50 protein-coding genes, 1 tRNA gene and 1 pseudogene (2 of these 52 running past the window's edge) are annotated in these 57271 nt (G+C 59.5%); 32 read left to right on the top strand and 20 right to left on the bottom strand.

Translation table 11 applies throughout. From position 1 onward, the window contains the following. Positions 1-127, bottom strand: the start of a protein-coding gene (locus ACZ5D1_RS01000; RefSeq protein ID WP_011366335.1) for a hypothetical protein. The gene continues 233 nt to the left of window position 1, outside the view; the window shows 127 of its 360 coding nt (coding positions 1-127); the start codon lies at positions 125-127; its stop codon lies beyond the left edge, outside the window. Between the two features lie 265 nt (positions 128-392). Between ACZ5D1_RS01000 and ACZ5D1_RS00995 the strand changes: the two genes are divergently transcribed. From ACZ5D1_RS00995 to thrC, 4 genes are all read left to right on the top strand, one after another. Beyond that, positions 393-1667: a phosphoribosylaminoimidazolecarboxamide formyltransferase gene (locus tag ACZ5D1_RS00995; RefSeq protein ID WP_011366334.1), complete on the top strand. Its 1275-nt coding sequence runs from the start codon at positions 393-395 to the stop codon at positions 1665-1667. A gap of 77 nt (positions 1668-1744) precedes the next feature. Further along, on the top strand, positions 1745-3841 hold the full coding sequence (locus ACZ5D1_RS00990; RefSeq protein ID WP_011366333.1) for a ribonuclease catalytic domain-containing protein: 2097 nt from the start codon (positions 1745-1747) through the stop codon (positions 3839-3841). A gap of 37 nt (positions 3842-3878) precedes the next feature. Continuing rightward, a complete protein-coding gene (plsY, locus tag ACZ5D1_RS00985) occupies positions 3879-4481 on the top strand; it encodes a glycerol-3-phosphate 1-O-acyltransferase PlsY (RefSeq protein ID WP_011366332.1) in 603 nt (200 codons plus the stop codon). A gap of 1 nt (position 4482) precedes the next feature. After that, the gene (thrC, locus tag ACZ5D1_RS00980) at positions 4483-5937 is read left to right on the top strand and encodes a threonine synthase (protein ID WP_464556512.1); all 1455 of its coding nucleotides are present in this window, start codon (positions 4483-4485) and stop codon (positions 5935-5937) included. 1419 nt (positions 5938-7356) lie between these two features. On the opposite strand, the gene ACZ5D1_RS00975 is transcribed toward thrC, so the two are convergent. Further along, positions 7357-7638, bottom strand: a complete 282-nt coding sequence (locus tag ACZ5D1_RS00975) for a hypothetical protein (RefSeq protein WP_464555617.1) — start codon at positions 7636-7638, stop codon at positions 7357-7359. 148 nt (positions 7639-7786) lie between these two features. On the opposite strand from ACZ5D1_RS00975, the gene ACZ5D1_RS00970 reads away from it, so the two are divergent. From ACZ5D1_RS00970 to ACZ5D1_RS00960, 3 genes are all read left to right on the top strand, one after another. Beyond that, complete coding sequence (locus tag ACZ5D1_RS00970; protein WP_011366330.1) at positions 7787-8530, top strand: glutamine ABC transporter substrate-binding protein; 744 nt, start codon at positions 7787-7789, stop codon at positions 8528-8530. Positions 8531-8657: 127 nt separating this feature from the next. After that, a complete protein-coding gene (locus ACZ5D1_RS00965; RefSeq protein ID WP_011366329.1) occupies positions 8658-9329 on the top strand; it encodes an amino acid ABC transporter permease in 672 nt (223 codons plus the stop codon). A 17-nt stretch (positions 9330-9346) separates the two neighbouring features. Then, positions 9347-10081: an amino acid ABC transporter ATP-binding protein gene (locus ACZ5D1_RS00960; RefSeq protein ID WP_011366328.1), complete on the top strand. Its 735-nt coding sequence runs from the start codon at positions 9347-9349 to the stop codon at positions 10079-10081. 1082 nt (positions 10082-11163) lie between these two features. On the opposite strand, the gene ACZ5D1_RS00955 is transcribed toward ACZ5D1_RS00960, so the two are convergent. Then, positions 11164-11976 carry a DsbA family protein gene (locus tag ACZ5D1_RS00955; RefSeq protein WP_011366327.1) on the bottom strand — a complete coding sequence of 271 codons (813 nt, stop codon included), beginning with the start codon at positions 11974-11976 and terminating at the stop codon, positions 11164-11166. Positions 11977-12097: 121 nt separating this feature from the next. Between ACZ5D1_RS00955 and ACZ5D1_RS00950 the strand changes: the two genes are divergently transcribed. Beyond that, complete coding sequence (locus ACZ5D1_RS00950) at positions 12098-12910, top strand: LytR/AlgR family response regulator transcription factor (RefSeq protein WP_011366326.1); 813 nt, start codon at positions 12098-12100, stop codon at positions 12908-12910. Positions 12911-12950: 40 nt separating this feature from the next. Then, positions 12951-14654, top strand: coding sequence for a LytS/YhcK type 5TM receptor domain-containing protein (locus ACZ5D1_RS00945; RefSeq protein ID WP_464555615.1), 1704 nt, complete (start codon positions 12951-12953; stop codon positions 14652-14654). A 284-nt stretch (positions 14655-14938) separates the two neighbouring features. On the opposite strand, the gene ACZ5D1_RS00940 is transcribed toward ACZ5D1_RS00945, so the two are convergent. Then, positions 14939-15262, bottom strand: coding sequence for an AzlD domain-containing protein (locus ACZ5D1_RS00940; protein WP_027182549.1), 324 nt, complete (start codon positions 15260-15262; stop codon positions 14939-14941). 2 nt (positions 15263-15264) lie between these two features. Continuing rightward, positions 15265-16188, bottom strand: a complete 924-nt coding sequence (locus ACZ5D1_RS00935) for an AzlC family ABC transporter permease (protein WP_464555613.1) — start codon at positions 16186-16188, stop codon at positions 15265-15267. Positions 16189-16338: 150 nt separating this feature from the next. Here ACZ5D1_RS00935 and ACZ5D1_RS00930 point away from each other — a divergent pair, with 150 nt between their 5' ends. The 4 genes from ACZ5D1_RS00930 to ACZ5D1_RS00915 all read left to right on the top strand — a co-directional run bounded on the left by ACZ5D1_RS00930 (position 16339) and on the right by ACZ5D1_RS00915 (position 20220). Next, positions 16339-17772: an aminotransferase-like domain-containing protein gene (locus ACZ5D1_RS00930; RefSeq protein ID WP_011366322.1), complete on the top strand. Its 1434-nt coding sequence runs from the start codon at positions 16339-16341 to the stop codon at positions 17770-17772. Between the two features lie 252 nt (positions 17773-18024). Further along, complete coding sequence (gene modA, locus ACZ5D1_RS00925) at positions 18025-18804, top strand: molybdate ABC transporter substrate-binding protein (protein ID WP_464555611.1); 780 nt, start codon at positions 18025-18027, stop codon at positions 18802-18804. 3 nt (positions 18805-18807) lie between these two features. After that, a complete protein-coding gene (locus ACZ5D1_RS00920) occupies positions 18808-19476 on the top strand; it encodes a molybdate ABC transporter permease subunit (RefSeq protein ID WP_464555609.1) in 669 nt (222 codons plus the stop codon). Between the two features lie 9 nt (positions 19477-19485). After that, positions 19486-20220, top strand: a complete 735-nt coding sequence (locus ACZ5D1_RS00915; protein ID WP_011366319.1) for a Rossmann-like domain-containing protein — start codon at positions 19486-19488, stop codon at positions 20218-20220. Positions 20221-20349: 129 nt separating this feature from the next. Here the strand turns inward: ACZ5D1_RS00915 and ACZ5D1_RS00910 are convergent, their stop codons facing one another. Genes ACZ5D1_RS00910 through ACZ5D1_RS00895 form a run of 4 tightly spaced genes read right to left on the bottom strand, consistent with a single transcriptional unit; the run spans position 20350 to position 23638 of the window. Beyond that, positions 20350-21936 (bottom strand): DEAD/DEAH box helicase, encoded by a 1587-nt coding sequence (locus ACZ5D1_RS00910; RefSeq protein ID WP_027182553.1) that lies wholly within the window; start codon positions 21934-21936, stop codon positions 20350-20352. A gap of 41 nt (positions 21937-21977) precedes the next feature. After that, entirely contained in the window at positions 21978-22256 is a 279-nt protein-coding gene (locus tag ACZ5D1_RS00905) for a GIY-YIG nuclease family protein (protein WP_011366317.1), read from the bottom strand. A gap of 60 nt (positions 22257-22316) precedes the next feature. Next, positions 22317-23039: a metal-dependent hydrolase gene (locus ACZ5D1_RS00900; RefSeq protein WP_011366316.1), complete on the bottom strand. Its 723-nt coding sequence runs from the start codon at positions 23037-23039 to the stop codon at positions 22317-22319. A 29-nt stretch (positions 23040-23068) separates the two neighbouring features. Then, positions 23069-23638 (bottom strand): UbiX family flavin prenyltransferase, encoded by a 570-nt coding sequence (locus ACZ5D1_RS00895; RefSeq protein ID WP_011366315.1) that lies wholly within the window; start codon positions 23636-23638, stop codon positions 23069-23071. A 258-nt stretch (positions 23639-23896) separates the two neighbouring features. Here ACZ5D1_RS00895 and ACZ5D1_RS00890 point away from each other — a divergent pair. Further along, positions 23897-23973 (top strand) — tRNA-Arg (locus ACZ5D1_RS00890). A gap of 468 nt (positions 23974-24441) precedes the next feature. Here the strand turns inward: ACZ5D1_RS00890 and ACZ5D1_RS00885 are convergent. Both ACZ5D1_RS00885 and ACZ5D1_RS00880 read right to left on the bottom strand, forming a co-directional pair. Beyond that, positions 24442-25362 carry an ABC transporter substrate-binding protein gene (locus tag ACZ5D1_RS00885; protein ID WP_011366313.1) on the bottom strand — a complete coding sequence of 307 codons (921 nt, stop codon included), beginning with the start codon at positions 25360-25362 and terminating at the stop codon, positions 24442-24444. A 134-nt stretch (positions 25363-25496) separates the two neighbouring features. Then, positions 25497-26420, bottom strand: a complete 924-nt coding sequence (locus ACZ5D1_RS00880) for an ABC transporter substrate-binding protein (RefSeq protein ID WP_464555608.1) — start codon at positions 26418-26420, stop codon at positions 25497-25499. Between the two features lie 579 nt (positions 26421-26999). On the opposite strand from ACZ5D1_RS00880, the gene ACZ5D1_RS00875 reads away from it, so the two are divergent. The 12 genes from ACZ5D1_RS00875 to pdxA all read left to right on the top strand — a co-directional run bounded on the left by ACZ5D1_RS00875 (position 27000) and on the right by pdxA (position 41902). After that, complete coding sequence (locus ACZ5D1_RS00875; protein ID WP_011366311.1) at positions 27000-28094, top strand: BMP family ABC transporter substrate-binding protein; 1095 nt, start codon at positions 27000-27002, stop codon at positions 28092-28094. 141 nt (positions 28095-28235) lie between these two features. Then, the gene (locus ACZ5D1_RS00870; protein ID WP_011366310.1) at positions 28236-28883 is read left to right on the top strand and encodes a phosphoribosyltransferase family protein; all 648 of its coding nucleotides are present in this window, start codon (positions 28236-28238) and stop codon (positions 28881-28883) included. Position 28884: 1 nt separating this feature from the next. Further along, positions 28885-30417: an ABC transporter ATP-binding protein gene (locus ACZ5D1_RS00865; protein WP_011366309.1), complete on the top strand. Its 1533-nt coding sequence runs from the start codon at positions 28885-28887 to the stop codon at positions 30415-30417. After that, positions 30414-31496 (top strand): ABC transporter permease, encoded by a 1083-nt coding sequence (locus ACZ5D1_RS00860; RefSeq protein WP_011366308.1) that lies wholly within the window; start codon positions 30414-30416, stop codon positions 31494-31496. The genes ACZ5D1_RS00865 and ACZ5D1_RS00860 overlap by 4 nt, the downstream gene beginning before the upstream one ends. A 62-nt stretch (positions 31497-31558) precedes the next feature. Beyond that, a complete protein-coding gene (locus ACZ5D1_RS00855; RefSeq protein WP_011366307.1) occupies positions 31559-32488 on the top strand; it encodes an ABC transporter permease in 930 nt (309 codons plus the stop codon). A 60-nt stretch (positions 32489-32548) separates the two neighbouring features. Beyond that, a complete protein-coding gene (ade, locus tag ACZ5D1_RS00850; RefSeq protein WP_027182557.1) occupies positions 32549-34261 on the top strand; it encodes an adenine deaminase in 1713 nt (570 codons plus the stop codon). 918 nt (positions 34262-35179) lie between these two features. Further along, a complete protein-coding gene (locus tag ACZ5D1_RS00845; RefSeq protein ID WP_011366305.1) occupies positions 35180-35719 on the top strand; it encodes a bacterioferritin in 540 nt (179 codons plus the stop codon). Between the two features lie 282 nt (positions 35720-36001). Beyond that, on the top strand, positions 36002-37210 hold the full coding sequence (locus ACZ5D1_RS00840; protein ID WP_464555606.1) for an SO_0444 family Cu/Zn efflux transporter: 1209 nt from the start codon (positions 36002-36004) through the stop codon (positions 37208-37210). 449 nt (positions 37211-37659) lie between these two features. Continuing rightward, on the top strand, positions 37660-38439 hold the full coding sequence (locus ACZ5D1_RS00835) for a DeoR/GlpR family DNA-binding transcription regulator (RefSeq protein WP_162147981.1): 780 nt from the start codon (positions 37660-37662) through the stop codon (positions 38437-38439). Between the two features lie 129 nt (positions 38440-38568). Continuing rightward, entirely contained in the window at positions 38569-39540 is a 972-nt protein-coding gene (locus ACZ5D1_RS00830) for a 2-keto-3-deoxygluconate permease (RefSeq protein WP_011366302.1), read from the top strand. Further along, the gene (locus ACZ5D1_RS00825) at positions 39537-40820 is read left to right on the top strand and encodes a four-carbon acid sugar kinase family protein (RefSeq protein WP_027182559.1); all 1284 of its coding nucleotides are present in this window, start codon (positions 39537-39539) and stop codon (positions 40818-40820) included. Before ACZ5D1_RS00830 ends, ACZ5D1_RS00825 begins: the two co-directional genes overlap by 4 nt. 68 nt (positions 40821-40888) lie before the next feature. Beyond that, positions 40889-41902, top strand: coding sequence for a 4-hydroxythreonine-4-phosphate dehydrogenase PdxA (pdxA, locus tag ACZ5D1_RS00820; RefSeq protein WP_011366300.1), 1014 nt, complete (start codon positions 40889-40891; stop codon positions 41900-41902). Between the two features lie 145 nt (positions 41903-42047). Here the strand turns inward: pdxA and ACZ5D1_RS00815 are convergent, their stop codons facing one another. After that, positions 42048-42680 (bottom strand): MerR family transcriptional regulator, encoded by a 633-nt coding sequence (locus ACZ5D1_RS00815; RefSeq protein ID WP_011366299.1) that lies wholly within the window; start codon positions 42678-42680, stop codon positions 42048-42050. A gap of 243 nt (positions 42681-42923) precedes the next feature. Here ACZ5D1_RS00815 and ACZ5D1_RS00810 point away from each other — a divergent pair, with 243 nt between their 5' ends. After that, positions 42924-43211 carry an HU family DNA-binding protein gene (locus ACZ5D1_RS00810; protein WP_011366298.1) on the top strand — a complete coding sequence of 96 codons (288 nt, stop codon included), beginning with the start codon at positions 42924-42926 and terminating at the stop codon, positions 43209-43211. Between the two features lie 65 nt (positions 43212-43276). On the opposite strand, the gene ACZ5D1_RS00805 is transcribed toward ACZ5D1_RS00810, so the two are convergent. Next, positions 43277-43741 carry a C40 family peptidase gene (locus ACZ5D1_RS00805; RefSeq protein ID WP_158303350.1) on the bottom strand — a complete coding sequence of 155 codons (465 nt, stop codon included), beginning with the start codon at positions 43739-43741 and terminating at the stop codon, positions 43277-43279. Between the two features lie 117 nt (positions 43742-43858). Here ACZ5D1_RS00805 and cysQ point away from each other — a divergent pair, with 117 nt between their 5' ends. Beyond that, positions 43859-44632 (top strand): 3'(2'),5'-bisphosphate nucleotidase CysQ, encoded by a 774-nt coding sequence (cysQ, locus tag ACZ5D1_RS00800; RefSeq protein WP_464555604.1) that lies wholly within the window; start codon positions 43859-43861, stop codon positions 44630-44632. Here the strand turns inward: cysQ and ACZ5D1_RS00795 are convergent, their stop codons facing one another. Continuing rightward, a complete protein-coding gene (locus ACZ5D1_RS00795; protein WP_464555603.1) occupies positions 44633-45922 on the bottom strand; it encodes an NOL1/NOP2/SUN domain family protein in 1290 nt (429 codons plus the stop codon). Between the two features lie 131 nt (positions 45923-46053). On the opposite strand from ACZ5D1_RS00795, the gene ACZ5D1_RS00790 reads away from it, so the two are divergent. The 3 genes and pseudogenes from ACZ5D1_RS00790 (at position 46054) to ACZ5D1_RS00780 (ending at position 48826) form a co-directional block, all read left to right on the top strand. Beyond that, positions 46054-47730 carry an FG-GAP repeat domain-containing protein gene (locus tag ACZ5D1_RS00790; protein ID WP_027182563.1) on the top strand — a complete coding sequence of 559 codons (1677 nt, stop codon included), beginning with the start codon at positions 46054-46056 and terminating at the stop codon, positions 47728-47730. A gap of 96 nt (positions 47731-47826) precedes the next feature. Next, positions 47827-48396 (top strand): annotated as a pseudogene (locus ACZ5D1_RS00785) (pseudouridine synthase); the annotation flags it as partial. 34 nt (positions 48397-48430) lie between these two features. Beyond that, positions 48431-48826, top strand: a complete 396-nt coding sequence (locus ACZ5D1_RS00780) for an RluA family pseudouridine synthase (protein WP_464556574.1) — start codon at positions 48431-48433, stop codon at positions 48824-48826. A gap of 83 nt (positions 48827-48909) precedes the next feature. Here ACZ5D1_RS00780 and ACZ5D1_RS00775 read toward each other — a convergent pair whose 3' ends face one another. From ACZ5D1_RS00775 to ACZ5D1_RS00750, 6 genes are all read right to left on the bottom strand, one after another. Then, positions 48910-49839 carry a helix-turn-helix transcriptional regulator gene (locus tag ACZ5D1_RS00775; RefSeq protein WP_011366292.1) on the bottom strand — a complete coding sequence of 310 codons (930 nt, stop codon included), beginning with the start codon at positions 49837-49839 and terminating at the stop codon, positions 48910-48912. Positions 49840-50261: 422 nt separating this feature from the next. Further along, positions 50262-51929: a dihydroxy-acid dehydratase gene (gene ilvD, locus ACZ5D1_RS00770; protein ID WP_011366291.1), complete on the bottom strand. Its 1668-nt coding sequence runs from the start codon at positions 51927-51929 to the stop codon at positions 50262-50264. Positions 51930-52032: 103 nt separating this feature from the next. Continuing rightward, the gene (locus ACZ5D1_RS00765) at positions 52033-52911 is read right to left on the bottom strand and encodes a cell division protein FtsX (protein ID WP_011366290.1); all 879 of its coding nucleotides are present in this window, start codon (positions 52909-52911) and stop codon (positions 52033-52035) included. Beyond that, positions 52905-53612 (bottom strand): cell division ATP-binding protein FtsE, encoded by a 708-nt coding sequence (gene ftsE, locus ACZ5D1_RS00760; RefSeq protein ID WP_011366289.1) that lies wholly within the window; start codon positions 53610-53612, stop codon positions 52905-52907. Before ftsE ends, ACZ5D1_RS00765 begins: the two co-directional genes overlap by 7 nt. A 67-nt stretch (positions 53613-53679) precedes the next feature. Further along, positions 53680-55917, bottom strand: a complete 2238-nt coding sequence (locus ACZ5D1_RS00755; RefSeq protein WP_464555601.1) for a vitamin B12-dependent ribonucleotide reductase — start codon at positions 55915-55917, stop codon at positions 53680-53682. A gap of 260 nt (positions 55918-56177) precedes the next feature. Next, positions 56178-56696 carry a periplasmic heavy metal sensor gene (locus tag ACZ5D1_RS00750; RefSeq protein ID WP_464555600.1) on the bottom strand — a complete coding sequence of 173 codons (519 nt, stop codon included), beginning with the start codon at positions 56694-56696 and terminating at the stop codon, positions 56178-56180. Between the two features lie 236 nt (positions 56697-56932). Between ACZ5D1_RS00750 and ACZ5D1_RS00745 the strand changes: the two genes are divergently transcribed. Next, positions 56933-57271 carry the 5' portion of an ATP-binding protein gene (locus ACZ5D1_RS00745; RefSeq protein ID WP_464555598.1) on the top strand. Its footprint extends 1440 nt past the window's final position, so 339 of the gene's 1779 nt are visible here — the first part of the coding sequence; it begins with the start codon at positions 56933-56935; the stop codon falls past the right edge of the window.

Raw genomic sequence — 57271 nt, 5'->3', positions numbered from 1 at the left:
CCTCTTCCCAGCGGGAAGAAGGCTCGAACCGTTCGACCCGTTCGGCCAGTGTGTCCCACAACGCCATAAGGGACGCCTCGTCGTATGAATTGAGCTGGCGGGCAAGCTTGAGCAATGCTCGTTCCATCGGGTTGATTCTCCTGCATGTTTGATAACGGCGGGGCAATAACACAATGCTGCGGTCCGCACACGCCGGCCGGTAAAGGCCGGACGAGGTCCCACGCTACGCCAAACGGGGCGGGGCTTCAAATGGAAATTGCCCACCGCAACGCCCTGTGGTACCCTGCCCGCCTCGCATGACCGCATGCGGCGGGGCGCCGGTTCACGCGCCGCCGCCATCCAATCAATCTGCACGGGCGCGCGGCGTCCGTCTAGCCGGAGTTCACAGCAGCATGAGCGACCTCAAGAAAATGTACAGCACCCTGCAGGAAGATCCGTTTCCTGCTGAAATGACCCTGCGTCTGGGCGATCAGGAACTGCATTACACCAAGCGCACCTGGACCATCGACGGTCAGGAAAAAGGCCTGCGCTACGGCGAAAACCCCGACCAGCCCGCAGCCCTGTACCAGCTGGACAAGGGCAGCCTGACACTGGGCGGGGTAACCTTCCGCGGGCCGGGTGCCGGTCTTGTCTCCTCCCTTGAGGAAAAGCACATGATTCAGGCCGGCAAGCACCCCGGCAAGACCAATTTCACCGACGTGGACAACGCGCTGAATATCCTGCAATACCTTGATGCAAAGCCCGCTGCCCTCATCATGAAACACAACAACCCCAGCGGTGCAGCATGGAGCGGCGACGGCGTGGCAACCGCGCTGGAACGCGCCTTCTGGTGCGACCGCATCGCGGCTTTCGGCGGCGCGGTCATTGTCAACCGTCCGCTGGACAAAAAAGCGGCCGAGCTTATCAGCTCATGCTATTTCGAAGTGGTGGCGGCTCCTGATTTTGAAGAAGGCGTGGTTGAAATGCTCAAAAGCAGGAAAAATCTGCGTATTCTGCAGATTCCCGGCATCAGCCGTCTGCCCGAACTGGCCCGCATGCCGTTCATCGACCTGAAGTCGCTGCAGGACGGCGGCATCATCATGCAGCACTCTTTCCGCAACCGCATTCTGAGCGCAGATGATTTTCTGCCTGCAACGGCGGAAAAAGACGGCGTCACCGTCAATGCGCGCAAACCTTCCCCGCAGGAAGCCGACGACCTGCTTTTCGCATGGGCTGTCGAAGCGGGCGTCACGTCCAACTCTGTCATTTTTGCACGCAACGGCGCCACCGTATCCATCGGCACCGGCGAACAGGACCGCGTGGGCTGCGTGGAACTGGCAGTGCACAAAGCCTATACAAAATATGCCGACACCCTGGCCTTCCGCGAACAGGGCTGTTCGCTGTACGAACTGAAGCAGAAGGCAGCCGGCGATTCCGCAGCAGCCGAAGCTCTTGAAGACATCGAAGCCCGCACACGCGCCGACAGGGGCGGTCTGCCCGGTACCGCCATGGTGTCCGACGGCTTTTTCCCCTTCCGCGACGGAGTGGATGCGGCCATTGCCCACGGGGTGGCCGCCATTGCCCAGCCCGGCGGTTCCATACGCGACCACGAGGTCATCATGGCCTGCAACGAGGCTGCCCCGCAGGTAGCCATGGTCTTCACCGGCCAGCGGTCTTTCAAGCATTAACCGGCCAGCGGAGGGCGGCATGCCGCCCTCCGCATACCGCTGAAACAAGCAACCACGCGCAAACACAAGCAGGAATCATGAGCGCTACCTCCCCTCTGGTCCAATACCCCGGCCCGGGCTGCATCGTCGAATTCATGCAGGGCAACAAGCCCCAGATAGCATGGGTTCAGGAAGAACAGTCCGGCAAACTGCGCCTTCTCACCCAGAGCAAGCGGGAGACAAAGCTCGCAGCGGCACGCGTCATGCCATGGGCCGGTCCGCAGTACGGTGCCGACAAATCACGTCAGGAAGCACTGGAGCTGCTGAACCAGCACGAAGAACGCCGCAACACCAGAGCGGCCGCGCTTGACCCGCTGGAACTGTGGGAACTGGCGCAGGGCGAAGTACAGGCTGCCACGGCGCAGTGGTTTGCCGAACTGCTGCACGAATCGCCCGACGCAGACGACATAGCCGCCATGGGCCGCGTGCTGCTGGAATGCAAGACACATTTCAAGTTTCAGTCGCCGGAGTTTGAAATATACGACGCAGAAAAAGTGCACGCCCGCATGACCGAACAGGAAGCCCGCCGGAAACGCGAACAGCTCGCATCCGAAGGTCATGATTTTCTGCGCGCTCTGTGGGAAACCCATCAGAAAAGACGCACCCCGCCCTGTACGCCTGAAGACGCCGGACTGGCCGCCGAAATTGAAGCCCTGCTGCGCAAACGCATCGCAGAACCGGACGATCACGACTCAGAACAGTTGTGGAAACAGATATCCAAAGGGCTGCCGGACGTGCCGCACCTGCCTCTGCTGCTGGCACAGGCATGGGGTATTGTGCCCGCCCACCATAATTTTCATCTGGACAGGGCCGATTATGACAGATCGCCCGACTGGCACGCTCCCCATGCACAGGCACTCGCAGACCTGCGCCGCCGTGTGCTTGCCGCACGCACCGAACCCTGCGGTATTCCGTTCATCAGCATCGATTCCTCCTCCACGCGTGACATTGACGATGCCTTCCATATCGAACCGCGCGCCGACGGCGGCCACCGCCTGCGGCTGGCCATTGCCTGCCCCGCTCTGGGATGGGAATTCGGCAGCGAACTGGACAAAGCCGTCATGCGCCGCGCCACCAGCATATATCTTCCCGAAGGCAATCTGCACATGCTGCCGGAAGAGCTGGGTACGGACTTTTTCAGTCTCATAGGACAGCAGGAGCGACCGGCTCTGGTCATGGAATTTGACATTGCTCCCGCCGGACAACTGGAAGCCACAACCCTGAAGGCGTGCTGGGTACAGCTGGCCGCCAACCTGAGTTATGCCGACTGCGAAGCCGTGCTGAACGGCGATCCGGGCTGGGACGCCCCCGACAACCCCGCCGCCGCCTTTGCTGACCAGCTGAAGGCCGGAGCCGCGCTTTCGCGCATCTTGCTGGAACAACGGGTGTCCTGCGGGGCCGTGGTCATCGAACGCCCGGACCCCAAAACCACTCTTACCGGCACCGGAGCCGACACACAGGTGGAAATTGAGCACGACAGCCCCACTCCGGCATCGTGCCTGCTGGTCAGCGAAATGATGATACTGGCCAACAGCGGTATTGCCCTGTGGGCAAAAGACCGTGACATAGCCCTGCTGCACCGCACGCAGGACGTGGGCGTGCCCAAGGAATACGCCGGAGTATGGGACCAGCCCCATGACATCGCCCGCGTGGTCAAGGCGCTGTCGTCCGCCGTGCTGGAAACGGCCCCGCGCAGGCATTCAGGCATAGGCGTACCCGCCTACAGCCCTGTCACATCGCCGCTGCGGCGCTATCCCGACCTTGTCAACGTTGCGCAACTCATACATTATCTCGGCACCGGCACTCCCCGCTGGTCGCGCGACGAGCTTGATGCCATGCTGCCGCTGCTCACCGCACGGCTGGATGCCGCAGGGCAGGTGCAACGTTTCCGCCCAAGATACTGGAAACTGCTGTACTTCAAGCAGAAAGGCGATAAAACGTGGTGGGACGCAGTGGTGACGGACGAAAACGATGCCTTTGTCACCGTGTCGCTGCCCGATCAGCAGATTTTTGTGCGCGGACGCAGGTCCTCTTTCGGCGAAAGGGCGCACCCCGGTACCAGACTTATGGTGCGCATCGGCAAAGTGCATCCGCTTAACAACGAGATCCAGATACTGGACGTCATGGAACAATAGTCCCGCGCAACGCGCATTACGCAAGGAGAACTCCCCTATGGGCTACCTGCTCTGGCTCGTCACCGCCTATGTCATCGGCTCTGTCCCCTTCGGTCTGGTCATCGCCCGGACGTTCTGTTCCGTCGACCCGCGCACAGGCGGCAGCCGCAATGTGGGCGCCACCAATGTGGCTCGGCTGTGCGGCACCGGATTCGGCGTGCTGACACTGGTCTGCGATGTACTTAAAGGCGTTGTACCTGTGGCCGTGGCCATGACGTTCAGCGATTCTGCAGTATTCTTCAGCCTGACGGCGCTGGCTGCGCTGCTGGGACACCTGTATTCCGTATTTCTGGGTTTCAGGGGCGGCAAAGCCGTTGCCACCACCCTCGGTGTGTTTATTCCTCTGGCATTCACTCCGCTGCTTGTTTCCGCACTGCTGTGTGCACTGGTCATCTGGCGTTCCGGATTTGTCTCGCTGGGGTCGCTGACACTGGTTACCGCACTGCCCCTTATGCTGCTGATAACCGGCAACTTTACATATATCCCGCTGGCTCTCGTGGTTATGACGCTGGTTTTCTGGAGCCACCGCGAAAACATAGGCCGCCTTGCCCGGGGCGAAGAAAAACCGTGGCAGAAAAAAAAGCACAAGGAACATGAATAACATGACGGCAGCGCATGATTTTCCCGCTTACCGCGGGCAAATGGAATATTTCTGTCTGGGCTGCGGCAGCCGCTACAATGTGGATGAACTGCACTACACCTGTCCCGACTGCGGCGGTGTGTTTCTGCTGGATAACACGGATTTCGACGCGCTGAGCGCCCGTTCCGGCAAAGAATGGCAGGACATATTCGATGCCCGCGCAGCCACGCGCACAACCCCGTTGCGCGGTATTTTCCGTTTTTACGAGCTGATGGCTCCCCTGCTGGAACCCGAAGACATCATCTATCTGGGTGAAGGCAACACCCCCGTCATCGAAGCCTCGCCCGCCATGAGCGACATGGCCGGCATTCCTTTCGCCTTTAAAAACGACGGACAGAACCCTTCCGCATCGTTCAAGGACAGGGGCATGGCCTGCGCATTCAGCTTTCTCAAATCGCTGGTGCGCAAACACGGATGGGATGAAGTCCTGACCGTCTGCGCCTCCACAGGTGACACATCTGCCGCCGCCGCCCTGTACGCCTCGTATGTGGGCGCACCGCTCAAATCCGTGGTGCTGCTGCCCCACGGCAAGGTAACCCCGCAGCAGCTTTCGCAGCCGCTGGGCAGCGGTGCCACAGTGCTTGAAGTGCCCGGCGTGTTCGATGACTGCATGAAGGTGGTTGAACATCTGGCCGAAAACTACCGGGTGGCGCTGCTCAATTCTAAAAACAGCTGGCGCATTCTGGGGCAGGAATCGTATGCATTTGAAGTTGCCCAGTGGTACGGCTGGGACATGCAGAACAAATGCATCTTTGTGCCCATCGGCAACGCGGGCAACATAACCGCTGTCATGAGCGGGTTCCTCAAGCTGCACCGGCTGGGCATCATCAGCTGCCTGCCCCGCGTTTTCGGTGTGCAGTCACACCATGCCGACCCCGTATACCGCTATTACAGCGTGCAGGACCCGGCCAGCAGAGTATTTACCCCCGTCACCGTACAGCCCAGTGTGGCGCAGGCAGCCATGATCGGCAATCCTGTCTCGTTCCCGCGCGTACGGCACTTTGCCGGCCAGTTCGAAGCCATCGGCGGACAGGGAGCTTTTCAGGTGGTGCAGGTGACCGAGCAGGCCATCATGGATGCCATGATCATTGCCAACCGCCACGGACACATCGCCTGCACGCAGGGCGGAGAATGTCTGGCCGGACTCATGCGTGCCCGCGAACGGGGCATCATCGCACCGCATGAAACAGCAGTGCTCGACGCCACGGCGCACGCTCTCAAATTCTCCGGCTTTCAGGACATGTATTTTTCCGGCACGTTGCCCGCTGAATACGGCGTCACCCCCGATGCCGGACTTTCCAATGCTCCGGAACTGCTCATGGACGAAGCCGCGCGCAACGCTCTTGCGCCGGAAGAGTTCACCCTTGCAGCAGCCCGCGCCGTCGCCGGCAGACTGGGGCTGGCCCCCAAAAGCTGAAGCGCACCCCGCGTGTGATAATACAATCCGCAGACGCCCCTGTACTATGTGCAGGGGCGTCTTTTTGTGTACCCCCGCCATGCGGCACCCCGCAAAGGCTGCGTGAAGATCTGCCTCCGGCGGGCAGGGAGATGGTCTCCCTGCACCCTCGGTGCGCACGCAGGACGCGGCACAATCTCGGTTGCGGCGCGTTGCACTGCCCTGTGCTGCTCCCCCCATACGGTCGTCGGCGTACGCCCCGGGCAGTCAGCCGACCACGGCAGAAATCACACAACGGGGGATGCAAGGGGAATCATTCCCCTTGCCCGTCGGAGACATACCCCCCCGATACAAAGACTGCCTCCGGCGGGCAGGGAGATGATCTCCCTGCACCCTCGGTGCGCGCGCATGGCGCGGCCCAGTCTCGGTTGCGGCGCGTTGTGCTGCCCTGTGCTGCTTCCCCCCCATACGGTCGTCGGCGTACGCCCCGGACAGTCAGCCGACCGCGGCAGAAATCGCGCAACGGGGGATGCAAGGGGAATCAGTCCCCTTGCCCGTCGGAGACATAAAAGCCCTTGAAGCATAAGCAGCCTCCGGCGGGCAGGGAGATGATCTCCCTGCACCCTCGGTTCGCACGCAGGACGCGGCACAGTCTCGGTTGCGGCGCGTTGCACTGCCCTGTGCTGCTCCCCCCCATACGGCCGTCGGCGTACGCCCCGGACAGTCAGCCGACCACGGCAGAAATCGCGCAACGGGGGATGCAAGGGGAATCATTCCCCTTGCCCGTCGGAGACACAAAAAACCCCGAGACAAAGACGGCCTCCGGCGGGCAGGGAGATGATCTCCCTGCACCCTCAGTGCGCACGCAGGACGCGGCACAGTCTCGGTTGCGGCGCGTTGTGCTGCCCTGTGCTGCTCCCCCCATACGGTCGTCGGCGTACGCCCCGGACAGCCAGCCGACCGCGGCAGAAATCACACAACGGGGATGCAAGGGGAATCATTCACCTTGCCCGGCGGAGACATACCCCCCCCCCGATACAAAGACTGCCTCCGGCGGGCAGGGAGATAATCTCCCTGCACCCTCGGTTCGCGCGCAGGACGCGGCCCAGTCTCGGTTGCGGCGCGTTGCACTGCCCTGCGCTGCTTCCCCCCATACGGTCGTCGACGTACGCCCCGGGCAGTCAGCCGACCGCGGCAGAAATCACACAACGGGGGATGCAAGGGGAATCATTCCCCTTGCCCGTCGGAGACACAAAAAACCCCGAGACAATGCAGCCTCCGGCGGGCAGCTGGGGCTATCCGTTTTTCCCGGCATACTGCATCTGCCGCAGGAGCAGTTCCGGCATCGCCTGATACCCGTAAAGCGAACAGTGTCCGGTGTGAAATCGAGGGAAAATGAAACTCGTTGCGCTTGAAAAACAGCACGCTGCCGAACCTGTTTCAGCATCCAACCGGCACATTACGGACAATTACGGAATACCAGTTCTGAATAGCAGGCCATAAGTTTTCTGCTTCAGAAGCCGCTTTCTGTTTTCTTTTCTGAAATTTTTGTTGTTTTTTATACACATGAAAACAAAATAAGGGCGTCCGAAAACGACCCTTTTTGACTACTTTTGCGGTCTGCTTTTCTGCACGTGATGATACTTCTGTCAGGCAAAAAACAGAGATACCGGCCGCAATCCGCTTGAAAAAAACATGAGCCAAAATGAACTCGGGAGCCACGAAATATTGATTTTCGGGGACTAAAAGGCTACGGTATCTCGATTTGGCTGAGCACAGCCTACTGTTTCCCGTCACTCGGCCGGTACCTGCACCGGACCGGCACATGTATACCCGGAATGCCGGGACTCACCCATCCAGGAGGTTCATCATGAAGCGCGTTATTCTGGCAGCTTTTGCTCTTGTTATGCTTCTTTCGGCCAACGCATGGGCGCAGAAGCTCGTTGTTGCGCACGACACCAATTTCAAACCTTTCGAGTTCAAAGACGAAACCGGAAACTACACCGGATTCGACATCGAACTGTGGAAGGCCATCGCCAGCGAAATCGGTGTGGAATACACCTTCCAGCCCAACGACTTCAACGGAATCATTCCCGGTCTGCAGAGTGCCACTTTTGATGCAGGCATCGCCGGCATCACCATCAAGCCCGAACGGCAGGAAGTAGTTGATTTTTCCGACCCGTACTACGATTCAGGTCTCGTTATTCTTGTCCGTGCCGACAATAACGACATCAAAGGCATCGAAGACCTGAAAGACAAAGTCATTTCCACCAAGCTGGCCACTTCCAGCGCAGACTTTGCCGCCGGTTTTGCTCCCAAAGACAATATCAAGCTGTACCCCAACAACGACGCCATGTTCCTTGAACTGCTTTCCGGCGGTGCCGATGCAGTTATTTTTGACATGCCCGTGGTCAAAGACTTTGCCCAGAAAGCAGGCAAAGGTCAGGTTAAAGTTGTGGGCCCCCTGTATCAGGGGCAGTCTTACGGCATTGCTTTCCCCAAGGGCAGCGACCTGAAGCCCAAAGTGGACGCTGCGCTTAAAAAGCTGCGTGAAAACGGCACGTACGAAAAACTGTACATCAAGTGGTTCGGCTACGCCCCTGCAAAAAAGTAGTCTTTACAGTTTGTAAATAATAACCGCCCGGACATGCATAGGGATGGCGCGCGCCATCCCTATGCCGTTTTTCATGCACCGCCATGCGGATGCGACACACTCACCCGGGCGCACAACAAGAGGTTTTATGGCTTTTCAATTCAAACCCGAAGTGATGCTGGATACCGCCCCCCTGCTGTGGGACGGCATTGAGCTCACCATCATCATCACGGTGCTTGGTCTTGTCTTCGGCTTTATTATCGGCACCCTGGTCGGCCTCGGACGTATATCCCGCAACCGTCTGTGCAACGCTGTAGCTGTTTCCTATGTCGAAGCCATCCGCGGCACACCGCTTATCGTACAGGTCATGTTTCTGTACTTCGGCCTGCCTCTGGTTCTCGGCATCCGCATTCCTCCCGTCACTGCCGGCGTTGTGGCCATAGCGGTAAACTCCGGTGCCTATATCGCAGAAATAGTGCGCGGTTCCATCCAGTCCATCAACACCGGACAAATGGAAGCAGGGCGCTCCATCGGGCTCACACATCTGCAGACCATGCTGTATATCATCTGGCCGCAGGCGTTCAAACGCATGATACCGCCGCTGGGCAACCAGTTCATCATCAGCCTGAAGGACACTTCGCTGCTGGTTGTCATCGGGGTGGGCGAGCTGACCCGTCAGGGACAGGAAATCATCGCTGTCAACTTCCGGGCGTTCGAGGTGTGGCTTACCGTTGCCATCATGTACCTGTGCATGACCCTGACTCTGTCGCAGGTGCTGCGCATGTACGAACGCAAACTCAATGCCCGCACCAGCCGCTGAGCCGAAAGGAGACACCCATGAAACCCATGATTGAAATAAAAGATCTGCACAAAAGCTACGGCAACGTGGAAGTGCTTAAAGGCATCGACCTGACCGTGCGGCAGGGCGAAGTCGTCGTCATCATCGGGCCTTCCGGTTCGGGAAAATCCACCGCCCTGCGCTGCATCAACCGGCTTGAGGAAATATCTTCAGGCTGTATCAAGGTGGACGGTTTCGACCTGTACGCCGAAGATACCGATATCAACTATGTGCGCACAGAAGCAGGCATGGTCTTTCAGCAATTCAATCTGTTTCCGCATCTCAGCGTGCTGCAGAACGTAACCATAGGTCCGGTGAAAGTACGCAAAATGCCCAGGCAGGAAGCCGAAATACTGGGCCAGAAACTACTGGAAAAAGTCGGACTGCCTGACAAGGCGCACGCGTACCCCGAACAGCTTTCGGGCGGACAAAAACAGCGCGTGGCCATTGCGCGTTCCCTTGCCATGCAGCCCAAAGTCATCCTGTTTGACGAACCTACGTCGGCGCTGGATCCTGAACTGGTGGGCGAAGTACTGGACGTCATGAAACGCCTTGCCGCGGAAGGAATGACCATGGTCGTGGTCACACACGAAATGGCCTTTGCCAAAGAAGTGGCAGACCGGGTCATCTTTATCGATCAGGGCCGCATTCAGGAAGAAAACATTCCTTCGGAATTCTTTGATAACCCCAGCAATCCGCGCCTGCGCGAATTTCTGGGTAAAGTGGCACATTAATCAGTTGCCGGTCCGTATTCTGCGGCCATTGCACGGGAATATCCCCGTCCGCTGCTACGGATAATTCTTCCATCAAAAAGGGCGCATGTGCGCCCTTTTTCTGTTTGTGCAACAGCACCTGCCCGCCGGAGGCTGCTTATTCTTCAAGGACTTTTATGTCTCCGACGGGCAAGGGGAATCATTCCCATTGCATCCCCCGTGGCGCGATTTCTGCCGCGCTCAGCTGACTGTCAGGGGCATACGCTGAAGGCCGTTTGGCGGGGAAGCAGCACAACGCGCCGCAACCGAGACCGGGCCGCGCCATGCGCGCGCACTGAGGGTGCAGGGAGATCATCTCCCTGCCCGCCGGAGGCTGCTTATGCTTCAAGGGCTTTTATGTCTCCGACGGGCAAGGGGAATCATTCCCCTTGCATCCCCCGTGGCGCAATTTCTGCCGCGGTCGGCTGACTGTCCGGGGCGTACGCTGAAGGCCGTTTGGCGGGGAAGCAGCACAACGCGCCGCAACCGAGACCGGGCCGCGCCATGCGCGCGCACCGAGGGTGCAGGGAGATCCTCTCACTGACCGCCGGAGGCTGCTTATTCTTCAAGGACTTTTATGTCTCCGACGGGCAAGGGGAATCATTCCCCTTGCATCCCCCGTGGCGCGATTTCTGCCGCGCTCGGCTGACTGTCCGGGGCGTACGCTGACGGCCGTTTGGCGGGGAAGCAGCACAACGCGCCGCAACCGAGACCGGGCCGCGCCATGCGTGCGCACCGAGGGTGCAGGGCGATCATCTCCCTGCCCGCCGGAGGCTGCTTATGCTTCAAGGGCTTTTATGTCTCCGACGGGCAAGGGGAATCATTCCCCTTGCATCCCCCGTGGCGCGATTTCTGCCGCGGTCGGCTGACTGTCCGGGGCGTACGCTGAAGGCCGTTTGGCGGGGAAGCAGCACAACGCGCTGCAACCGAGACCGGGCCGCGCCCTGCGCGTGCACTGAGGGTGCAGGGAGATCATCTCCCTGCCCGCCGGAGACATATTCAAAAAGGTTTCCGGTCATTTTTCACAGACAGGGGAGTCATTCCCGTTACGTCTACCGGCAGGCTCAGCGACCGGCGGCTTTTGCCCAGGCCATATCCACGGCATCCGCAAACTGCGGCAGAGGCAGCGAGCCACGCACGACGATGTCATTCACAAGAAATGTCGGGGTTCCTTCCAGCCCAAGGTTTTCGGCTTCCTGTCTGTCTTCGCGCAAAATTCGTGTTGCCGCGTCACTTTGCGCGTCACGCGCAAGCCGTGCGGCATCCAGTCCCAGTTCTGCGGCTTTGGCAGAAATAAAGGCACTGCCTTCCTTTATCACGCGGGCCCGCTCAACAAACATGGCGTCGTACAACGCCCATGCTTTTGCTTCGTCCTGCATGGCGGCAGCCACAAACATGCGTGAAGCTGTTTCGGCATTATCATGTGATTTTAAAGGATAATGCTTAAAAACCAACCGCACCTTGCCTTTGTAATGCTCCATAAGAGCGGCCACGGTGCCGGCAGCCTGAGCGCAGTAGGGACAGGTAAAATCCGAGTATGCCACAATGGTCACCGGAGCATCCTGCGGCCCGCGCACGGGACGCCCGTCCAGTTTTACCTGCTTGGGCTGTGTCATATCGGCCTGCCACTGGGCACGCATGGCTCTGTCTCTGGCAATTCTGTTACCGTCACGCACGATATCCAGCACCTGTTCCGGATTCTGCCGCAGCACATCCATAACCAGCCCGGGGTTATCGCGCAGAACCTCGCGCACCATGTCTTTCAGCCGGTCCTGTTCGGCTGCCGCCCGCGCCTGCGGTGCAGCAGACAAAACAACCACAGCGGCCATCAACATGGCACCTAAGAAGGCACCTTGATTTTTCAACAGTCGTTTCATGTAATCCTCCGATAAAGAGTACAACTCGGGTGTGTGTACACCGCGCCCACGCCGCGGGCAAGCGGCACACCGTTACCGGCCCCTATGGACAAGCTGCAGCACCGGCATTAGGGTCAGATGCATGACAATTCGCTGCATCGTTGTGGATGATGAACCGCCTGCACGGGATGAGATGGTCTATCTGCTTTCCCGCTTTGCAGATGTGCAGGTAGCCGGCACTGCGGATTCCGCGGAGCAGGCGCTTGCGCTTATTGCGCAGCAGAAGCCCGACCTTGTGTTTCTGGACATCCAGATGTACGGCCACAACGGTTTTTATGTTGTGGAGCAGTTGCTGGATTATCCCGAACCTCCGCTTGTTGTTTTTGCCACTGCGTACGACCAGTACGCCATCCGCGCTTTTGATGAAAATGCCGTGGACTACCTGCTTAAGCCCATAGAGGAAAAGCGGCTGGCCAAAAGCCTTGACCGTGTGCGCGAAGCTCTGGCTGCCCGCACGGAACAGGAGCAGGACAGCCGGACGCAGACCGCTCCGCCGCTGCATGACGACATCCGTCTTGGCAGACTGCTTGAACAGATGGGCAGGCGCACTGTGCTCACGCGGGTAGCAGTGGAACGCGGCGGGCGCATTGTGCTGCTGCAGCCTGACGAAGTTTTTTTCATTCAGGCTCAGGGCAAACGGATCTGGGCACACACAACCGAGGGTATGGCTCCGTGCCACGGCGTGACAAATCTGCAAAAGCTGGAAGAGAAACTCGCCGGGCATGATTTTTTCCGCGCCACCCGCGGAGAACTGATCAACATGCAGCATGTCCGCGAATTTTCGCCATGGATGCACGGCAAATACAACATTGTCATGAGCGACCCCGGCCAGACAGAAATCACCGTCAACCGCAGCAGGGTCAAAGATTTCAAGGAACGGCTGGGGCTGGTCTGATAGCCGTGACCGCCCCGTATTGCCGCAGCGGAGAAACAGCATGACAACGGGCATTCTGCTCATAACGCTTATCGAGCGTTTCGGCCTCATGGTTGCCGGAGCGTTTATGCTGCTGTCCATCAGTCCCGTGCAGAAACTGCGCCGCGACACCAATTCACCCCTGCAAAAAAGTTTCTGTATTCTTTTTTTCGGGTTATTCGGCATTCTGGGGACTTACAGCGGTAACGCCATCTTTGAGTCAGTGGCAAACCTGCGGGCCATGGCTGTCATAACGGCAGGATTGTTCGGCGGACCGGCCGTGGGACTGGGTGCCGGACTCATGGCGGGACTGCACCGCAACATCATCGACCCCGGCGGCTTCAGCGCGTTGCCGTGCGGTCTTGCCACCGTGCTCGAAGGGCTTTTTGCCGGGCTGGTGGCATGGCGGGTCAAGGAAAGCATGGACTGGCGGCTGGCTGCCATGCTGGGTCTGGTAGGCGAAACCGTTCACATGATTCTGGTGCTGGCTCTGTCGCGCCCGTTTCCGCAGGCGGTGGAACTGGTCAAAGTCATCGGCATGCCCATGATTGTGGTCAACTCGCTGGGCGCCGCACTGTTTGTACAAATCATCAATCTGGTATCCAAAGGGCGTGAACGCCGCGAATCAAGCCATGCGGAACAGATTCTTTCCATTGCCAACCAGACGGTGAGCCATCTGCGCAGCGGTCTTAACAGAGAAACGGCTGCCGCCACGGCGCGCATAATCTACGACAACATCCCCCTGGCCGCTGTGAGCATTACAGACACGGAAACCGTGCTGGCACACATAGGAGCAGGCGACACACATCATCTGGTGGACAAACCCATCCAGACCGAAGCCACACGACGTGTACTGCATTCCGGTCAGCCGACATTTCTCAGCGGCAAACGGCAGATTGCCTGCGGACATCCGGGCTGTCCGCTCAACTCCGCCATTATTATCCCCCTGCGCAAAGGCGATACAGTCACCGGCACGCTCAAATTTTACGGCAGCCAGAGCGAGCCGCTGGACAGTATCCGCTTTGAAATCGCCAAAGGGCTGGGCGGACTGTTTTCCACCCAGCTGGAACTGGAAGACATTCATCTGAAAGCGCGCATGCTGGCCCATGCAGAAATCCGCAGACTGCAGGCACAGATAAACCCGCACTTTCTTTTCAACTCGCTCAATACCATCGCTTCTTTCTGCCGGACAAACCCTGACAAAGCGCGCGAGCTGCTGCTTGACCTTTCAAGGTATATGCGTCGCAGCCTCGACAGCAGCAGGGGGTTTGTCCCCTTGTACGAAGAGCTTGAGCAGGTGGCCTCGTACCTTGCCATTGAACAGGCACGGTTCGGCGACAGGGTAAGAGTGGATGTGACCATAGAACCGGACTGCACCGACTGGCCTATCCCGCCGCTGATAATCCAGCCCATTGTGGAAAACGGTGTACGGCACGGCATTGCACGGCGTGAAGAAGGCGGCGTAATCACCCTGCAGGTGGGCAGAGACGGCGACGAACTGGCCGTACGCGTTGCCGACAACGGTGTGGGTATGGACGAACAGCAGGTACAAAGACTGCTTGCCCGCCATCAGACCGACTCCCATTCCTCCGGCATCGGCGTAACCAATTGCAGACAGCGGCTGGAGCAGATTTTCGGCCCCCGCTATACGCTGAACATCCACAGCCGCCCCGGAGAAGGCACCGAGGTGGCCTTCAGAGTCCCTAAAATATCGATGGTGCAATAACGCCTGGGCCGCAAGGACACACGCTGCGGCTGTGGCCGGTATGCGCCCCGGCTGCAGCCGGTATGCACCTTGAAACAAGAGACGGCCCTGCTGCCCGTCCACAAGCTTTTCCTGACAGGACATACCGGCCGGAACAAAGCCGTACCGGAAGTTATCAACCGGCAAACACGGCTTGCGCAGGCTGTCCGGCCCGGTCGTGCCCCGCAGCCGTCAGAGCGTCAGCTGGCCGGAGACGGGGCGTTGCGGAGCAACCCTGCAGGCCGGAAGCCTGAAACCGGACAAGTTCAGGCCAGTCCGAAATAGCGTGCGGCCGCCACCGTGGCCATGCCTGCGGCCACCGTGCCGAAAAAGCTGCGGGTCAGCATTGCCACGGCAAATGATGGCAGCGCCGCCCAGAAGTAAATGTTACCGGTAATGTCGAAATGCTCCTCGCGCAGAACCAGTGCCGGCATGAGCAGGGCGGAAAGTACCGCCGTAGGCACAAAGCTGAGCCAGCGGCCCACAACGGGCGGCAGACTGCGCGAAGAAAGCAGCCACACGGGAACAAGCCGCGGAATATACGTAACTGCGGCCATGCCCAGAATCAGCGCGAAAACATCAGCATTCATAGTTACTCCTCCGGTGCAGACATGTGTTCTGCGCAATCCCGGGCAGCCCCGCGGGTCTGCACTGCTGACGCCGTGCCGGCAGGTCCCGCCGCAGGCTCCGCTGATCTGCGTTGTGACACAACCGGCCCGCCGCCGCGCCCTGACAGCACCGTGCCCAGCGTGGCGGCAAACACCGTGGCCAGAATCACATTCCACTGACCTGCCCCCGCATACGCCAGCCCCACGGAAACAGCAGCCGAAGTCACCGCCACCACCACATGCAGCCTGCCGCGCACCTGCGCCACCAGCAGCGCCACAAACATGGCGGGCAGCGCATAATCAAGCCCCAGAGGCTTCACATCACCTATCAGCCCGCCGAACAGCGCTCCCAGAGCAGAACCCGCAACCCATCCCAGCTGCGCGGTCATGTTAAGCCCCAGTGTTTCCGCTTTGTCCGGCACATACTCGCTCTGCAAAGCTGCAACGCCGTTCCCGGCTTTACTGCTCTGAAAATGCACCGCGTGCATGGCAAAAGTTTCGTCAGTCAACTGAAAAGCAAAGAGTGCCTGCATCGGCCGTGACCAGCGGCGCAGGTACGGAGCCAGCGATGCCGCCATAAGCAGATGCCGCAGGTTGACCACAAATGTGGTAAGCACCACCGAAAACATGGCTGCACCGGCTCCGGCCGCCGTGGCCAGCATACCTACGGCAATCAGCTGTGCGGAACCCGCAAAAACCGCGGTGGACATAAACACCGCCTCCAGCGGTGAAAGACCGGTTTTGTCCGCCAGCACACCGAAAGCAAACCCCACGGGCAGATATCCGAGCACAATGGGCACGGCACGGCGCATACCCCGTCCCGCGCGCACCGCGGCAGCGGCCCCCTGCGGACCGGCAGCAGCGTCCGTCTCTGCCCGCTGCCCTGCTGCACACTCATATTCACTCATTGCCAGTTCCTCTCTGATTACAACCTCTGCCGTCTGCCGCCCCGTTCAGGGCACACCACACCGGCATTCTCAGCTTGACGGAGCAATTCAAACACAGATACAATTTTCAGAACAGATACAGTTTTTACAAAATTCGATACGTACAGAATAATGGAAACACCCCGCCGCGAAGCCTTCCGATACCATGAAGTGGAGCAGCACGTCCTGCGTCTCATCGATTCCAAGCAATATCCGCCGGGTTCCCGCCTGCCCTCTCTGCGGGCTGTGGCGCGCACGCTGAGCGCCAGCCTGGCAACGGTGTGCCATGCCTACGAAGAGCTTGAGCGTCGCGGGGTTGTGGAATCGCGCCCGAGGTCGGGCTATTATGTGCGCACGCTGCCCAGCCCTCTGCCTGTGCCGCACAGCGCTCCGGCAGAAGAGGAAGAACCCCGCGAGGCAAACCGCAGCCGGCTTATTGCCACCGTGCTTGAAGCCGTGGGCAATCCGCAGATGGCTCCTTTCGGCGTGGTAAGCCCCGACCCTTCGCTGCTGCCCGGCAAAAAGCTGGGGCAGATACTGGCTGAACTGAGCCGGCGCAATGCGGAACAATGCGTAGCGTATGAAACCATTGCAGGCAATGCGGAATACCGCAGGCAGATCGCAAAGCGCGCCTGCGAAGACGGCATGCCCACACGCGCTTCCGAGGTGGTGGCCACCACAGGCGCCATGGAAGCATTGTACATCGCGCTGCGGGTACTCACCCGTCCCGGCGACAATGTCCTTATCCAGTCGCCCACATACTACTGTTTCCTGCAGCTGCTCGAAACATTGGGCCTGCGTGCTGTGGAAATTCCTTCCGACCCCAAGCACGGCATAAACCCGGCAGACCTCACCAAGGCGCTTTCCACGTTTGAGGTGGCCGCCTGCATTCTTTCAGGCAACTTCAACAACCCCGACGGAGCGCTGACGCCCGACGCAGCCAAACGCGAGATTGTCGACATACTGGCCGCACGCGGTATTCCGCTGGTTGACGACGATGTGTCCGCTGATCTGCACTTCGATGCGCAGCGCCCTGCGTCATTCAAACAGTATGACAAAAAAGGGCTTGTTGTGTTCTGTTCTTCGTTTTCAAAAACCATTGCACCGGGATACCGCGCCGGATGGATGCTGCCCGGCCGCTTTATGGAAAAAGCTCTGGAGGTGAAGGCAACCACCAATGTGTGCTGCGCCACCCCCACGCAGGCAGCCGTCGGCGAATTCATGCGGCTGGGGCTGTACGACAGACAGCTGAAAAAACTGCGCTCCGCCTTTCAGACACAGATATGCGCCATGCATGAATGCATCGGTTCCGCCTTTCCCGACGGAACGCGTGTAACCAGCCCCCGCGGCGGCGGTGTACTGTGGGTGGAACTGCCTGCCGCCGTCAACGGCGTTGAGCTGTTTTTTAAAGCCCGGGCCCGCCGTGTGGGCATTGCCCCCGGCTCAATATTTTCCACCCGTGACCGCTTTTCAAACTATATCAGGCTGTCATGCTGCGGTATCTGGAACCCCAGAATGGAAGAAGCACTGCGCGATCTGGGGCGGCTGGCACGCGAGCTGACCTGAACCGCAACCGCACGGCACCGGCCGCTGTTGCGTATCGCCTGACCGCATTGCGGTTCTCTTATCCACTGCTGCCGCACACGCTCAGTCTGCGGCAGCCTGCCATCTGTTTTCTCATATTCTGTCACGCATTTTATTTTTTTCGTGACCGCATTGTCACCCCGCCCCGTGCTGTCTACAGACGTTTATAACCGCATCAGCCCATGCGCTGTTTGCGTTGTTTTTTTCCGTCCTGCAGCATGACCGGAGGTGTGTATGCCTGTTCGCCGATGTTCCGTTTTTCACTCACTGCCGGCGGCATGGATGCTCTGTCTGTGTCTGATCGTTTCCGCCATGCCGTCCGGTGCCGCCGCATCCGGCCAGCCGGAAAAAACAGAAGGCATAGTACTGGCATCGGGTGCAGGATACAAAAAAATGGTCAATGCACTGGCAGAGATATTCACCCTGCAGACCGGCACCAAGGTTGATCTGGTGTACGGCAACATGGCCCGCGTAACCGCACTGGCCCGTCAGAGCGGGCAGGTGGATGTGGTGCTGGGCGACAGCACCTACCTGCACGGGGCGGAACTGGATTTTACCCGCCGGCACACACTCGGTCACGGAAGACTGGTGCTGGCTGCCGCTCCGGGCAAAACGGCAGACTCCGCCGCGGTGCTGGACAACTCCGGAGCAACCCGCATCGCCCTGCCGGACTCGGCCAAAGCCATTTACGGTATTGCTGCACGCGAGTTTCTGCTTTCCACGGGCAGGTTGCCCGACATCGCTCCCAGACTGATAGAGGTGGCCACAGTTCCGCAGGTTTTTTCATACCTTGCGGCAGGAGAAGTGGATTACGGGTTCATGAACCTGACTCACGCACTGAATGTGGCGGACAAGCTTGGCGGGTATGTGGTGCTGGATGAAACTGCACATACGCCTGTGCTTATCATGGCCGGAGTACTGCGCGCAGCACCCTCGGCGGAACAGGCCGCCGCATTCATGGGCTTTCTGGAATCACCGCAGGCCCGTGCCGTCATCACCGCCAACGGACTGTAGCCCATGCCTCTGGCAGAGATTCTGATGCAACCGCAAACCGCGGGCCCGGTACTGCTGACCGCAAAAACGCTTGCGGTTTCCGGTCTGCTGCATCTTGTCTGCGGTGTTCTGCTGGCCTGCTATCTTTCCGGACCTCCGGGGCTGCTGCGCGGCACGGTTGACTTTTTCACCACGCTGCCGCTCGTCTTTCCTCCCATTGCCACAGGCTTTGTACTGCTTTTACTGCTCGGCAGAAACGGCATGGTGGGCAGCATGCTGCCGGTGGATATTATTTTCAGCTTTTACGGTGTGGTACTGGCCGCATTCGTTGCCGGTCTGCCGCTGATGGTCAAGCCGGTGGAGGCTGCGCTGCGCGGCGATGTGCGGCGTCTGGCCGAAATAGCGCGCGTGCTCGGCAAAAACGAATGGCAGGTGTTCTGGCTTGTCCTGCTGCCCAATGTGCGCCGCAGCGTGCTTTCCGGCTGGTTTCTTGCGCTGGGGCGTTCGCTGGGCGAGGTGGGCATCACCCTGATGCTGGGCGGCAATATTGTGGGCAAAACCAACACGCTGTCTCTGGAAATATATAATGCCGTGTTCAGCGGCGAATTCGAGCGGGCCATGGTGCTGTCGGCCATCATCGGTTTTTTCTCGCTCGCCATCTTTTTCATGCTCAGACGGCTTTCGGCAGTATAGGAGGACTCTATGCCCAGCATTCTTGAATCATTACGCAATCAGGTTGTTCCCGCGTGGCACAAGCAAGGTCTTATGGACGATCCGGTAAGCGTGACCGCAGGTCCGCTCAGCGTAGAGCAGGCCATCGGCAATCCCGGCCGCAGCGACTTTCCCATCCAGAAAGGCAAGGAAAAACTCATGGAAGCCTGCTTCCGCCATGCGCGCGGACAGGCATTCACAGACAGCTACGGTACGTTCAGCGGCACACTGGCACAGGTGGCCGCGCTGCCGCTGGACGGCAACTTCCAGCGGGCGGTATTCGTCTCTGTGCTCAATGCCGTATTGCGCTGGCAGCAGTGTGTCACAAACACCGTGCACTGCAAGGACTGCGGCCCCAAGGATTGTGCACGGGATCTTCCGGCCCATATCATACGCCGTTACGGCAGGTGCCGTGTGACGCTGGCCGGCATGCAGCCCGCCATGATTGAAAGTCTGGCCGGAGTGCTGCCCCTGCGTGTTGTGGATCTTGATCCGGACAACATCGGGCAGGAACGCAGAGGCGTCGGCATAGAAGGTGCCGATACGGCACAGGACGCACTGGCATGGGCCGACCTGCTGCTGGTTACCGGCACCACACTGGCCAACAACAGCATAGGGGACTTTCTGCAGCACACTCCGCAAAAACCTGTTCTGTTTTACGGCACCACCATTGCCGGCGCCGCGCAGCTGATGGGGTGGCAACGCTACTGCCCCCGCAGCAGCTGAACCGGTTTTCACCGTTGTCCGCTGAGCACGTCGGCATTCCGTCGTGCCGGAACATCGGCCCCGCCCGCAAAAAAACCCGCTCCGGAAAATCCGGAGCGGGCGGTATACTCAGCACTGATGCGGCGGTGCTCAGCGGCGGCTGGCAGGTTCCACGGCAAGCTTGTTGCCGCGTATCTGGTTGCCGTTCATCACTGCAAGCACTTCTGCGGCAAACTCGTTGGGCACTTCCACAAACGTGAACCGGTCATAGATATCTATGGAGCCGATCATCCGTCCGGGCAGGCCGGTTTCTCCGGCAATGGCCCCCACAAAGTCACGTGCCGTCACGCGGGCTTTGCGGCCCACGTTAAAGAACAGGCGTACCATGCCCGGCTGGGCACCGGTATCACCGAACTTCTGCTCTTCGGTCACGGCATCGCCTGCGTTGCGGTGCATCATCATGCGCAGCAGGGCGGCGGCAGCTTCCACAGAGGTGAACTCTTCGCCGATAATGCCTTCCACCAGTTCTATGTAGCGCTCCAGACCGCCGGTGCGTATCTGGTTGGTCACTTCATTGAGCATCTGGGTGGATTTGGCGTTTTCCACTTCGGAAAGCGAGGGTACCTGACGCTGTGCTATCTGCGCCTTGGTAAAGCGCTTGATGTCGCGCAGCTTGTAGAATTCGCGGCCGGACACAAAGGTGAATGCACGGCCCGCACGGCCCGCACGGCCCGTACGGCCGATACGGTGCACATAGCTTTCCACATCGTTGGGTATGTCGTAGTTGACCACTGCTTCCACGTTTTCCACATCAATACCGCGGGCAGCCACGTCGGTGGCCACCAGAATATCAATGTTTCCTTTGCGGAAGCGGTTCATCACCCTGTCGCGCTGGGCCTGATTCAGGTTGCCGTGCAGTCCGTCGGCATCATATCCGCGGGCCTGCAGATTGGTTGCCAGTTCGTCCACGCCCACCTTGGTGGAGCAGAACACGATGGTCAGCTTGGGATTATACACGTCCAGCACACGGCACAGACTTTCCAGCTTCTGGAAAGGACGCACCTCGAAGTATATCTGCTCGATGCTGGGCACGGTAAGCAGCTTCTGGGTGACTTTCAGGAACTCCGGTTCCTTGAGGTAGCGCTGCGCCATATCGAGAATGGCGCGGGGCATGGTGGCGGAAAAGAACACGGTCTGTACTTCCTGCTCCATCTTGCCCAGAATGAATTCAATGTCATCGCGGAAGCCCATATCGAGCATTTCGTCCGCCTCGTCCAGCACAACCATTTTCACGGTATTGATGTCCATGGTTCCTCTGTCGAGGTGGTCCATCACGCGGCCCGGCGTACCCACGATAACCTGCGCACCACGGCGCAGAGCGCGGACCTGCCGTTCGATGGGCTGTCCGCCGTATACGGGAACAACACTGATGCCCCGCTTGTGGCGGGCCAGTGTAGTCACTTCTTCGGCCACCTGAATGGCCAGTTCACGCGTAGGACACAGCACCACGGCCTGCGTGGCTTTATCACGGGGGTCAATGCGCTCGAGAATGGGAATGCCGAACGCAGCAGTCTTGCCCGTGCCTGTCTGGGCCTGTCCGACCACATCCTTGCCCGCCAGTATGTGCGGGATGGACATCGTCTGGATGGGAGACGCCTCCTCAAAGCCCATGTCCTGTATCGCGCGCAGCACTTCCTTAGAAAGGGGAAGATCTGCGAAAAGAAGTTTTTCAACCATTATCTTGTATGTTTCCTTGCCATGCGTCTTTCGGCATCGCGTTATGACAACGCTGCGGCAGAGCCGGATGTTTCTGCCATTGCAAGCAGAAACGCCCTTTTTTTGCCGGAGGGCTGCCTCTTTACTTTCCATTCCACCCGTTGCGCTGTGCTCCGGTCAGGAAACGAGGCGCTGACAAGCAGTGAAACAGGACGCCGCGAACGCGTGTATTTTGCGCCGCAGCCCCGATTGTGCTCGTCAAGGCGTCGATCCATGTCCGTGGTAACGCCGCAGTACTGCGTACCGTCGGCACAGGCCAGCAGGTAGACTACCCAATCCATCTTATTACCGCCGATGTGTTTCTCTGGCGCACGATGCCAGACGCACGCATGAGAACCCTGCTAGTCGCAGGCACAGCCTTCTGACGCGGTTTCCAGCGTCAGGGTTTCTCCGGGCTTCATGTCGAAGAGGCGGCAGTCCGGAGCAAAATTCATCAGTTGTTCTTTAAAACGCGCCGTATTGCCCTCCAGCACGGGGAACGTGCCCCAGTGCATGGGCACCACCGAACGCGCACGCAGCAGACGGCACGCCAGCGCGGCCTGCTTGGCATCCATGGTGAACACCCCGCCGATGGGCAGCAGCGCCACATCAATGGAATACAGACGCCCCCACAGTTCCATACCGGCAAAAATACCCGTGTCACCGGCGTGGTAAATGGTAAAGCCGTCGGGCAGCGTAAGTATATACCCCGCAGGCGCGCCGGATTCCGAAGAATGATACGCCTGCGTCATGGTCACGGCCACACCGTTGTGCAGCACTGTGCCGCCGATGTTGAACCCGATGCCGTTAAGCACCTGCTGCTGCGGCACACCCGCAGCGGCCAGCTTTTCAGCCGTACCCACTATGGCACCCATCATGGCGCCCGTTTCACGGCATATCTCCACGGTCTGGCCCACATGGTCGCCGTGGTCGTGGGTGACCAGCACAAGGTCGGGTTTTGCTATGCCCTGCCACGCCGCGGCAGCGGAAGGATTACCCTCGAAAAAAGGGTCTATCAGAATGTTGGCGCCCTCTGTGGCAATCTGAAAATTGGCGTGGCCATGCCACGTAAGCAGATGCTGCATGAAAACGTCTCCTTCCCGTTGTCTGGTTGTCAGGCCGGCAAACCGCCCCAGCGGCGGCACAGGTCATGCTCGATGCCCAGATGATCAAGCATCCTGCCCACAAGATGATTCAGTATGTCCTGTATGCTTTCGGGCCGGCTGTAAAACCCCGGACACGGCGGCATGATAACCGCCCCGGCTTCCTGCGCGGCCAGCATGTTGCGCAGATGCACTCTGCCAAGCGGCGTCTCGCGCGGCACCAGAATCAGCGGCCTGTTTTCCTTCAGCGTCACATCCGCCGCACGGTGAATAAGGTTGGACCCTATGCCGTTGGCTACCGCGGCAAGCGTGGTCATGCTGCACGGACAGATAACCATGCCGGAATGCCGCCATGAACCGCTGGCGGGGGCGGCGCCCACATCTTCGGGGTCGTGCCGCACATCGGCAAGAGCATACAACTGGTCAACGGAAATTCCCGATTCCAGCGTGAGCACCTTTTCCGCCGCACGCGACACCACAAGATGCGTTTCCACATCCGCGGCCCATGTGAGGGCATTTAGCAACGTCACGGCAAGCGGCATGCCGCTTGCGCCGGAAACGCCTACAATAAATCGTTTCATGGCTGTTCCTGTCCGGTTTATCCTGCAGCCGGATATCTCCGCGCAACCGGCCGCGGTTCCAGAAGAGCGTTTTTAGCAAAATTGTGCAGCACACGCCAGAGATTCATGGACACATCGGCCGGAATTATGCAACATTGTAGAAAATCAATATGTTCCGGCACGCTGGCCCCTTCATTCTTTTCTGCGTGCCATCCGGGAGCTTTCATGTCAGTTATTTCTTGACAGAAAGCAAGTGTAAGTTTAGGAGATGTCGTTCTCGGGCAATTAGCTCAGTTGGATAGAGCGTCAGCCTCCGGAGCTGAAGGCCACAAGTTCGAATCTTGTATTGCCCACCATAAGAAAAACTAAGGACTTAGCATTGAACAGTGCTGAGTCCTTTTTCGTTGGAAAACTGTTTTCCAGCCCTATGGTAATCCCCCCGAAAAAGAATGGCCCTGACTTTCCGTGAATCGAGATTTCTGCATTGCCGTCCCCTTGAGGGCAGTTTGCCAGAAATCTCTACCATGCGCGGTCCTATTTTAGGGGAAGGGTACAATGGTTCTTGGGAACCAATTTCTCTATCGAGATAAATTCCATTTTGATTTGCTGATTTTGGGGTGCTTTCAACATGGCAACATTATAAGCCCCCCCGCCGTTTGGCGAGGGCTTGCCAGCAGTCTGAAGCCCGGCAGCATGCTGCCGGGCTTCATCGTTTTCATAGTGCACAGACCATCGGGTGCAGGAAACAGAGCGCATTCAGCCCCTGCCGGGGCCGCCAAAGACAGCAGAACCTGTCCCGCGGCCGCCTGCACTGCTGTGCAGCATCAGGAAAAGGCGGCACGCACCGCGTCAATGCCCGGGGTGCCGTCAGCTGCATTTACGCCCTTCAACCATGTTTCCACGGTATCCAGATTGGCACCTATCCAGTCGCGGGCCACATCGGCGGGCTTGCGCTTTTTAAACCCGTATTCATTGATCCACTCGCTCTGCGTGGCACCCTTGATATACAGGTTGGCAAGGAATTTGTGCACCTGAGGAAAGCGATCTCTGAAGTCGAGGCTTGCCAGCGTGTACACAGTGCTTTTATTCACCAGACCTTCCGTACCGGGCACGCCTTCAAGGAATTTCATATCCATCTGATATATCATCCAGTGAGGCTGCCAGCCGTGGAACACCACCCATTCGCCGGCACGCACCTTGTCCTGCACGGCGCGGATCATGGCCGGTACGGGACTGCACAGCATTTTCCAGTCGCCCAGTCCTGCCACGTCATTTTTGACTATCTGCTCGGTGGAAACCTGCATGCCGCTGCCGACTTCAATGCTGTAAATGGTATGATCGAATTTATCGGCATACTTATCAAGATCGGCTATGGAGCGCACCCCGGCTTCCCACACATATGTGGGCACGGCCAGACTCACCCCTGCTTCGTCAAGGTTCACTCCGACGATGTCAACGGCGTTTTTTTCCTTCAGCGGTCTGAACATCTCATTCTGCAGAGGAATCCAGCTCGCCACATACACGTCCACATCGCCGGTGGTCAGACCATTGTACACAATGGCAGGACCCACCTCCAACTGCTCGGTATCGTACCCCATGGCTTCGATAATCTGGGCGAGGACTTCTGTCTTCACCGTCACGCCGGGCCACGGCGGCACGCCGAAACGCACGGTATCAGCCTGTGCCTGCAACGGCAGAACAACACAACATGCCAGCAATACAATGTACAATAACGATTTTCTCAAACCGACCTCCCTGTCAGGGTCCGGCCGGCGGCTTGACAATGAAGCCGCCCGGCACAAAAAACACACGGGCCTGCGGCCTTTCTGCGTGTGTGCACCCGCCGCCGCGACCCCATGCCGCGGCGGCGGAAAAAATATCAGCGCTTAAAAGCGGCACGCACGGCATCAATTCCGGCACTGCCGTCAGCGGCGGTCACCCCGTCAAGCCATGTTGCCACCGTGTCAATATTCGCGCGAATCCAGTCTGAAGCCACTTTTTCAGGAGCCGTCTTTCTGAACCCGAAATCATTTATCCACTGGCTTTGCGTGGCTCCCCGCACATAAAACTTTTTAAGAAAGGCATGCGCCTGCGGATGACGCGTGGCAAACTGCCTGCTGGCAATGGTGTACACCACGCTTTCGCTGACCAGCTTTTCAGTACCGGGGACACCTTCAAGATACTTCATATCAATCTGAAAGTTCATCCAGTGGGGCTGCCAGCCGTGAAAAACCACCCATTTGCCTGCCCGTATGCGTTCCTGCACCGCCCGCAGCATGACCGGTGTGGTACTGCTCACCTGTGTCCAGTCGCCCAGCCCCGCCACATCGTCATGTATCATTTTCTCTGTACTGGTCTGCATGCCGCTGCCGACCTCGATGCCGTAGATGGTGCGGTCGAACATCTCGCCGCGGGCATCAAGGTCCGCAATGGAACGCACACCGGCTTCCCATACATAGGAGGGAACACACAGGCTGGTACCGGCTTCATCGATATTCACCGCCACAACATCAATGGCTTTTTTGTCTCTGAGCGGCAGAAACATTTCGTTCTGCTGAGGAATCCACGCAGCCACACATACGTCCACGTCGTCAGTTGTCAGCCCTTTGTAGATAATGGGGGGACCTATTTCGAGCTGCACGGTGTCGTACCCCATGGCTTCCAGTATCTGGCACACCACTTCCGACTTGACGGTCACACCGGGCCACGGCGGCACGCCGAATCTGATGGCGTCGGCCTGAGCTGCAACCGGCAGGCACAAAAAGGAAACAAGCAGCAACGTCACCCCGAATAAACGCTTCACGTCAACCTCCTGAAATCAGCTGGCCGAAACACAGACAGACCACAACAGCCGTGTCTGCTTTCAGCACATTACGATACGGGCAGTATACGTGGTAGTAAATTTTTGTTTGAGTGTCAAATATCATAATACATCGCAGCAACACCTACCAAGCAATACCCGAATACGTCATCTTGATAATGCCGTAATCATCGCTCTTATCACCGGCCATCATCCTTTCATACAGCCAGATGCAAATCATTCTATGCGCATGCTGATCACATGCAATATTGCGTGTGCAATATGCATATTTTCACTATTGCATCGTACAATGTGCATAATGCAGTTATATTCCGTATCGAAGCACGCCTGCGCCATGCACACCATACACGAGGCGGCCCGACCGCCCCCGGCCCGGCCTCTGCTGACCGGGCATGCCGTACATGTTGCATATGCTACATTTATCCCTGCATTGCGGTCTCTCCGTCCGGTTTCATGCCCGCGCAGATTGACAACGGTCAGTTACGGTGCTTTCATATTTTGTTGCGCCCGCTTTCGGGCGATTCCATTTTCTACAGTACGGTCCCGTGAGGAGAAACACAGATGACCAAACGTATTTGCTCTTTTCTGGCAGCCGTGGCGCTGCTGTTGTGTGCCGCCATGCCCGCCATGGCCGAAGGTAAACTACGGGTAGCCTTCGCTCTTTTGGGCACCATTGACGACCGCGGCTGGAACACCGCCCATTACAAAGGCATTCAGCAGCTCAAGGAAGCTCTGGGCGACAAGATTGAAATCGCCTACACTGAAAACGTGGGCCCCCAGAATGCCGAACGCGTGCTGCGCAATTATGCACAGCAGGGCTACGACCTCATCTTCGGCACCAGCTTTCCGCACATGGATGCCATCGAGCGTGTTGCAAAAGACTTCCCTGACATCAAGTTCGAACACTGCTCCGGCTACAAGATGGGCCCGAACCTGAGCAACTATTTCGCACGCATGTATCAGGCCGAATATCTGGCCGGATACACCGCAGGGCTCATGGGGTTCACCCGTGTGGGCACCGTGGGCACGCACCCCATCCCCGAACCCATCCGCGGTATCAACTCCTTTACGCTGGGCCTCATCCGCGGGCTTGAAGAAGCCGGCATCGCCTATGACAAATCCACCCTGAACACCGTGGTCTGGATGAAATCATGGGCCGATCCCATCAAGGAAACCACGCTGGCCGAAACACTGGCCGACCGTGACCACGACCTTATCCGCCAGATGGCCGACACCCCCGAAAGCTCGCTGGCCGCATGCGCCCGCGACCTGCCCGCGGTGGGCTACGGCAGCCCCGCAGAAGAATACGGCGCGGACTGTGTTCTTACCTCCACCGTATTCAACTGGGGCAACTACTACGTGCAGACCGTGCAGTCGGCTCTCGACGGCACATGGCAGGCCCGCTCCTACTGGCGCGGCTTTGACGACGATGCCATCCGCCTGACGGCATTCGGCAGCCATGTTCCCGCCGACGTGCGGGCCAAAGTGGAAGCGCTGCGCGATGAGCTTGCCAAAGGCAACGACCGCATATTCGCAGGCCCTGTCAAAGACCAGTCCGGCAAGGTCATCATTGCCGAAGGACAGCAGGCTTCGGACGCCGACCTGCTGGGCATGATGGTTTTCGTTGACGGAGTAAGCGGCAATCTGCCGCAGTAACTCCGCGTCGAAACAGCCATAACGGTTTTCCGGCTCCGGGTCGCATTGCGGCCCGGAGTCTCCTGTTTCCGTACCTTTCACAGCGTGCCAGACGGGGATGGCATAGGGCTGCCCTGCTGTCGTGCGCAACAAGGAGACTCCATGGACGTTCTGCAAGGTCTTGATTCCGGTGAAAAATACCGCTGGGAGGTCAAAGGTCTGCCCTACGCCGTCGAACTGCCGCTGGTGCGGCTGCCTGCCGACGGCAGAACGCTGAAGATAGCATCGCTCAATCTGGTGGGGCAGATACGCCTGAACCGCGACTTAGGGCGCCTGCTGGCTGCAAAAGTGCGTGAAGTGGTGGGCACCATGGACGACGTGGTTATGCTGACAGTGGTGGAAAAAGGCCTGCAGCTGGCACAGGTGGTGGCCGAAGAACTGGGGCTGGAAGCCGTGGCGGTGGCATACAACCGCATCAAGCCGCATATGGAGGCGCAGCGACGGCCGGTGATACAGATAGGCGCATCATCCATCACCAGCGGCGGCAAATTTCTGGCCCTGTACGAACGCGACATGAACCTGCTGGCCCGCGGCAGACGTTTCATTCTCATGGACGATGTGGTCTCGTCCGGCGGCACCATATTCAGTCTGGCAGACATACTGGAAGAAGTGGCCAGACAGAAAGATATGCCGGCGCCGGTCATTGCCGGGGTTTTCTGTGCCGCCACCGAGGGCGAACAATCGCCCCTGCTGCCCGCACCCGTATACGGGCTGGGCAAGCTGCCCGAACCCGTGGTGGAGCCGGAATAGCATGAATGCTCCGCTTCTTGCCTGCGAAGGAATCAGCAAACGGTTCGGTCCTGTCTGTGCCAACACAGGCATCGACCTTGCCGTGCATGCCGGTCAGGTAGTGGCCCTGCTGGGAGAAAACGGCGCAGGCAAATCCACGCTCATGTCCATCATTGCAGGCCGCTACCGGCCTGATGAAGGCACTATCCGCATTGACGGCCAGCCGGTGCAGTTTTCTTCTCCGGCGCAGGCCATGCAGCGCGGCATAGGCATGGTCTACCAGCGGTTCATGCTGGTAGACACGCTGACAGCCGCAGAAAACGTGCTGCTGGCAGCCGATGCCTGCGGCCGGCGCCTGTCCATGAAGCAGGTGGTGGCGCACATGCGCACACTGGCAGAACGCTACGGGCTGCACGTCGATCCGGCAGCCCGCATCCGCGACCTTTCCATGGGCGGCAGGCAGCGGGTCGAAATACTCAAGCTGCTGGTGCAGAATGCGCGGGTACTGATCTTCGACGAGCCCACGGCCGTTCTGGCAAAGCCTGAGGTGGCGGGGCTGTTTGATGTTTTCCGCAAGCTCAAGGCGGACGGCCGCGGCATTCTGTTCATCACACACAAACTGGATGAAGTGATGGAAGCCGCCGACCGCATCGCCATCCTGCGGCGCGGACGCATCGTGGCCGGCAGCGAGCCCGGACGCATCAACAACAAGCTGGAGCTGGCCCGCCTGATGGTGGGACGTGAAGTGGTGCTGCGCGTGGACAAGCCCGAAATGCCCGCCGGTGAAGTGGTCTTCGAGGTGCACAGGTTGTCCGCGACATCACCGCTGGGGGGCTTTTCAGACATCAGCTTCAGTGTGCGCAAAGGTGAAGTGTTCGCCATTGTGGGGGTAGCGGGCAACGGACAGGAGGCTCTTGCGGCAGCCGTGGCGGGACGTACTCCGGCGTCGGGCGGCACCATCCGGTACCGCGGCACCGCATACAGCACGGCGGCATGGGCCCGCCACCGGCCGCGCTCACTTTCCTATGTTCCCGAAGACAGACACCATACCGGCAGTATCGGCAGCATGACACTGGCCGACAACTTTTTTCTTACCCGTCTGGACAAGGCGGGCAACGGGCCGTGGCTGGACCGCAGCCATATGCACGAAGAAACGGAACAGGCCGTACGCCGGTTTGAAATTGTGGCGCACAGCACGCGGACACCGGCCGGAACCCTTTCCGGCGGCAATCTGCAAAAACTGCTGCTGGCGCGGGAAATGGCCGACGACCCCGCACTGTTCATTGCCGAACAGCCCACACAGGGACTGGACATCAAAGCCACGGAAGACGTGTGGTCGGCCATGCTGGCCCAGCGCCGCCACTCTGCCGTGCTGCTGGTGACCGGCGACCTGAGAGAAGCCCTGTCGCTGGCAGACAGAGTGGCCGTCATGTTCCGCGGCCGGTTCATGGACATCATCGATACACAGGACGCCGATTCCGTGGAGCGCATAGGTCTGCTCATGGCCGGCTCCACTGCCGCAGCGCCCGCCGCACCGTCCGGAGAAACAGCATGATCCGTCTGGAAAAACGTCATACCCCGCTGCGCCACCCCAATCTGCTCACCCTGCTGCTGGCGCTGGCCACAGCCTTCATCACCGGAGCGCTGGTAATCAGCGCGTACGGCGCCAATCCGCTTACCGCGTACAGCCTTATGCTGCGCGGTGCGCTGGGGTCGGGCTACGGGCTGGCAGAAGTGGCCGTCAAAGCCATTCCGCTTACCTTAACCGGCCTTGCCGTGGCGCTGGCAGCCACCATGCAGCTGTGGAACATCGGCTGCGAAGGCCAGTTTGTCATGGGCGGCATCGGCGCCACCTGGGCGGCGCTCTACCTTGCGCCTTTTCTGCCGCCGTGGGCTGTGCTGCCGGCTGTCATTCTGTGCGGCGCGGCCGCCGGCTGCCTGTGGGCTCTTATCCCCGCAGCGCTCAAAGTCTGGACCGATGTCAGTGAAATTCTTTCCACTCTGCTGCTGAACTATGTGGCCATAATCATAGTGGAACACCTGTACTTCGGCCCTTGGCGCGACCCCGGCGGGTTTGGTTTTCCGGGCACCATGACATTTCCGCAGCAAGCCATGCTCCCCCGTCTTTTCGGCATGCGCATCCATGCCGGTATCTTGCTGGCGCTGGCAGCCACGGCAGCACTGGCCGTCATGCTGGGGCGCAGCAAATGGGGCTACGCCACCCGCGTCATGGGCGCAGGGCCGCGGGCGGCACGTTATGCAGGCATGAACGTGGGCCGCAACATACTGCTGGTCATGGGCATCAGCGGAGCTCTGGCCGGTCTGGCCGGCATGGGCGAAGTTTCCGCCATCCACTACCGCCTGCAGGAAGGCTTCGCCTCCGGTTACGGCTTTGACGGCATCATCGTGGCCTGCCTGGCATCCATGCAGCCGTTGCGGGTACCTGCCTGCGCTGCCCTGCTGGGAGTCTTTCTGGTTGGAGGCGAACAGCTTTCCTCGTTCATGCAGCTGCCCGCATCCATCAGCCGCATACTTGAAGGGGCGCTGCTGTTCGGCTTTCTGCTGGGCGAAACCGTGCAACGCTATCACATACGTTTTACACCCGCAGCTGCCGCCGGAAATACCGATGCATGACGGCATGCTGTTTCCGGATACGGCAAAAGAGGCAGGCACGACTGTCCTGTGCAGGAACAACCATGATTGAAGATATTGTATTCATCTCAAAAATAGCCATGAAGTCTTCGGTGGCGGTGCTGTTTGCCGCGCTGGGAGAAATTTATGCCGAGCGTTCCGGAGTGCTCAATCTGGGCGTTGAAGGCATGATGCTGGTGGGCGCACTATGCGGCGTGGCCGCCGGACTGGCCACGGGAAACGTATGGCTGGGCGTGGCCGGCGGCATGCTGGCTGCCGGACTTTTTTCGCTGATACACGCTTTTTTTTCCATCACGCTGCGCGTCAACCAGACGCTTTCCGGTCTGGCGCTCACCATTCTGGGAGCCGGTCTGGCCAGCTTTCTGGGACGGGCATACATAGGCAAGGCCGCCCTGCGCATGAAGGTGTGGAACGTTCCCTATCTGCACGACATCCCCGTCGTCGGAAAAATATTTTTCACGCACACGCCGCTGGTGTATGTAGCCTATGTGCTGCTGCCGCTGGCAGCGTGGGTGCTGCTGCGCACCCGCACCGGCCTTAAAATACGCGCCGCGGGCGAAGATGCAGGCTCCGCAGATGCCATGGGTGTCAACGTGGTGCTGCTGCGCTATCTCTGCACATTTTTCGGCGGCTGCATGGCCGGGCTGGGGGGCGCGTATCTTTCCATCGCCTACACCCCCGGCTGGAAGGAAAACATGACCATGGGACAGGGCTGGGTAGCCATCGCCATGGTCATCTTTGCCACGTGGTACCCGTTCCGCGCGTTTCTGGGCGCGCTGCTGTTCGGCGGACTCACGGCTCTGCAATTTTATTTTCAGGCGACGGGCATAGAAGTCATTCCCGTCAATCTGCTGCGCATGTTCCCGTACCTGATAACCATACTGGTGCTTATCGTGGTCATGCGGCTGGACAAAACCAGAGGCAGAGGCGGCGCACCGGCTTCGCTGGGCGTACCCTTCAGCCGGGAAGGCTAGCGGCCCCGCGCCGCGTAACAGGCACCGCCGCATACAGCGGCTGCCGGAGGACAAACAGACATGAAAAACAATACCATGAACACACTTATCGGCGCGGCGCAGGATGAAAGCCCCGTGGATCTGCTGGTCCGCAACGTCAGGCTGGTCAACGTGCTTTCCGGCGAAATCCACGACGCGCACATCGCCGTCAAAGACGGCATTGTTGTGGGATTTGAAGAATATGAAGCCCTGCACGTTGTTGAAGGAAACGGACGCCATTGCATTCCCGGTCTGATCGACGGGCATATCCATATTGAATCCACCCTGCTGTCACCCGCACGTTTTGCCGCCGCGGCCGCGCCCCACGGCACTGCCGCGGTCATGTGCGACCCCCACGAAATAGCAAACGTCATGGGCGCTGAAGGCATTGAATACATGCTGCACGCCAGCGCCGGTCTGCCGTTGTCCGTTTATGTGATGATGCCTTCGTGCGTGCCCGCCACACACATGGAAACAGCCGGAGCCACCCTGCGGGCGGAAGACGTGCAGGATTTTCTTTCGCGCTACCCCGACCGCATGCCCGGACTCGCGGAAATGATGAACTACCCCGGAGTACTTTTCCGCGACGACGAAGTAATGGCAAAACTGGAGGCAGCAGCTTCTCACGTCATTGACGGCCACGCCCCCCTGCTGCGCGGCAAAGCGCTGAATGCCTATGTGCTGGGCGGCCCCGCAAGCGATCACGAAACATCCGATGCGGACGAAGCCCGCGAAAAGCTGCGCAAAGGCATGCACCTGATGATCCGCGAAGGCGGCTCGCAGGAGCACAACCTCGAAGAGCTGGTCACCGTCCTCAACGAATTCAATACCCAGAATGTCTCTTTTGTCAGCGACGACAAAGTGGTCAACGACCTGATGGAAAGCGGACACATGGACGACATACTGCGCAAGGCCATGGCTGCCGGCATTCCCCCTGTCAGAGCCGTGCAGATGGCTTCCATAAACACGGCCCGCTATTTCCGGCTGCACCGTCGCGGTGCGGTGGCCCCGGGCTATCGCGCAGACTTTGTCCTGCTGGACGACCTGCAGACCATGCGCATCTCCGAATGTTATCTGGGCGGGCGCAATGTCAAAGAGATCGACTTCACAGGGCACAGCGCAGCCTTCAGCGCCAACACCGTGCATGTGGCCGGTCTGAACACGGACTCGCTGCATGTGGCGGCCGGCAACGGCAACCTGCGCGTCATCGGCATAGTGCCGGGACAGGTGATAACCCATGCTCTGGAACTGCCGCCCACCCTGCGCGAAGGTGCCGCAGTGGCCGATCCTTCCCGCGATCTTGCCAAACTGGCCGTTTTTGAACGCCACAAAGGCACCGGCAACGTGGGGCTGGGATTCACCGCCGGTCTGGGGCTGCACAAGGGCGCACTGGCCGGTACCGTATCGCACGATTCGCACAACCTGATAGTGGCGGGCATGGACGATGCCGACATGATTACCGCCGCGGAAGAAGTGCAGCGCATCGGCGGCGGTCTTGCCGTCGCCTGTGACGGCCGCGTGCTGGCATCACTGCCGCTGCCCATTGCCGGACTGATGAGCGATGCCCCCGTGGAGGATGTGCTTGCCGGTCTGCGCGGCGTAAACGAAGCCCTTGCCACACTGGGATACAAGCTCAGCAGCCCCTTTGCCGCGCTGGCGTTCCTCTCTCTTGCCGTTATCCCCTCGCTGAAGCTTACCGACAAGGGCCTTGTGGACGTGCACAAATTCGAAATCGTCCCCCTGTGGACAGCCTGAGGCTCCGGCCGCACGGCCGCAGCTGAACAACCTGCCCGCCGGAGATGAAGCAGCCTCCGGCGGGCAGGGAGATGATCTCCCTGCACCCTCAATACGCCCTGCGCGCACGGCACAGAAACGCCCGCAGCGCGTTGTGCCGCTTTCCCCCCGGACGGCCTTCAGCGTACGCCCCGGACAGTCAGCCGACCGCGGCAGAAATCACACAACGGGGGATGCAAGGGGAATCAGTCCCCTTGCCCGTCGGAGACATAAAAAAAACCCGATGCAAAGAGCGGCCTCCGGCGGGCAGGGAGATGATCTCCCTGCACCCTCGGTACGCCCTGCGCGCACGGCACAGAAACGCCCGCAGCGCGTTGTGCCGCTTTCCCCCCCAGACGGCCGTCAACGTACGCCCCTGAACAGTCAGCCCACCGCGGCAGAAATCGCGCAACGGGGGATGCAAGGGGAATCAGTCCCCTTGCCCGTCGGAGACATAAAAGCACCTGAAGCAAAAGCAGCCTCCGGCGGGCAGGGAGATGATCTCCCTGCACCCTCGGTACGCCCTGCGCGCACGGCACAGAAACGCCTGCAGCGCGTTGTGCCGCTTTCCCCCGGACGGCTGCCAGCGTACGCCCCTGAACAGTCAGCCCACCGCGGCAGAAATCGCGCAACGGGGGATGCAAGGGGAATCATTTCCCTTGCCCGTCGGAGACATGAAAGCACCTGAAGCAAAAGCAGCCTCCGGCGAGACTGTGCAACCGTAACGTACTTTTATGTACACATCCCTTGTCACGGGCCATCCGGCGCGGTATACAGGTACTGACTTTCGTCATCACAGACAGCCCGTCGGCTGGGCGCAAAGTCCGTAACCGGATATGTCACGGGCGGACGGCCACACAGCACGACGTTGTTCCGTCAGCAAACTCAAGAGAGGTATTCATGACCGCATCAGGAAGAGAAGAAAGACGCGCCAATGTCATTGAAGTTCTGAACAAGGCCCGCGCCATGGAGCTTCAGGCCATTCACCAGTACATGAACCAGCACTACGGGCTGGACGATATGGACTACGGCGAAATGGCAGGCAAAATGAAGCTGATCGCCATTGACGAAATGCGCCATGCGGAAGCCTTTGCCGAGCGCATCAAAGAACTGGGCGGAGAACCCGTGACAGACTATCCCGGCACCATTGAAAAGCGTCAGGATGTTAAAAAAATCTATGCCTTCGACACCGACCTCGAAGACGATACCATTGATGCTTACAACCAGTTTCTGCAGGTCTGTCGCGAAAACGGCGACAGCATCAGCGCCAAACTGTTTGAGACCATCATTGAGGAAGAGCAGCTGCACCTGAGCTACTTTGACAATGAAAACAATCACATTGAAACTCTGGGCGATGCATATCTTTCGCGCATTGCCGGAACCCCCTCGTCCACGGGACTTACCCCGCAGGGCTTTGCCGTGGCCAAGGGCGGCGCATAACAGCACCCGCACCGGTCATCAGGGAGCAGGAACTATCCTGCTCCTTTTTTTGTCCCCCGTCTCAGTCAGCCGGTTGTAATGATCGGGTCGTAATGCTCGGGCCGTAATGCTCCGGAAAAAGCCGCAGACCGGCAATCCCCCTTTCTGCATGGATACCCGCGACGCTTCCTGCGCCTTTTCGCACCACTGTCTTGACAAGTGCATAGCCGGGGCGTACTTTTCATATGAACGATTGCTCATATGTATGCTTGTTCATAAAACACACGCCTCACGGGAGGAACCATGTCTGAACTTTTAGCCCGCTACGCATTCGCCGTATGGGACATCCTGCTGGACGCATCACCCTATGTGCTGCTGGGTTTTTTTGTGGCCGGTCTGCTTAAAGCTTATCTGCCAGAAGATCTGGTGGCGCGCCATCTGGGAAAAGGGCGCTTTCTTCCGGTGCTCAAAGCGTCGCTTTTCGGGGTGCCTCTGCCTTTATGCTCATGCGGAGTTATTCCCGCCGCTGCCGGGCTGCGCCAGCAGGGAGCAAGCCGCGGCGCCACCACATCGTTTCTGATTTCCACGCCGGAAACCGGCGTTGACTCCATAGCCGTCAGCTACGCCCTGCTGGACCCCGTCATGGCGGTTGTCCGGCCGGTGGCCTCGTTTTTCACGGCCATCATCGCCGGAGTGGCAGTAAACAGCCTGCCGGAGGAAGAATCCCCTCAGGCGGCTTCATCAGCGGCCGCTGCCACCACAGCGGCACATCAGGGCTGCAGCTGCGGCCCGCATGCCGGAACAGAACACACTCACGGTATTATGCCCGCACCGGTTGTGCTTCCCGCCGCGGAGCACGCAGCATCTGCGGGTTGCGGCTGCGGGTCGTGCGGACATGACGGCCCCGCCCCCCGCACCATGCGGGAAAAATTCGTCAGCGGCATGCGGTTCGGCTTCGGCGAACTGGTTGCGGACATCGGCAAATGGCTCATGGTGGGTATTCTGCTGGCTGCCGTCATCACCACGCTTATTCCCGACACATTTTTTGCCAGCTATCTTGGTGACGGCCTTATGAGCATGCTGGTCATGCTGGTGGTGGGTATGCCCCTGTATGTCTGCGCCACCGCCTCAACCCCCGTGGCTGCGGCCATGGCCGTCAAAGGACTTTCACCCGGTGCCGCGCTGGTCTTTCTGCTGGCAGGGCCGGCGACCAACGCGGCGACTTTCACGGTAGTTGCCAGACTGATGGGCCGCAAGGTTGCCGCCGTGTATCTGGCCAGCATCGCGGTATGTTCCATTGCACTCGGTCTGGCGGTAAACTGGCTGTATGCCTATCTGGGACTCAGCATCACTTCATGGGTGGGGGCCGCACAAGAAGAATCACACGGCGTTATCGCCATTGCTTCCGCGGTGGTGCTGCTGGGACTGGTGGCCTGCCGCACCCTGCCCGGAATCATCCGGCGGGGGCACAACGCGCACGGGCACAGCCACGGGTGCTCATGCGGGCACTAGCCGCCCTGCATCACGGCCGTCCTCTTTTCTGAATACACTGCGCCCCGCTCACCCGCGGGGCGCTTTTATTGTGCCGGCACATACCGGCGCGTGCCGTCAGTATCCGGCATGTCCTAAACGCCGCATGCCCGGGTTGCAGCCGCGATACCGGCACAGCAAGGCAACCGCAGGGTTTGCTCCGGTCCGCCGCAACGGCGCTGCCGCCACGCCTTTCACCGCAGGCGCAACAGCCTGCGCATACCATGACGGCCGCACACGACACCCGCACTCCGCCATACGGCAGCAGCACACTTCTTCCGCTGTTAAAAACGACAGAAACAGGTAAAAAACGATCAAAAGCGATCATTCTTTGATCGTATTGTACCGGTTGCTAGGGTGCAGCCATGACCGGAGACGCTACGCCGCCGGTCGGGCTGCGTTTTGCACAAGACAAAACGCACGAGGTGTTCATGAAGCGATACAGGCACACGCAGATTCTCGCCCTGCTGGAAACACGCTCCGCCATACGGGCAACCGAGGCGGCGGAGATGCTGGGCGTTTCTGTGGGAACAATCCGGCGGGACATGGCCGAACTGGAAGCCGGAGGCTACCTGAACAGAACGCATGGCGGAGCCTTTGCCGCCATCGAGGGCGAAGCGGGCTTCATGCGCCGCACCTGCTGGAACAGAGACAAAAAGCGTGTCATCGGACAGGCTGCGGCAGCACATATTTCTTCAGGCAGTGTGGTCTTCATCGACGGCGGAACAACGCCGGAGGCCATGCTGCCGTTTCTTGTGGAAAAAACCTCGCTTACGGTGGTCACCTGCGGGCTGAACATTGCCCTGCAGCTGCTGCGCTGGCCTTACATCAGCACAATTCTGCTGGGCGGCGAAGTACATGCGGAATCACGCACAGTGACCGGCACCCTGCCGGTGACACAGCTGGACTCGTTCGGCATGCGCTTTGACATGGCCGTCATAGCCACCGCGGGCATTAGCGCGGAACACGGAGCCACCAACCGCATGCTGGAACGGCTGGCGCTGAAGCAGCTGGTACTGCGCAACAGCGCTTCAAGCATTCTGGTAGGCGACAGTTCCAAAGTGGACTGCGCATTTCTGGGCAGAGTAGCGCCGCTGTCGGCGTTTTCGCTGTGCATTATGGACGACGACCTGACAGATGAGCAGAAAGCGAAGCTGTCGGAAGCCGGGCGATTCGAATTCGTGCCTCTGGAAGGAAGCAGACGGCGGTGACAGGCCGCGCCGGAAGCTGCGGCCGCCTGCGGATTCGCTTTGCCTGCCTTATGGCGGCGCACACAGCTGCGCCGCGGTCACGCCAACCCCGGCTGACAGACTGACAGCCGGTAACCAAGGAGGAAGAGGATGAAACAGGTTCCCATCGTTGACTGGCTGCAGCGGCTGCCCGGCGGCATGATGCTGGTGCCCCTCATTCTGGGTTCGGTCACAGGCACATTTTTTCCCGGATTTCTGGGGCTGGGGTCGTTTACCACCGCCTTGTTCAAAAACAGCGCACTGCCGCTCATCGGTCTGCTCATACTGGCCACGGGCGCCCAGATAAACGCCAGACAAAGCACGGGCGTTTTCAAGCGCTGCGGGGTCCTGCTGCTTACCAAAACGTTCATTCCTGCCGTCATTATTATTCTGTACGGCAACATCTTCGGACGCGAAGGCATTCTGGGCGTATCGCTGCTGGCCGCCATGATAGCCTTCACCAACTCCAACGGCGGTCTGTGGCTGGCCCTTACCGGACAGTACGGCACAGATGAGGACCGCGGCGCCTACATTGCCAGCGGCCTTAACGATGGGCCTTTTTTCATTCTGCTGGCACTGGGCCTTTCCGGACATGCCAACGTACCGTGGCAGGCCATCGTGGGAACGGTCATTCCCTTTATTGTCGGTTTTGTACTGGGTAATCTGGACAAAAAGTTTGCCGAAATGATGAAGCCCACTGCAGCCATTACCATTCCGTTTTTCGCCTTTGCGCTGGGCACGGGCATAAACCTGCAAAACCTTGTGACAGGCGGCGTCACAGGCGTGCTGCTGGGCATAGGTGTAACGCTGGTCACGGGTTTTCTGTGCTTTGCCGGCTACAGGCTGTTCATCCGCAACTCCAATCCGGGCATAGGCTTTGCTGCGGGAACCACTGCGGGCAACTCCATCACCAGCGTTCTTGTGGTGGTGCAGGCCGACCCCTCGTATGCGCCTTTTCAGGCGGTGGCCACCGCACAGGTTGCAGCGGCGGTGCTGGTAACAGCCATACTGTGCCCGCTGATGACGCACTACATGTGCAAGCGCTATGATGCTGCACATCCCCCGCAGGAGCAGCGCGCATGACCAGATACGCAGTTATCGCCGACGACCTGACAGGCGCAGGTGACACCGGCGTGCAGTTTGCCAAAGCCGGACTGCGTACGCGCATTCTGACGCACAACTGGTCGGCGGAAGACCTGAACGGTGTGGACGTGGCCGTGGTGCAGACAGAAAGCCGCGCCATGCCCCCACAGGAGGCATATGCGGCCGTGAAACAGGCTGCACAGCGGCTGCAGGCGGCCGGAGTACAACCGCTGTATAAAAAGGTGGACTCCACTCTGCGCGGGCAGATAGGGCCTGAAATTGATGCGGTCATGGACGTATGGGGGCTGGAACTGGCCCTCCTGTGTCCGGCATTTCCGGAAAACGGAAGAACTCTCATAGGCGGTTATCTGCTGGCCGGAGGCGAGCCGGTATCACGCACCTCCATCGGAGCGGACCCTGTATCGCCCGTGCGACAGAGCCATATCCCCAGCCTGCTTGCCGCTCAGTCCTCGCGTCCTGCCATAGGGCTTTCGCTGGCAGAAATGACCAGAGGCGACAGTTATCTGGAGAGCATATTCACAGAAGCGCGGCGCAGGAGCGCCATCATTGTGGCCGATGCAGCAGACCCGCAGGATATTGCCCTGCTGGAAAGCCTTGTGGCCCGCTTTGCCCCGCGGGCGCTGTTTGTGGGCTCCGCCGGACTTGCCGCTCCGGTGGCGGCCCGTCTGGCACAATCGTCAGCAGGCAGGCGGCCCGTTGTCACGGTGGTGGGTTCGGTCAACCCCGTATCACGCGGACAGCTGAAACAGCTGCAGCACGAAGGAACGGGACTGCTGCTGGTTACCGCCGACGAGCTGCTGCTTGACGACAGGCACTGGCAGACGGCACTGCGCGCCAAGGCCGAGACGCTGGCATCCATGCTGCGCCGGGGCGAAGACGTGGCGGTGGCCACACCGGGCAACCGGGAAGAAGTACAGGACCTGCTGGAAAGAGGTGCCGGCATCGGGCTGGAGCGCCGCCCCCTTACCGCGCGTGTGGCCGCGCGCACCACTCAGGTGGTGCACGAGGCGCTGGCTTTGCTGCAGGACGGAGAAAAACCGTCCGGCCTTGTGCTCACAGGGGGCGACATGGCCCACGCCATGCTGGCCCACCTGAACACGGCAGGCATGGACCTTATTGCCGAAGTCAGCCCCGGCATACCTGTGGGCAGACTCAGCGGAGGACATGCGGACGGCGTCAAAGTGGTCACCAAAGCAGGCGGCTTCGGCACGCAGGGCGCTCTGGTGCAGGCCGTGCGCACCCTGCGTGAACTGGACTGACAATACAGCCGGGCAGCCCGCCGCTGACGGGGCTGCCCGCCATACCATACAGAACCAAGGAGCAGAGAGTGAAACTGCCTGTTTTAGCGCTGACCATGGGTGACCCTGCGGGAATCGGACCGGAAATAACAGCCAAGGCCCTCGGACGCGATGAAATTCACACCATGTGCATACCGCTTGTGGTGGGCGATATGGCGCTTATGCAGGCGCACGAACGATATATGAACGGCCGCAGGTGCATACTTGTGGACGGAGTGGAAGCGCTGGATACGCTGCCTGCTGACGGTGTGGCCGTTTTTCAGCCGCACGGACCCTTACGCGGCGTTGTGGCGGGTACGCTGTCAGCGGAAGCAGGCCGCGCAGCTGCGGCCTATGTGTACGGAGCCATAGAACTGGCCAAACGCGGCGACATTCAGGGCATAGTGACTGCCCCGCTGAACAAGGAAGCGCTGCATATGGGCGGCGACACCCACCCCGGACACACGGAACTGCTGGCAGAAAGCTTCGGAGTGCGCAACTATGCCATGGTGCTGGCCGCGGAAGACAGATATGTGTTTCATGTGACCACACATCAGTCGCTGCGTTCCGCCATTGATTCACTTACCGTGGATGCCGTGTACCAGCGCATCAGGCTGGCCCATCTGCTGGCGACGGCACTGGGCACACCGCAGGAGACGGTGGCAGTGGCCGGAGTCAATCCGCACGCCGGAGAAGGCGGCATGTTCGGCACGGAAGAACGCGACATCATAACCCCCGCTGTACAGAAGGCCGTGGCGGAGGGCATACCGGCTGAAGGTCCGGTTCCGGCCGATGTGCTGTTCCCGCGCATGGTACGCGGTCAGTACCGGTTTGCCATCGCCATGTATCACGATCAGGGGCACGCCGTTTTCAAATCGCTGTATTTCGACACCGGCGTCAACATCACCATAGGGCTGCCGGTCATCCGCACTTCTGTTGACCACGGCACGGCCTTTGATATTGCGGGCAAAGGCATTGCCAGCGAAGAAAGCATGATCGAAGCGGTCCGCGCAGCAGCCCGTCTGGGCAACAGCTGGGCACATATAAGCCGCAGCGCCATGTGATGCCGCGGGCGCAAAGCCCGCAGGAACACCGCAACGACATAACATTCCGCCGCACCCACGGCGTCAGAAACCCCGCCGGAAAAACGGAGCGTCCGTCCGGCGGGGTTTTCAGCGGCCATAAACACCGCAACAGGCGGCAGGCCGCTCACATATCCTGTCCGCGCATGCCGGAACGCTCGCCCGCGATCTTGCTCAGCCACTTGCGCATCTGGTCAAGATCCTGCTGATGCACCTGCTCGGCTGTGGAAAGCAGGCTTTTCAGCTGCACGACCTCTTTGCGCAGTTCGGCTATCTCACTTTCACGCGCTCCGAGAGTCTGCTCCAGCGCGGCTATGCCTTCTTCCTTGCGGTTCATTACCGCAAGCGATTCCGCAATGCTTTCCATGGCTTTGGTCTGCTGCTCAAGCAAAGCGAACAGCGCCGCCTGCCCCTGATGCACATATTCGGCAGAAAGCTGCACCGCCGACGGCACCGCGGCCGCGGGCGGCAGTTCTGCCTGCGGAGTGCAGTCCGGCGCGGCGCCCAGCGCAGAACCGTAATGCCGCCGCAGAGCGTGCTCCACGGTCATGGCGTTTTTATGCGTCCGTATTTCGGCAACGATAAACGAGAATATTTCAAGTGCTTCAGGAAGATAACGCCTGCGTTTTCCTTCGCCCGTATGGGGCAGAAACGGCAGAAAGCGCTTGCAGTAGTAACGCGCAGTGGATTCCGGCAGGTCATGTCTGGCTGCCAGTTCCGCTATGGTCAGCAGCGTGTCTGCGGCAGTGCGGTGCGGCATGGTTTCCTCCCTGCGGGTGAAGCCCCGAGAAGACAGAATGCTCAGGATACTGCCGTAACCGTAATCTGTTCGCCACGCGATGGCAACATGAACCGGAAAAAAACGGGGAAAGGCGCATATGGGGCGGATTTTCGGGCGGCCCCCGATTGACAAGGTCTGTCTGACACTGCATAGAAGTGGGTAACTATTGGTACTAGGCTTTTTCCGGGGGGAAACAAAGTTCCATTGAAGGAGGAGCTCCACATGCTGACCAAAGCTGAATTTGTTGCGGCTTTCAAAGATGCACTGCCTGAAGTGTTTGAAACCAAAGTCAGCGCTGAAAAAGCGTACGATGCCTTTTGTCAGGTTCTGGCCGACGGCATTGCAAAGAACGAAGGCGTGCGTCTGCCCAATGTCGGCGCGCTGACCGTAGCCGAACGCGCCGAACGGCAGGGCCGCAACCCCCAGACGGGCCAGCCCATGACCATTCCTGCCCGCAAGGTGGTCAAATTTTCGCCGGCGAAAAGCCTGGTCGATGGTGTGAACAGATAACACACCCTGTGAACGTCTGACGGCCGCGGAAAATTCCGCGGCCGTTTTTTTATCAGCATGTACCGTCAGGGAAGAATACGGCGCACCGTGACAAGTCTGGGAAGCCAGTAACGCGAAAGGTAGCTTTCTTCACGCACGGTGCTGCCCGACTTCGGGCTGTGCACCATGGTGCCGCTGCCGCTTATGACGGCAGTGTGCAGCCCGCCGTATCCGATACGGAAAACCGCTATGTCACCGGCGGCCGCCTGCGCAGGGGCCACCGCGGTACCGGTCTGCGCCTGCCCGTCTGTCATGCGCGGCACCGCAATGCCGTTATGCCGCATGACCCACCAGACCAGTCCGGAGCAATCGAACCCTTGCTGCGGCGAACTGCCGCCCCATCTGTAGGGCACACCCACAAGAGCCTGCGCAGTGCGTACCACGGCCAGCCTGTGCCGCTGGCCCTGCGCCGGCAGCACGGAATCGCCGCCGGCCGCTACCGGCGGCAGCACAGTCTTGTGTCCGCATCCGCCGGCAAGTAAAAACAGCATGACGGCGCACAGCAATGTACGGACAGCCCTGAGACGGCATGGCAGTGACAGATTACACATGAGGTATTATTACCAGTAAGATGGACGCATAGCCAGCTTGTATCCCCGGAGCACGCCATGTTTGAAAACGTACCCCTGAGCGGGATGATCCGCATAGCCAGACAGGCGGGAAAAGAAATCGCCGCCCGCCAGCAGGCCATTGTGCAGGCAGGTGAAGCCGCCATATGGCACAAGGACGACGACTCGCCCGTCACTCAGGCGGACAGGGCGGCCAGTGCCGTTCTGTGTGCCGGACTGGCACAGATGGCTCCTTCTGTTCCCGTTATTTCAGAAGAGGAATCCATTCCCCCTGCCGAGGTACGACGGGGCTGGGGGCTGTATTTTCTGGTGGACCCGCTGGACGGCACCAAAGGCTATCTGAAAGGAGAGGCAGACTACAGTGTCTGTGTGGCACTCATGCGCCGCGACGTGCCTCTGGCCGGAGTTGTCCATGTGCCTGCGCGCGGGCTTACCTATTACGGTCTGCCCGGCACGGGCGCATGGCGCGAAGATGAAAGCGGCATGCCGGTGCGCCTGCATACCGCCCCCGCCGTTTCCGGAAAACAACCGGTGGTGCTGCAAAGCCGGGTGTCCGCAACACCCAAACTGGATGCCTACATGGATGGTCTGCCCCATACGCGCCTGATGGCAGGCAGTGCCTACAAGTTCTGCCTGCTGGCCGAGGGAACGGCCCAGATGTATCCCTGTCTGCACCCCACATGGGAATGGGACACCGCCGCCGGAGAAGCCGTTCTGCGCGGAGCGGGCGGCACTGTGACCGATATGGACGGCCGCCCCCTCAGATACGGTAAAAGCTCTCTGCTCAACGATCTTTTCATAGCGCGGGGATGATCAGCGCTCCGCCCACAAGGCACGGCGCCCCTTGATACGCAGCCTGCCCAGCGGCAGCCCTCTGAAATACAGTCCGGCCTCCGGCAGGGATGCATCCACGCTGCCCGCATACGCACCGCGGGCCAGATCAATGCTCTGGCCGGACAGCAGGCCGCTTATCAGTTCCGGCTCTTCCACATTCAACGCGCCTGCGGCGCACTGATCTGCGGGGGGCATCATGCAGCGCATCCGGGGTGAGACCCTCACCTCGCCGCGCGAAGCCTTGCCTAGCGGGTATCCCCGCCAGCGGAAGGATTCGGGCAGCAAGTTCAGGGCCTGTTGCGGCAGAAACATGGCCGCGGAACCGAACAGAGCCACCTCGCCGTCCGGCAGCATGTCCGGATCTGCACACGGTCCGCGCAATACCTGCCTGTGTATTCCCTGCACCCGCATGGCAGAAACAGGTCCGGACGGCGGTGAATCGCCCTCTTTGCGGAAACGCGCGATATAAAATCCCTGTGCCGATGAACGGGATGCATCCACCCGCAGCGTTCCCTCGCACCCCGGCAGCAGCGGGTCTTCAAAAACAAAACCTTCAAACGGTGCCAGCGGTTCGGGGATCAGCCCCAGTTCCTGCGTTGCCCAGCGCACCTGTTCTTCATTTTCCTGCACGTTGGTCGTGCAGGTGGAATAAACCACAACCCCGCCCGGAGCCAGCAGCCGCGCAGCCTCTCTGAGCAGCAGCCGCTGGATGCCCACAAGCGGCTTGACTTTATCCCCCTGCCACAGCTTCATCACGTTGGGGTTTTTATCCACGGTGCCCCAGCCGCTGCATGGCGGGTCCAGCTGGATTTTCTGCCATGATGCATCCGGCAGGGGCAGGGATTCTCCGGCGTAGCCGCAGGTGGCCGTATGCGGCAGGTTCAGGTTGAACAGGTTCTGACGCAGGGTTGCCAGCCGCTGCGCGTTGGGTTCGTTACCCATCACAAAACCGTCCGGCCCTGCCAGCTGCGCCAGAAAGCCCGTTTTGCTGCCCGGACTTGCACACATGTCCAGCACGGCATCGCCGTTCTGCGGCGCCAGCGCCAGAGGCGGCAGCATGGAAGATCTGTCCTGAATGTAAATCAGTCCGAAAAAAGCTGCCAGACTGCTGCCCAGCGGTCTGGGCTCCTTTGTAAGCCTGCGGGTCCAGGGCGATACCGGCTCCGATTCAAACTCGTATCCCTGACTGTGCAGCAGGGCTTCAACCAGCGATTCCTGTCCGGCAGGACATACTACGCGGAACGACCGCGCCTGAGGGGATTCTGCCATTTGCACTCCTGTTTTTGCTGCGCGTCTACCCTAAGCTTGCTTGCATCAGCAAGAGGTATTATGAGAGGACAGTCACGGCAGCGTGTCCGCTGCCGATGCATGTTCCCGAGATTGCGACCAAGGAGACCTTGATGCACCGTATATTGCGTTTTCCGCTGGCACTCCTGCTGCTGGCCGTCACGGCCGTACTGCCTTCCGTTGCCGATGCCGGCGGACTGAAGACCTATGCAGTCCTGCCTTTCAAGATACATGGCCCCGACCAGTACAAATATCTGGAAAAAGCCGTTCCGCAGATGCTTACCTCGCGGCTGTATCTGAAGGATAACTTTGAATCCATAGCCCAGAGCAGCGTTGCCGCGCAGGAGTATCCCGCCGACGAAAACGCCGCCGCTGCTGCCCGTTCCGCCCTGAATGCCGATTATCTGGTATGGGGCGACGTGACCGTGATGGGCTCTGAAGCCAGTCTGGACGTGCGCGTGCTGGACACTGCAGGCAATGTGGCTCCCGTGGGCAAACAGACCCCCGTGCTGCAGCTGATTCCCGCGCTCAAAGATGTTTCCGACCAGATAAACCGTGACGTTTTCAAACGCGCGGATATGCAGACCGCCGCCCAGAGCGCTCCGGCGCCGCAGGCTGTCAATCAGATGAACCCCAACCTGATGCACAACGAATCCGACGCCGGCAGGCAGGTGTATCTTAACCCGCAGTTCCGCTATGCAGGCAATGAAAATGTGGACACCCGCATGCGCAGCCAGTCGCTGCCCTTTGCCGCACGCGGCATGGTGGTAGGCGATCTGGACGGCACGGGCAAAAACGCCGTCATGCTGCTGGACGAGCATGTGGTGCGCGCATACCGCTTTGACGGAAAAATGCTGGAACCCGCCGGCGAACACCAGCTGCCGCTTTCCATCACCTGCCTGAGCATCAACATGCTCGACATGAACCGCGACGGCATTATGGAAATAGTGGTAAACGCCTATGACAGCTCGCAGGAACCCAAAAGCTTTATCCTGAACTGGAGCAACAACACGTTTACCGTGGTGGCGGAAAAAATCCGTTACTACATGAACGTGGTCAAAACGCCGCCGGACTACATGCCCGTACTGGTGGGACAGGCCGTCGGACGGCCCAAACTTTTCCGCGGCAAGGTGCACGAAGTGCTCAAGATGGGCGGTTCCATGGAGCTGGGACGCAGCCTGAACCTGCCCGAAGGCACCAATGTGCTCAACTTCACGTGGCTGCCCGCCAGCGACGGCGAAGGCCCCAAGCTGGTGGTGCTCAACGACCGCGAACACCTTGTCACCTACACCGAGCGCGGCGGACGGCTTGCCCAGACGCAGGAAACCTATTCGGGCTCTTCCGTGGGCATTCCCATCGACATGAGCATGCCCGGTCTGGGTGAAGACACCGTGCTCATTGACGACATGTATTACATTCCCCAGAACATGCGCGCCGTGAACCTTGACCGTGACGGCCGTTATGAACTTCTGGTGGTCCGGCCCATTTCCACGGCGGCGCAGTTCTTCGAACGCTACCGCTTTTTCCCGCAGTCTGAAATTCACGCCCTGCACTGGGACGGCGTAGGCCTTTCCCTGCAGTGGAAAACCCGCCGCATCAAAGGCGCCATCATCGGCTTTGACGTGGCAGACGTGAACAACGACGGCATTCAGGACCTTGTGGTGGCCATTAACACGCACCCCGGCGAACTGGGCGTCCGCTCGCGCAAAACGCAGGTGCTGGCCTATCCGCTTGACCTCGACAGCGCCGCTCCCGGCACCGCCATCGACCGGACATTCCGCGAGGAATAACACCTGTGCGCCTGCCTGTGGTCGCAGGGCGGGAACAGAACAGACAAAACGGCCCGGACGCACTCGTCCGGGCCTTTTACATCCCACGGAGCAGATATGACCGCACCGGCAACAGGCGGGGTACGCCACATAGAGGTCACCCGGGCAGAGGCAGGGCAAAAGCTTCTGCAGTTTCTGCAACGCAGACTGGGCTCCGGTGTGCCGCAGCAGTTTCTGATGCGCATCATCCGCAAGGGTGAAGTCCGTGTAAACAAAGGCCGCGCAAAACCTTATGACAGAGTGTCAGAGGGCGACGTGGTCCGCATACCGCCGGTGCGGCCCGCCGCAGAGCCTTCCTGCGATGCGGCTTGCGCCGTTCCTGCGGTCTCTGCGTCGCCGCTGCCGCAAATCATTGCCAGCGGCGACGGTCTGCTGGTCATCAACAAACCCGCAGGTCTGCCCGTACAACCGGGCACCGGACACACAGACTGTGTCACCGCCCGTCTGGCGGCACACTTTGCCGGCGCCGACTTCATGCCTGCACCGGCCCACAGGCTGGACAAAAACACCTCGGGGCTGCTGCTGGCCGGCACAACCTATACGGCCCTGCGCACCCTGCAGGACCTTTTCCGCAACGGGCACAGCCTGATAAAGGATTATTGTGCGTGGGTGTGCGGTATCTGGCCGGAGCAGGAGGCGCTGACGCTGACAGAATGTACTGGTGAAAGAAGGAACGCCGGGAAAGGAAAAAATACACGCACTGCCCGCCGGCAGCGCGCAGCCGCATACGGCTCCGCCGAAGGGCAGAGAAGCTCTCTGTCAGGTGGTGCCGCTGCTGCGCCTCGACAACGCCACCCTGCTGGGCATACGGCTTGCCACCGGACGCACACACCAGATACGGGTACAGCTGGCCTCACGGAACCATCCCGTCATCGGCGATGTGAAGTATGGTGCTCCCGCATGCAGAGCGGGGATGCTGCTGCACGCCTTCCGGCTGGTTCTGCCCGCCCCCTTCGGGCGTGAGTTCTTCTGCCCGCCGCCATGGCAGGGCCGCCGGGCTGTTGCCCCGCAGACTCTCCGGCAGTGCCGGTTTCCGCCGCTGCGGCCCGCAGACTGAAAAGCCTGCCGGTGACGCACGCTCTTACGGCGACGAAACAGGCAGGCAGATAAAAACCGGTTCGCGGCAATGCCGCTTCCTTCTCAACGTCGGGTCTCGCGCAGCGTCTCGCCCGGAAAAACGACCCTGCCGGCACGGCTGGTGTCATACCCTTCCAGCTGCCCCGCCAGTGCTGCAAATTCCGGCGTGGTGAACAATCCCATAAACAGCTGTATGTGACGTTCAAAAAACGTATCGCGCGGAATGAGCAGGTCGAACCGTTCCCACCCCAGCGGAATGAAATCAAGCCCCAGCAGCCCGGCAACGGCCCGGATGGCGGGCGCTGTATCCGCCCTGCCGGAAAGGACTTCAAGCCCCACATCCATATGGCGCGAAAATTCGTTTTCGTACCCTTTCAGACGCGCGGGATTTATACCGGCCGCCGCCAGCTCGGAATCAAACAGCAGCCGCGTGCCCGTACCCAGAGGGCGGTTGGCCACCGTCAGCCCGCCACCGGCCACATCTGCCACGCACGAAATACCGGCGGGGTTCCCCCGCGGCACCAGCAGCCCCTGTTCACGCAGGCAGAAATTGACCACAGCCGGACGCTCTTCAAGCTCCCGTTCGGCATGGGCAAAATTGTACTCCGCACCGTCTTCCTGCTTCAGATGGCTGGTCGCCATATGGCAGACACCCCGACGAAGCGCCTTGATGCCCCCCATACTGCCCATGTTGGCAAAAGCGGCAATATAGTCCGGCTGGGCGTCCATAAACAGCCGCAAGGTTCGCTCAAAAAGAATGTCATTGCTTCCCGCCACCAGCAGCACACCCTCAGCAGGGGGTGCTGATTCGTGACGGCGGGGAAAATTGATGGTGGAATTTTCCACCCACTGCTCCACAAGGTGCGCAGGAAAAAGCCACTTGCCCGTGACCTTGGTCGCAGGCAGCCCCTTGTCGGAAATAAGGGTGTAGACCATCTTCTCGTTCACACCCAGAAACTGGGCAACTTCGCGTGTGGAAAGCAGGTTTTTCATACATCTTCCTGTTGTTGATTCCCGATGCGTAAGAAACTACTGCAAACACCGGCTGCGGGCAACCGGAGGCCCTGCGTCACGACAAACGCATCGGCAGCATCCGCAAGTACCCTGTTTCAGAACCGGTTTGCCCTCCGCGGGCAAGGGAATGATTCCCCCCGCATCCCCCGTTGCGCACGCTGTCCGCGATCAGCTGACGGTACGGGCGTGCGCGGCAGCATGACTGGCAGCGTCACAACGCACAGTGGTCCGGCAACGTGGCCCCGCTTCTGTCTGCGTGCCGTATGTACGGGGCCTGCTGATGGGACGGGGAAAACAGCCCGCCCTGCCGGAGGCTCTTTCTGTTTCGGAACTGTGATGCATAAAAAAACGGGCACCGGAACTATGCCGGTGCCCGGGGTCATTCAGGACAGAAAAACGGGTCAGCGCTTGTACACGGCACCGTTGGCGGCAGACGTCACCAGACGGCTGTAGCGTTTCAGCAGCGGAGAGGTGACCTCTTTCACCACGGGCGTAAATGCAGCACGCCGGCGCTCCATTTCCGCTTCGTCAACCAGCAGGTCCAGCTTGCGGGCGGGGATGTCTATCTCGATCATGTCCCCTTCACGCACCAGCCCTATGGGACCGCCGTCAGCAGCTTCGGGTGATACATGCCCTATGGCGGCACCTCTGGTTCCGCCGGAAAAACGCCCGTCGGTAATCAACGCCACATCGGCCCCCAGCCCTATGCCGGCAATGGCTGCGGTGGGAGACAGCATTTCGCGCATACCGGGACCGCCTTTCGGCCCTTCGTAGCGTATGATGATGGCATCGCCCTTTTCAATCCGCTGCGCCATAATGGCTTCAAAGGCAGCTTCTTCTGATTCAAACACACGGGCACGCGCTGTACGCTGCATCATTTCCGGTGCAACGGCAGACTGCTTGACCACGGCCCCTTCCGGCGCAAGCGACCCGTACAGAATGGCAATACCGCCCTGCGGCGAATACGGCTTTTCCATGGGCCTGATGACATCGTGGTCACGCACCGCGGCGCCCAGTGCATCAAGGTTTTCGCCCACGGTACGGCCTGTGACGGTCAGTGCGTCGCGGTGTATGCGCCCGGCCTTGTCCAGTTCGGCCATGACCGCGGGAATACCCCCTGCACGGTGCAGGTCCTGTATATGCTGGTCACCGGCGGGCGAGAGCTTGCACAGGTTGGGGGTCTTGCGGCTTACCTCGTCAAAAATGCCCAGAGTAAGATCAAGCCCTGCCTCGGCAAATACAGCGGGCAGATGCAGTACCGTGTTTGTGGAACAGCCCAGCGCCATATCCGCGGCAACAGCGTTGGCCACGGCCTTTTCGGTCACGATATCACGCGGCTTTATATCGCGCTCCAGCAGCTCCATGACGCGCATGCCGGCATGTTTGGCCAGCCGCACCCGCGCTGCGGAATTGGCCGGCGTGGTACCGTTGCCCGGCAGCGCAAGCCCTATGGTTTCGGAAAGACAGTTCATGGAGTTTGCCGTGAACATACCCGCGCACGACCCGCAGCCGGGACATGCCGTCTCGGAAAGCTGCTCCAGTTCGTCTTCCGTCATTCTGCCCTGCCGCACCATGCCCACACCTTCAAACACGGTGATGAGGTCTGCGGCCTTGCCGTTGCCCGTGCCTGCCATCATGGGGCCGCCGCTGATAAGAATGGACGGCACGTTCATACGCAGCATGGCCATAAGCATGCCGGGAACCGACTTATCACAGTTGGGTATGAAGACCAGCGCATCAAAAGGATGAGCCGTGGCCATTATCTCAATGGAATCTGCGATGATTTCGCGGCTGGGCAACGAAAAACGCATGCCTTCATGGTTCATGGCCAGCCCGTCGCATACCGCTATGGCGGGAAACTCCATGGGTGTGCCGCCCGCGGCGCGCACTCCGGCCTTCACTGCTTCGGCAATGGTGTGCAGGTGGATGTGTCCCGGTACCACCTCGTTGGCGGAATTGACCACCCCCACAAGCGGTCTGGACAGTTCTTCACGGGTCAGGCCCAGGGCGTACAGCAGCGAACGATGCGGGGCTTTTTCAAGCCCGTGTGTCATTTTCTTGCTTCTCATGTTGTCCTCTGTGCGCGCTGACGTCAAAGCCCGCGCAGCCGGCCGGAAGGAAAGACACCCGCCGGAAAGCTACCGGAAACCCTGCGGCAACGCACTGAATGGATCAGCGCTTCACGGCTATCCAGCTGCTTACAACGCCCATGACCGCAGGCACGGCCACCAGCATGGCCACCTGCTCCACAGGCAGAAAAGACAATTGCATACTTACCGGCGGAAACATGAACACGTTGCGTATCTGCATCCATGTGACCCATAAAAGGCCGGTGGCCAGCAGTCCCCCGCAGAGGCCCTGAATGCCGCCGGTGATAAGCAGGGGCAATCGTATGTACCAGTTGCGTGCACCCACCAGGTGCAGAATTTCAATTTCCGTTTCACGGCTGACCAGAGACAGCTTGATGGTGTTGCCCACCACAAGCGAAAGCACCAGCCCCAGAAAACCTATGACCGGCCACATGACATTACGGCTGAACACGTTCCACGCACGGGCAAGATCGTCACGCACGGGGCTTGCCCCGATACGCTGAACGCCCGGCAGTCCGGAAAGGTACGTCATGGTTTCATCGTGCCAGCCGCTCATATCCTTTGCTTTGGGTTCAAAAACAAGAACCGCGGTGGGAGGCAGCGGACTTTTACCTATCCATGATGTATCCACCCCGCCTACCGAAGAAAGGTTGCCTGACAGCGTTTCCAGTGCCTCTTCGGGAGTATACGTTTTCACTTCGGTCAGCCACGGCATATGCCCGAAGCTGTCCCATTGCGAGCGCACTGTTTTCATGTCGGCATCGGCATGCCAGTATACCTGATAAACGGCCTTGCCACGGGCCGTGCCCAGCGCCTGATCCAGATTGACAAACGCCATCAGAAAAAGTCCGGCAAGGAAGACGGCCAGCGTGACGGCAAGAAGCGTGAAGACCTGTGCCAGAGGATGGGCGGCCATATCGCGCACGCCCCGGCCGAAAAGCCGCAGAATGATGCCTACCATGCATCCTCCGCTTCGGAACCTTCAAAAATTTCGGCTCCTGTCCAGTTGGCATAGGTTATTTTGCCTTCGTCCAGCCGCAGCACACGGGCACCGGGGTGCCGTTCCACCAGTTCTCTGTTGTGCGTGGCCACAATGACCGTTGTGCCGTACGAATGGAACTGTCTGAAAATATCAAGCATACGCAAAGCCAGTTCAGGGTCCAGGTTGCCCGTGGGTTCGTCCGCAAGCAGAATCTGCGGATTGACCACAACGGCGCGGGCTACCGCCACCCGCTGCTGTTCGCCGCCGGAAAGTTCACCGCAGGGCGCTGCAAGCCTGTTCTCCAGCCCCAGTCCGCGGGCCACGGCGCGCACTCTGCGGTCGATATGCACCCGCTGCAGGCAGCGCACCTCCAGCGCTATGGCAATGTTGTCATACACCGAGCGCCGCGGAAGAATTTTAAAATCCTGAAAAACGACACTCACCTGTCTGCGCAGGGCGGGCAGCTGACGGGTTTTGAGATTGCGCAGGTCAAAACCGGCCACACTCAGCGAGCCGCGGTATACCGGCAGCGCGCCGTACAGCATACGCAGCAGAGTGGTCTTGCCCGCGCCCGAAGGCCCGCACAGAAACAGAAAATCACCTTTATCAAGCCGGAAGGAAACATTTTTCAAAGCCCAGTGCGGGCCGAAATTATGGGAAAGATGCTGGGCGTTAAGCATGTGTGGATTCCGCTACGGAAAAAGGGGGCGCAAAGGCCCCCTGTTTGTGCTGATGGTGCGCGGCGTATCAGCCGCATTTGGTGAATCCGCAGGCAGGGCAGATATGGCAGCCTTCCTGAAACACCAGTTCTTCATCGCAATCGGGGCACTGCTGCCTACCGAGCCCGTTGGGAGCGTGTACGGGCACCTTGGCCTTTAGGTACCTGTTTTCCATTACCCATGCAATGGCATCGGGTATGGACAGCAGCAATCCTTTTTTCTGAAACTTGGGGTGTTCTCCGCCTATACCCTTGAGCTGCCGCACTATTTCCACCACCTCAACGCCGGAGCGCAGCGCCAGCGAAACCAGTCTGCCGATGGCTTCCGCCTTTGCGGTGATGGACCGCCCCGACTTGCCTATGGTGGTGAACAGTTCAAACGGCCTTCCGTCCACTTCGTTAATAGTCACATACAGCACACCCAGCCCCGTTTCCACTTTCTGGGTAAATCCGTATACGATATCAGGACGTTCACGCACAACGCTGCGTTCTTTTTTCTGCTCTTCCTTGCTTTTTTCTCCGTCGCCGGTGCACAGAACCTGCGACTGTTTGCAGCCGTCACGGTATACGGTAACCCCCTTGCAGCCCCGCTCATACGCCATCCAGTAAATGCTGCGTATGTCGTCAATGGTTGCGCTGTTGGGCAGGTTGACGGTCTTGGACACGGCGTTGTCGGTATATTCCTGAAACGCCGCCTGCATTTTCAGATGCCATACGGGATCTATGTCCATGGCTGTCACAAAAACATCGCGCATATGCTGCGGCAGGTGCTCCATTGTCTGCACAGACCCTTTCTGCGTTACAGCTTCCATCAGCTTTTCAGAATAGCACTGCTCGTCCTTGAGCGCCTGCTCAAAATAAGGATTCACTTCCACCAGACGCTCGCCGTCCATGACATGCCGCGCAAAGCTGAGCGCAAACAACGGTTCAACCCCGGAAGAGCATCCCGCAAGAATGGACAGGGTTCCGGTGGGGGCAATGGTCGTTATGGTGGCGTTGCGGTACGGTCCGAGGTCCCGCTGTCCGAACACTGACTCGGCGTAAGCCGGAAAGGGTCCGCGTTCCTTGGCAAGCTGTTTGGAGGCGGCACGGCCTTCCGCGCGGATGAATTCCATGACACGGCCGGCAAGCTTAACGGCATCCTGACTGTCGTAGGGAATGCGCAGCTGAAACAGCAGGTCGGCCCAGCCCATGACGCCCAGCCCGATTTTGCGGTTTCTGTGCACCGTTTCTGTTATGCGGTCCAGCGGATAGCGCGAAGCATCGATGACATTATCCAGAAAACGCACGGAAAGCCTGATAATACGCTTAAGCTCTGCCCAGTCTATGGAATCTGCCGTGCTGCCATGCCCGGCAAGGTACAGTCCGGCCAGATTGACGGAACCGAGATTGCAAGCCTCGTAAGGCAGCAGTGGCTGCTCCCCGCACGGGTTTGTGGACTCCATCTCGCCCTGTGCGGGCGTGGGGTTGTCACGGTTTATCCGGTCAATGAAAACAATGCCCGGATCCCCCGACTCCCACGCTTTCTGCACCAGTATCTCAAACACCTCACGGGCATTCAGGGTACCTTTGGCTTCGCCGGAGTGCGGCGCCATCAGAGGATATTCTTCACCTTTTTCCACCGCCTTCATAAAATCTTCGGTCAGCGCAACGGAAAGGTTGAAGTTATTGAATTCCCCTTCACGTTCCTTGGCGCGGATGAACTCCAGAATGTCCGGATGGTCCACACGCAGAATGCCCATATTGGCCCCGCGGCGCGTGCCTCCCTGTTTAATCTGCTCCGTGGCGGTATTGAAAATGCGTAAAAAAGAAAGCGGACCCGAGGCAACCCCGCCCGTGGACCCCACTCGGCTGGCCGCCGGACGCAGGCGCGAGAATGAAAACCCTGTTCCGCCTCCTGATTTATGAATCATGGCGGCATGTTTCACGGCGTCAAAAATCTCTTCTATGGAATCACCCACCGGCAGCACAAAACAGGCCGCCAGCTGACCCAGATCAGTGCCCGCATTCATCAGCGTGGGAGAATTGGGTAAAAATTTCCACGATGTCATCAGGTCGTAAAATTCACGGGCCAGTTCGTCCGCCCTGCACGACGAATCAGGGTATTTACCCTCCTCCGCCGCGATGGCAGACGCCACACGCCAGAAAAGCCCCGTGGCATCTTCCAGCGGTTCTCCGTCAGGGCCTTTGCGGTAATAACGCTTCGAAAGCACGACCTCTGCATTCTGGTTGAGCACAACGGGCTGCAAGTCTTCCGGCTGTTTCATGTCATCCCTTTAACGTATCAAATCAATTAGTTATAGTTTTTCTCAACTTTTACTACCTGCTACGGAGCTTAGCATGCCCTGCCGGAAAAAGCCACTGCCGCATCACAATCTGCAGTTGTTGACACGGTGCGTGTCCGTACACTGCCGCCGCGGCACACCGCTGACCGCGCATAAAAAAACCGGCCGGAATTGCTCCGGCCGGTCTGTACCCGCAGTATGCCGCGGCTGCCGCTGTGAAGGAAGCAGCGCCGTTGTGCTGTTTAGTAGTGTCCGCCCATCATGCCGCCACCCATATGGTAGCCGCCGCCCCGATGAAACCCGCCGCGGTGACCGCGTCCGAAGCCGGACTTGAGCCCCACTTCCTTTTCAAGGCGCTGGGAAAGTTCAATGTGCAGGTTGCGCAGCTGAGTGCGCAGCTGGGCCACTTCACCGGCAGTCTTGCCCACTGCCGCGGGGTCTGTGGACGGATTGTTGTACATGGCATTCAATTCTGCCTGCTTGGCAAACAGCTTGTCGCGCAGGGGGGTCATCTTGCCGTCGGCTTCGGCCACAATCTTGTCATACAGAGCCTGCTTTTCGGGTGTCAGCGAATCATATGCGGCCTGACCGCCGGGTCCGCTGCCGCCAAAGGGGCACACGGCCGCCCCGCCGCCGGCACCCATGCCGCCGTATCCGCCGCGATGGCCGTATCCGTGTCCGTAAGGACCGGCAAAAGCCACTGCTGCCAGAGCAAAAATACCGAGGGCTGCTACTATGGTGATAATGGAACGGGTCTTCATAATGTCCTCCGGATTACCTTGTGCACCTTCTGGTGCGTTGCTTGCATTTGCTCATGATAGAGCAACAGGCGTGCCATACACGCACATGAAGCAATATCGCACAACAAACCGGCATGTTATGCACAGAAGCGGGACAGTACAGTGAAAGTCAGTGTATAAAAAACATACACCTTTGAGAAAAAGCACTGTATAAAAAATAGACGCTGTACAAATATTGAACACGCAAGGTGACGGCAATGCACTTCAGAAAAAAACATTCCCTTCCCGGGCCGTTTGCCTCGCCGTGGCTGGTTATCGGCGCGGCGGTCATTCTGGGCGTGGTGGTTGTGGCGCTTTCAGTGCGCAACATCACCCGTTCGGAACAATACATGGCCAATATCCTGCTGGAAAAAGGCGGATCGCTTATCAAGGCATTTGAGGCCGGAGCACGAACGGGCATGCGCGGCAGCGCGTTCCGCCTGCAGGTGCTGCTGGAAGAAATGGCCGACCAGCCGGATATTGATTTCATTGCCCTGACAGACAGGGAAGGCAATATTGTGGCTCACAGCAACAACGAACAGGTAGGCAAACGGCTT

This window comes from Oleidesulfovibrio vietnamensis (assembly GCF_055388115.1).
Note: the sequence above shows the minus strand (reverse complement) of the source record. Positions and strands in the feature narration are given on the sequence as shown.

What these genes read in the sequence shown, in the direction of transcription:
- ACZ5D1_RS00960 (WP_011366328.1), top strand. Translation starts at nt 9,347, where the DNA reads ATGAAACCCATGATTGAAATAAAAGATCTGCACAAAAGCTACGGCAAC.
- modA (WP_464555611.1), top strand. Translation starts at nt 18,025, where the DNA reads ATGCCTGTTCGCCGATGTTCCGTTTTTCACTCACTGCCGGCGGCATGG.
- ade (WP_027182557.1), top strand. Translation starts at nt 32,549, where the DNA reads ATGAAAAACAATACCATGAACACACTTATCGGCGCGGCGCAGGATGAA.
- ACZ5D1_RS00810 (WP_011366298.1), top strand. Translation starts at nt 42,924, where the DNA reads ATGCTGACCAAAGCTGAATTTGTTGCGGCTTTCAAAGATGCACTGCCT.
- ACZ5D1_RS00855 (WP_011366307.1), top strand. Translation starts at nt 31,559, where the DNA reads ATGATTGAAGATATTGTATTCATCTCAAAAATAGCCATGAAGTCTTCG.
- ACZ5D1_RS00795 (WP_464555603.1), bottom strand. Translation starts at nt 45,922, where the DNA reads ATGGCAGAATCCCCTCAGGCGCGGTCGTTCCGCGTAGTATGTCCTGCC.
- ACZ5D1_RS00815 (WP_011366299.1), bottom strand. Translation starts at nt 42,680, where the DNA reads ATGCCGCACCGCACTGCCGCAGACACGCTGCTGACCATAGCGGAACTG.
- ACZ5D1_RS00845 (WP_011366305.1), top strand. Translation starts at nt 35,180, where the DNA reads ATGACCGCATCAGGAAGAGAAGAAAGACGCGCCAATGTCATTGAAGTT.
- ACZ5D1_RS00790 (WP_027182563.1), top strand. Translation starts at nt 46,054, where the DNA reads ATGCACCGTATATTGCGTTTTCCGCTGGCACTCCTGCTGCTGGCCGTC.
- ACZ5D1_RS00945 (WP_464555615.1), top strand. Translation starts at nt 12,951, where the DNA reads ATGACAACGGGCATTCTGCTCATAACGCTTATCGAGCGTTTCGGCCTC.
- ACZ5D1_RS00805 (WP_158303350.1), bottom strand. Translation starts at nt 43,741, where the DNA reads ATGCTGTTTTTACTTGCCGGCGGATGCGGACACAAGACTGTGCTGCCG.
- plsY (WP_011366332.1), top strand. Translation starts at nt 3,879, where the DNA reads ATGGGCTACCTGCTCTGGCTCGTCACCGCCTATGTCATCGGCTCTGTC.
- ACZ5D1_RS00895 (WP_011366315.1), bottom strand. Translation starts at nt 23,638, where the DNA reads ATGAAACGATTTATTGTAGGCGTTTCCGGCGCAAGCGGCATGCCGCTT.
- thrC (WP_464556512.1), top strand. Translation starts at nt 4,483, where the DNA reads ATGACGGCAGCGCATGATTTTCCCGCTTACCGCGGGCAAATGGAATAT.
- ACZ5D1_RS00860 (WP_011366308.1), top strand. Translation starts at nt 30,414, where the DNA reads ATGATCCGTCTGGAAAAACGTCATACCCCGCTGCGCCACCCCAATCTG.
- ACZ5D1_RS00775 (WP_011366292.1), bottom strand. Translation starts at nt 49,839, where the DNA reads ATGAAAAACCTGCTTTCCACACGCGAAGTTGCCCAGTTTCTGGGTGTG.
- ACZ5D1_RS00900 (WP_011366316.1), bottom strand. Translation starts at nt 23,039, where the DNA reads ATGCAGCATCTGCTTACGTGGCATGGCCACGCCAATTTTCAGATTGCC.
- ACZ5D1_RS00965 (WP_011366329.1), top strand. Translation starts at nt 8,658, where the DNA reads ATGGCTTTTCAATTCAAACCCGAAGTGATGCTGGATACCGCCCCCCTG.
- ACZ5D1_RS00750 (WP_464555600.1), bottom strand. Translation starts at nt 56,696, where the DNA reads ATGAAGACCCGTTCCATTATCACCATAGTAGCAGCCCTCGGTATTTTT.
- ACZ5D1_RS00950 (WP_011366326.1), top strand. Translation starts at nt 12,098, where the DNA reads ATGACAATTCGCTGCATCGTTGTGGATGATGAACCGCCTGCACGGGAT.
- ACZ5D1_RS00825 (WP_027182559.1), top strand. Translation starts at nt 39,537, where the DNA reads ATGACCAGATACGCAGTTATCGCCGACGACCTGACAGGCGCAGGTGAC.
- ACZ5D1_RS00970 (WP_011366330.1), top strand. Translation starts at nt 7,787, where the DNA reads ATGAAGCGCGTTATTCTGGCAGCTTTTGCTCTTGTTATGCTTCTTTCG.
- ACZ5D1_RS00835 (WP_162147981.1), top strand. Translation starts at nt 37,660, where the DNA reads ATGAAGCGATACAGGCACACGCAGATTCTCGCCCTGCTGGAAACACGC.
- ACZ5D1_RS00865 (WP_011366309.1), top strand. Translation starts at nt 28,885, where the DNA reads ATGAATGCTCCGCTTCTTGCCTGCGAAGGAATCAGCAAACGGTTCGGT.
- ACZ5D1_RS00840 (WP_464555606.1), top strand. Translation starts at nt 36,002, where the DNA reads ATGTCTGAACTTTTAGCCCGCTACGCATTCGCCGTATGGGACATCCTG.
- ACZ5D1_RS00910 (WP_027182553.1), bottom strand. Translation starts at nt 21,936, where the DNA reads ATGGTTGAAAAACTTCTTTTCGCAGATCTTCCCCTTTCTAAGGAAGTG.
- ilvD (WP_011366291.1), bottom strand. Translation starts at nt 51,929, where the DNA reads ATGAGAAGCAAGAAAATGACACACGGGCTTGAAAAAGCCCCGCATCGT.
- ACZ5D1_RS00990 (WP_011366333.1), top strand. Translation starts at nt 1,745, where the DNA reads ATGAGCGCTACCTCCCCTCTGGTCCAATACCCCGGCCCGGGCTGCATC.
- ftsE (WP_011366289.1), bottom strand. Translation starts at nt 53,612, where the DNA reads ATGCTTAACGCCCAGCATCTTTCCCATAATTTCGGCCCGCACTGGGCT.
- ACZ5D1_RS00870 (WP_011366310.1), top strand. Translation starts at nt 28,236, where the DNA reads ATGGACGTTCTGCAAGGTCTTGATTCCGGTGAAAAATACCGCTGGGAG.
- ACZ5D1_RS00905 (WP_011366317.1), bottom strand. Translation starts at nt 22,256, where the DNA reads ATGGATTGGGTAGTCTACCTGCTGGCCTGTGCCGACGGTACGCAGTAC.
- ACZ5D1_RS00920 (WP_464555609.1), top strand. Translation starts at nt 18,808, where the DNA reads ATGCCTCTGGCAGAGATTCTGATGCAACCGCAAACCGCGGGCCCGGTA.
- ACZ5D1_RS00765 (WP_011366290.1), bottom strand. Translation starts at nt 52,911, where the DNA reads ATGGTAGGCATCATTCTGCGGCTTTTCGGCCGGGGCGTGCGCGATATG.
- ACZ5D1_RS00935 (WP_464555613.1), bottom strand. Translation starts at nt 16,188, where the DNA reads ATGAGTGAATATGAGTGTGCAGCAGGGCAGCGGGCAGAGACGGACGCT.
- cysQ (WP_464555604.1), top strand. Translation starts at nt 43,859, where the DNA reads ATGTTTGAAAACGTACCCCTGAGCGGGATGATCCGCATAGCCAGACAG.
- ACZ5D1_RS00955 (WP_011366327.1), bottom strand. Translation starts at nt 11,976, where the DNA reads ATGAAACGACTGTTGAAAAATCAAGGTGCCTTCTTAGGTGCCATGTTG.
- ACZ5D1_RS00940 (WP_027182549.1), bottom strand. Translation starts at nt 15,262, where the DNA reads ATGAATGCTGATGTTTTCGCGCTGATTCTGGGCATGGCCGCAGTTACG.
- ACZ5D1_RS00995 (WP_011366334.1), top strand. Translation starts at nt 393, where the DNA reads ATGAGCGACCTCAAGAAAATGTACAGCACCCTGCAGGAAGATCCGTTT.
- ACZ5D1_RS00755 (WP_464555601.1), bottom strand. Translation starts at nt 55,917, where the DNA reads ATGAAACAGCCGGAAGACTTGCAGCCCGTTGTGCTCAACCAGAATGCA.
- ACZ5D1_RS00915 (WP_011366319.1), top strand. Translation starts at nt 19,486, where the DNA reads ATGCCCAGCATTCTTGAATCATTACGCAATCAGGTTGTTCCCGCGTGG.
- ACZ5D1_RS00875 (WP_011366311.1), top strand. Translation starts at nt 27,000, where the DNA reads ATGACCAAACGTATTTGCTCTTTTCTGGCAGCCGTGGCGCTGCTGTTG.
- ACZ5D1_RS00930 (WP_011366322.1), top strand. Translation starts at nt 16,339, where the DNA reads ATGGAAACACCCCGCCGCGAAGCCTTCCGATACCATGAAGTGGAGCAG.
- ACZ5D1_RS00830 (WP_011366302.1), top strand. Translation starts at nt 38,569, where the DNA reads ATGAAACAGGTTCCCATCGTTGACTGGCTGCAGCGGCTGCCCGGCGGC.